Below are 57,671 nucleotides of genomic sequence, written 5' to 3'. Positions count from 1 at the left end.
CCTTATGAGCAGTTTAAGAACAGTCCCTTGTATGAAGAGGTTGTGAAGCTGAACGGGATTCCCAAATGGCTGGCTCCGCACGAATTTCCGGAACTGACGGGGGCGGATCCGGTGTTTACCCAGATCAGGCTGATAAAAGACGTCACGACGCTCCGCAAGCTGGGAATTCTCGTCGTCCAGATCAAGAGATGGGAGTTCGAGGAAATTTTCCGCAATCTGACGCTCCCTAACAACCTGCAGAACACCTCATTCATGCTGGTCAACAATGAAGGCTTCATTCTGTTTGACCCGCAGAACGGCATGGATGGTCAAAATATCAGTCAATACATGAAGCGTGACGTTGAGTTTAAGCAAGGCTATCAAAGTTTTAAAGCCAAGTTTAACGGCAAAGAAAATATTGTTTCCATTTATCATCTGAACGATTATGGCTGGAATATCGTCTCGGTGACCGATTGGAACTCGCTGTCGCAAGAGGTAACTTCCTTTGCCAAATGGTTTTTTGTCATCATGGGGATCTGTCTGGTTACTGCGATTGTGTTCAACCGCCTGTTCATGAACCGGATTACCGGCACGATTGCCGTCATCGTGCGGTTTATGCGCCGCGTGGAGGATGGGGATTTGAATGCAAGAGTGGAAGAGAAGGGCGAGGATGAGCTTCTGCTGCTGTCGAAAGGGTTCAACAATTTGATGAACCGGATCAACAATCTGTTCGCGCAGATCAAGAAGGAGCAAAGGCAGAAGACCGATGCGGAAATGCGTGTGCTGCAAGCACAGATCAAGCCGCACTTCCTGTTTAACACGTTGGAGTCGATCAATGTCCTTGCGGTCCAGAATGAAGGGCGCAAGGTCAGCGAGATGGTGTACCGGCTTGCCAGCATATTGCGGATCAGCATACAGGACAAGGAAGAAATTACGCTGGATGAAGAAATCAAGCATCTTCAAAGTTATCTTGAAATTCAAAAGTTTCGGTTCGAGGATCTGTTCGAATACGAAATCGACGTGCCGAAAGAGCTTATGCACAGCCGCATTCTGAAGCTGACGCTGCAGCCCCTGGTGGAGAACAGCATCCAGCATGGCTTTGAGGGAATTTCCTATACGGGATGGATACGCATCTCTGCTTGGAAGGAGCTCGGCAATGTCGTAATCCGGGTGGAGGACAACGGACTCGGCATGACCTCTGAGCAGTTGTCCATGTTCGAGTATATGGTGTCCGAGGATGGCGTATCCGAGCAGACGACGATGCAGAACCTGAAAGTAAACCAGGAACGGCGGGGACTTGGACTACGAAGCGTGGCCGATCGGCTTAGAATTCAGTACGGTCCTTATTATGGGCTGTTCATATGCTCCAGCCGACCCGGCGGCACCGTTATACAATGCGTCATACCCAATTATGACAGGGGGGAAGGGCAGCATGCTGAAGGCATTATTGGTTGATGATGAGGCGCCCATCCTGAACAATCTCAGCAAGGTTCTGCCTTGGGAAGAGATGGGCATGAAGGTGGTCGGACTTGCCCGCAGCGGGATGGAAGCACTTGAAGTAGCGGATCAGTATAACCCGGATTTGATTCTGTGCGATATCCGGATGCCCGTCATGGACGGGCTGACCTTCATTACGAAGATCCGGGAGAAAGGAAGCCGGGCGGAAATCTTTTTGCTGACGGGTTATCAGGAATTTGAATATGCCCGTGAAGCGATCAAGCTGGGGGTTAAGGATTATATCAGCAAGCCGATTCATTACGGGGAGCTTGAGATGAAGATTCGGGAGATCGGGGAGGAAATCCGCAAGAAGAGGGCGAAAGAAAAGTATTACAATACCGTTTCGCTGATCGACGAGGCTCCGAACCCCGAAGCCGTTAAGAAAACGCCCGAACAATTGGTATCGTCCGCCCTGGAGTACATCAACACCCACATGGGACAGGATTTGGGGATCGAGGAGCTTTCGGAGCATCTGGGCATCAGCTCCAGTTATTTCTGCTTGCTGTTCAAGAATCATGTCGGACTTACCTTCGTGGAGTATTTGACGAGACAGCGGATGGAGGCGGCCAAATTCCTGTTAGTGAACAGCGACAAGAACATTGCACAGATCGGTTCCTTTGTCGGTTATCATGAGCGGCGGTATTTTACCAAGGTATTTCAAAAGGCTACCGGCATGACGCCATCCGAATTCCGGGAAATGTCCGGAGAGCCGAGTCTCTGAGTCTTTGATGGGACGAAAGCAGGCAGATAATCATCAGGACTTCTACTTCCGACTTGCGGGCGTCCTCTAAATTGATAGAAAGTAGGTTTGGAATCAATGAAATGGACGGCAGCAGATTTAACGCTAGAGCAAAAGGTAGGACAAATGTTTATATGCGGCTTCAACGCATTGACGCCGAATGAGCATGCCAACATACTGATCGAACAATTTCAGGTGGGGGGCATCTGCTACTTCCGCCGGAACGTGAAGACGTTGCCTCAACTTGCCGAACTGTCGGCATCCCTGCAGCAGCTCGCTTCGGGCAGCCAACCGTTTCCGCTTCTGATCTCGATTGATCAGGAGGGCGGCATGGTCGCGCGAATCGATCATGAAGGCATCAGCCGAATTCCGGGCAATATGGCGCTTGGAGCAGCGGGCAGCGCAGAGGATGCCTACAGGGTGGCGCAAATCGGGGCGCGCGAATTGCGTTCGCTCGGCGTGAACATGAACTTCGCGCCTTGCCTCGACGTCAACAACAATCCGCGCAACCCGGTTATCGGCGTGCGCTCCTTCGGCGAAGATCCCCATGCCGTTGCCGAGCTCGGGACTGCGGCGATTAAGGGTTATCAGGAAGAAGGGGTGTCCGCTACAGCCAAGCACTTCCCGGGGCATGGCGACACCAGCGTCGATTCCCACCTGGGGCGGGCATCCGTACCGCATGATTTGGAACGGCTCCGCAGCGTTGAACTGTTCCCTTTCGCACAAGCGATCAAGGACGGCGTCGATGCCATCATGACGGCTCACGTCAGTTTCCCGGCCATTGAGCCGAGTGATCTGCCTGCAACGCTTTCTCATGCTGTATTAACGGGGCTGCTGAGGGAGGAAATGGGCTTCGAAGGTTTAATCGTGACGGATTGCCTCGAGATGCATGCGATCTCCAAGGAGTACGGCATTCCGGAAGGTGCGATCCGCGCGATCGAAGCAGGTGCGGACTGCGTGCTGGTCAGCCATACGCTGTCGGAGCAGACGGCAGCGATTACGGCGGTCATCGAGGCTGTCCGCGGCGGGAGACTCCCGGTAGAGCTGATCGACAAAGCCGTTGATCGGATTTTGGCGCTCAAACAACGTAATGCGAAACTCGCTGAAGAGCTTCCCGTCCACCCGATTGGCGAGGTTGCCGAAGAGACCAAACAGCTGCTCGCTCAAATCGCAGGCAGGGGAATCACGCTGGTAAAAGACGAAGGGCAGCTGCCTCTTAAGCCGGAGCAGGCGGTTGCCGTAATCTGGCCGGAGCTGCTTCAGGCGACCCAGGTCGACGAAGCATGGAGCAAGAGCTACACGCTAGGGGATGCCCTGAGAAGTTACGGCGTGCAGGCGGACGATCTGCGCGTCGGGACGGATATGTCCGACGAAGAGGTAGAGCAGGCCGTTAAAGCCGCGGAAGGATATAAGCAGATCGTGGTGGCTACGTACACCTCCGAGAGCCGTCTTCCGCAAGGTCAGCAGAAGCTTGTAAGCAGGCTGAGCGAGCTTGAGGATGTGACGCTCGTTATCGTCGCAACCCGCAATCCGTACGATTTCAATGATCTTCCGCCAGTTCCCGCATATTTGTGCAGCTACGAGAATACGCCTTACTACATGAATGCCGCCGCGGGTGTATTGGTTGGCAAAGTTAGGCCTGAGGGTAAGCTTCCGGTAGGGATCAGCAAGACCTATCCTCTCGGCTGGACCGGTAATCAGGACTATGTCAATAATTAAATAATGGTTGCCCAAACCGGAGTCTTCCTGCCTAGGAATGCTCCGGTTTTCCTATTTTCCAGCCATTTCTGAGCAACTTTTCGGGAAAGTCGGCGTCTAATAGTATGTCCAATAGAGGCAGACAGACTATACTGAGAGTTTTAAAGGAGTAGAGAATGAATTTCAAACGAATCTCGATGATTACAGTCCTTGCCGCGGCCCAAGTATCCATGGCATTTCCCGTGGCAGCTGAATCACCGGATGTTACAGCTCCGGCGCTAAACGGGCAACCGGCGCTGCAGTCCCCGGTGGAAGGACAAGGCCAGGCAAACAGAGAACAACAGACGGACTTGCAGCAAGCGGAGGAAACGCCGGCAACGCCAACAGAAACACCTTCCGATTCAATCGAAGGCACGACCAGCGATCCGAATGCCACACCTTCTGAACCCAATGAACAGCAGGAGGACTCGGCAAGCGATCCTTCCGATAATGAAGTATCTGAGAACGAAGAGGGAAGCCCGGCCGAAAGCAAGCCCGAAGCCGGCATTACCAATGCAGCCGCTAACGAACTGGTGCTGCTGATGAACAGCAATGTGATGTATCATAACGGCAAGCAGTACAAAGCGGGACAGCCGATGGCCGTGAAGCAAGGGGTATCCTATGTCGCCATTCGCGCCATGGTGGAGCGCGCAGGACTTAAGCTGTCTTACGATAATAAGACGAAGGAAACCATTATCATTAAGGATGGCAATGAGCTCCGATTCACGACAGGAAGCAGCAATTATAAAGTCAACGGACAGGTGCGTCCGATGAAAGGCCCTGCCTACCAGAGCAACAACGTGTTTATGGTACCGCTGACCGCGATCACGCAAGCGCTTGATATTCCATACACGGTGAACCAGCCGGAGAAGAAAGTGATTCTCGATCTGTCCGGAATGGGCAGCGGCAGCAACAGCGGCGAACAGCCGGGGGGCAGCAGCGGCGGCGGATCCGGCAGCGAGGTTCCGAACATACCGAACCTCGGTCCGAATGACCTGATCCTGATGATGAACAGCAACAAGATGTATCAGAACGGAAAAGCGTATACCGCCGGACAGCCTATGGCAGTCAAGAATGGCGTATCCTATGTCGCGATTCGATCCCTCGTTGATCGTGTCGGCCTGAAGCTGACCTATGACGGCAAGACAAAGGAAACGATTATTATCCGAGGTAACGATGAGCTGCGCTTTAAGACGAACAGCAGCGTATACACGGTGAACGGCGTTCGAAAATCGATGAAGGGACCGGCTTACCAGTCCAATAATACGTTTATGGTGCCGTTGACCAGCATCACGCAAGCGCTGGACATCACCTACCGGGTCGACCAGCCGAACAAGCGGATCATCCTGAGCCTGAGCTCCAAGCCGGTGGCATCCTTTACGGTGCAGCCTGGTGAAGTCTTTGCCGGACAAACCAAGGTAACGTACAAGACGAATGCCTATTCGCCGACAGGCCTGGCTATCGTAGACGAGCATTGGGAAGGCCGGGAAGATGTGTTTGACGAGCCTGGCGTGCATACGGTTTCCTATTCGGTACAGGACGCCAGCGGGGAGTGGAGCGATCCGTATATTTTGAGCATTCATGTATCCGCACCGAATACGCCGCCTGTGGCCATGTTCGACACGGATAAACAGCAATACAAGATCGGCGAGAAAATTACGTACATTAACATGAGTTATGACAGCGATCCCGGCGATGAAATTACGTTTAAGTGGGAAAACAACGATCAGGCTTTCTTTACGGCAGGGCCGCATAAAGTGCTGTTGATCGTGACCGATAAGCATGGGGCGACCAGCTCATACGAAAAAATCATCAACGTAACAAGCGAAGTGTTGTATACACGCGATCAATTCAATCAATTATTTACGGGCATCGGCGACAAATACACGTTTGACGGATCGGCCGTGCCGACATGGAATCTGATGCCGATTACGAGAAGCTCCGAGCCGTACCTGTTGATTCGCAGCAACTCTCCGGAAACCGTCTATCAGGAAGGTATCGTATATCGCGAGATCGGCAATGCCAGCACGCGCTTCATGATTCACCACTTGAATGCAACCGGAAAGAACATGAAGATGTATGTCGTAGCGACCAACATCAACACGATGACGGCGCGTCTGACCACCGAGTATACCGGTTTGGGCGGTCCGATCAACATTCCGACTGCTACGGGGAAAGCGGCTGTGCAGCGCTATCTCGAGTCCATGCAGTCAGCGGATGCATTCAAGACGATTTCGCTCGCCCCTGGCGAAAGCCGGATCATCCTGCAAGATTTGAGCGCGCAAACAATGAAGAATCAGCAGGTGCTGTCCATGTTTGCCGACCTGTATTCGGATTCGCCGATTCGATATGATGTCATCATGATCGATGAAGCCAAGGATCCGATCCAGAAACTTCCATACCTGAAGCTTCACCCGGCCGATGGCATTCATAACCGGGGAACCTACCCGGACTCGACCCGAATCATTGAATCCTATGATTTGGTAGGCAACACGCCTACGCGTCTTGCGATTGGTGATAAGACAAACGATCCGAACCTGGAAGGGTATGACGGCATTAACGGTTCATATCAATCCAACGCCGGTAACTTCGGCGTTCTGTACAAAATCAAGCTGCACCGCGTAGCACCCAATACGCTGATCACGCTGAATCCGCGCGGAGGCAAATACATGGGCGCGATGATGGTGAACGGAAACATCATTCAGACGCCGAACACCAGCGGTGGTGCGGTATCTGCACCGAACGAAGCCGCCGTTCTCTATCGTACGGGAAATTACGAGCAGACGGTGGAAATTCTGTTTACGGCAGCACCGGGAAGCAGCCTGCCGATCAACATTCTGCTCCAGCCGCTGCCGCAAGTGAAGAACTAATCCTATTTATTCATAAACAACAAGCGGACAGCCCATCAGCCGAAACACGGCCCGGGCTGTCCTTTTTGTTGGTTTTTGCCGAGGGAGGGGCAGGTTTATGCCGTCCGTTAGCCTTTCAAGCTCCTGGCTGCTTGGCAGGCGGTTTACCTGTTCACAACCGCTTTCATTGACGCTGTCATTTTTTTCAGGCATTATAAGGAGAGAGTATCTTCAAGTAGAGGAGGTTATTGCGTATGCTTACGACGGAACAGATCATCGACGCCATGTCGGAACATGGGCTGCGCATTACCGATCAGCGCAAGACGCTTGCCAAATTGTTTGGGGAACATCCTGGATATTTGACGGCCAAGGATGTATACGAATATATGGGCCGGAAGTACAGCGGTTTGAGCTTTGATACGGTATACCGGAATCTTCGGGTATTGTACGAGCTTGGCGTATTGGAGCAAGTCGTGTTCGAGGAAGGCGTCAAGTTCCGGGGACGCTGCAGCGAAGAACACCATCATCATCACATGATCTGCCTGCAGTGCCAGAAGACCTATCCGATTACCTTCTGCCCGATGCAGCTGACCGATGCACCGGACGATTTCCAGGTGGTCCAGCATAAATTCGAAGTGTTCGGATACTGCCGGGATTGCGGCAAGGACAATAACGATAAGGAAACTTCGCAGACCGGTGGAGGAAATCGGGACAGCCGGGCATGAGCACGGCGCGCAGGGTAGTGAAGGTGCCGATACACTTCTATCGGAAATTCATTTCTCCTCTGAAACCGGCGACTTGCCGCTTCTATCCAACCTGCTCGGCATATGCCCTGGAAGCGATTGAGGTGCATGGTGCGCTGAAGGGCTCCTGGCTGGCTGCTAAGCGGATCGCGAGATGTCATCCGTTTCATCCTGGAGGCATCGATTTGGTCCCGCCGCGCAAGGATAAGATGTCGTCTTCATTGACAGAGGAATAGCGATTTTTTTTGGGTATCATATGGATGATAACCGAAAGCATGCCGCCCGCAGCCAGGGGATGCCTTGGATCGATGCACACCTTGACACGCTGCGGCTCGTTTGATTAAAATGTAAGAAATTATAGGTATATCCGAGGAAGAGATAAGTACGAAAAGCTTGCCTTGAACAGAGAGCCGGAGGAGCTGGAAACCGGTCTTGGCGAATTTCGGAAAATGGTCTTGGAGGATCCGTTTTTGAGCGCTGCAGCCAGTGGCTGCCGTAAAGAAGCGGCGTGAGCCAGCGTTAATGGACGCCGTATGACGGCAGATGAGCCTGTTGCCCGCAAGGGTACGGGGAATTTGGGTGGTAACACGTGAGAATAACTCTCGTCCCATAGGGGCGGGGGTTTTTTGCTGTTTACTGCTGGTTTTCCTAAGGAATCGCTTGATTTGACAATCAATTTCACGGTAAAGGAAGGTTACAATGGCAGACAAAAAGACGTTTTATATTACGACGCCGATCTATTATCCGAGCGACAAGCTGCATATCGGACATGCTTACACAACGGTGGCGGGCGACGCCATGGCCCGCTACAAACGGCTTCGCGGATACGATGTCCGTTATTTGACGGGGACCGATGAGCACGGGCAGAAGATCGAACGCAAAGCGGCAGAGGCCGGAAAAACCCCGCAGCAGTTCGTTGACGACATCGTGGCAGGCATCAAGGATCTGTGGAAAAAGCTGGACATATCGAACGAAGACTTCATTCGTACCACGGAGAAGCGCCACACCACGGTGGTGCAGGAAGTATTCGAACGTCTGCTGAAGCAGGACGACATCTACAAGGGCGAATACGAAGGGTGGTACTGTACGCCTTGCGAGTCGTTCTTCCTGGAACGTCAGCTGGTCAACGGCAATTGTCCGGACTGCGGCCGGCCGGTGGAGCTCGTGAAGGAGGAGAGCTACTTCTTCCGCATGAGCAAGTATGTGGACCGCCTGCTTCAGTATTACGAGGAGAATCCGGATTTCATTCAGCCGGTATCCCGCAAGAACGAGATGATCAACAACTTCATTAAACCGGGTCTTGAGGATCTGGCTGTGTCCCGTACAACCTATGAGTGGGGGGTTAAGGTCAAGAGCGATCCGAAACATGTCATCTACGTGTGGATCGATGCACTCCTGAACTACATCACGGCACTCGGTTACGGTACGGAGGACACCGGCCTGTATGACAAATACTGGCCGGCGGACGTTCACCTGATGAGCAAGGAAATCGTGCGTTTCCATACGATCTATTGGCCGATCATCTTGATGGCGCTCGATGTGCCGCTTCCGAAAAAAGTGTTTGCCCACGGCTGGCTGCTCATGAAGGACGGCAAAATGTCCAAATCCAAAGGGAATGTGGTCGACCCGGTCACGATGATCGACCGGTATGGTCTCGACGCGCTTCGTTATTACTTGCTGCGCGAAGTTCCGTTCGGGGCGGACGGCACGTTTACGCCGGAAAGCTTCGTAGAGCGGGTGAACTCCGACCTCGCCAATGATTTGGGCAACCTGCTGAACCGCACCGTGGCCATGGTCGATAAATACTTCGGCGGGGAGGTTCCGGCTTTCTCGGCAGGCGTAACGCCTTTTGATGCCGCGATCGAGGAAGCGGCCAAGTCCGTTTATGACAAAGTCGAAACTGCCATGGAGAATATGGAGTTCTCGGTTGCGCTGACGGCGATCAGCCAGTTTGTCAGCCGCAGCAACAAATACATCGATGAGACCCAGCCGTGGACGCTGGCCAAAGACGAGAGCAAACGGCATGAGCTTGCTTCCGTTATGAGCCATTTGGTCGAGACGCTGCGGATTGCATCGATCCTGCTGCAGCCGTTCCTGACCCGCACGCCGAAGAAAATGTGGGAACAGCTCGGCTTGGCGGAAGGGGAATTGACAACTTGGGAAAGCGGACGCCAGCTCGGAGCGATACCGGCTGGTACGAAGCTTCAAAAGGGCGAGCCGATCTTCCCTCGCTTGGATGCGGAGCTGGAAGTGGCCTACATCGCTGAAGCGATGACTGGCGGCAAGAAGGCAGCCGAGGAAGAGCCTACGGGTTCGGCGGCAGCTTCGTCCGCCGATAGCGGAGCGGAGCCTGTGGAGCTCAAAGAGGAAATCGGCATCGAGGATTTCGCCAAGGTTGAGCTGCGCGTAGCACAGGTCATCGCCGCCGAGCCGGTCAAGAAAGCGGACAAGCTGCTGAAGCTGCAGCTGGATCTCGGGTTTGAGCAGCGGCAGGTGGTGTCCGGCATTGCGAAGTTCTATACGCCGGAGGAATTGGTGGGACGCAAAGTGATTTGCGTGACAAACCTGAAGCCGGTGAAGCTTAGAGGCGAAATGTCGCAAGGCATGATTTTGGCCGCTTCCTACGGGGATCAGCTCACGCTGGCAACCGTGCCGGAGGGCATGCCAAACGGCGCCATCGTGAAATAAATGACGCTTGCGTTGAATTAAGTTGGATCAGACGGTGTACCCTGTTAAGGGTACGCCGTTATTTTTTTCCTCTAATACGCGGGGTACCTGAGTTCTATATGAAAAACTAATAGTAATTTTTACGATTTGGTTGACAATCACGTCGAACTGCTCTTATAATCTTTTTAGTAAAGTTTACGATTAGTTGAGCGGAGCGAATGTGGGGGAGATGAACATGAACAAGAGAAAGAGCAAGAACAAACTGAACGGCTGGACCTGGAGCGTAACTTCGATGTTGCTGGCGATGCTCATCCTGTCGGGCTGCGGAAGCAAATCCGGCGGAAGCATTGTTGAAGGCAAGGTTAACGTCATTACGACCTTCTATCCAATATATGAATTTACGAAGGAAATCGGCGGAGACGAGGTCAATGTCGTGAATCTTCTGCCAACGGGCGTGGAGCCTCATGATTGGACGCCGCGGAGCCAGGATATCGTCAATACATCCAAGGCTCAGCTGTTTCTTTATAATGGTGCAGGGCTGGAAGGCTGGGCGCCTGGATTCTTAAAGGGTCTCGATAAAGATACGCAAGTGAAACCAGTCATCGTTTCCCAAGGGATCCAACTGATCGACGCCGTGGGGGATGATGGCCACGGGCATGGTGAAGCAGCCCATGAAGAGGAACATGACCACAGTCATGGAGAAGGCGCTGAAGCGCACGACCACAGCCATGAGGAAGGCACCGAAGAAGATCATGCAGGCCATGATCACGAGGAAGAGGCAGCCGAGACGAACACGGATACCCATCATACGGATCCGCATACTTGGGTAAGCCCGAAATCCGCGCTGGTCATGGCAGAAAATATCAAGAACAGCCTGGTCGAGGTCGATCCGGAACATAAGGACGGCTATGAACAGCGCTATGAAGCGTTAAAAGAGAAGCTGGTCAAACTGGATAACGACTTTGCGAGCGAGCTGTCCAAACTGCCGAAAAAAGATATCGTCGTATCCCACCAGGCATTCGGTTATCTATGCCGGGACTACGGTTTGACGCAGCATGCGATTATGGGACTGTCGCCAGACGCCGAGCCGAGAGCGCAGGATATCGTGAACCTGACTAAGACGGTGAAAGAGAAGGAAGTGAAATATATCTTCTTCGAAGAACTCGTATCGGATAAACTGGCCAAAACGCTGGCCAATGAAGCGGGCGTGGAAACCTTGGTGCTGAATCCGGTGGAGGGGCTGACCAAGGAGCAGGCAAGCAGCGGCGAGAATTATTTCACGCTGATGGAGAAAAATTTGCAAAATCTAACGAAGGCTTTACAATAAGGAAGAAGGGGGATCATATCCCCCTCTTCTTTCGTGTTATGAACGTATACGGACTCGTATATTTATTATAGAGAGACTACAGAGAGAAAGGCGGCCTGTTTATGGAGCCGGCAGCGCAGGATTGCCACCAACCTATCGTACAAATCAAGGATGTATCCTTTCATTACCGGGATCAACAGGTGATCAAGGATCTTAATTTCACCATAAAAGAGCGGGACTTCGTTGGCATCGTCGGATCTAACGGCGCGGGTAAAACCACCCTGCTCCGCATGATCGTCGGCTTGCTTCCCGCCGCTGAAGGGACCATTGAACTGTTCGGCCAGCCGATCCGTAAATTCCAGGACTGGGAGCGAATAGGCTATGTTCCGCAAAAAAATGCGTTCAACCCGCTGTTCCCTGCCACCGTGCGCGAAGTCGTCATGTCCGGTCTATATAATCGAAAAAAAATGTTTCGCCGTTTGAGCCGCCTGGACCATCAGAAATGCGAGGACGCGCTGGAAGTGATGCGCATTCAGGATATTGCCGATAAACGGATCGGCGCCTTGTCCGGAGGCCAGCAGCAGCGCGTATTCCTTGCTCGCGCGCTGATTAATCGTCCGGATCTGCTTATACTGGACGAGCCGACAATCGGCATTGATGCGGAGACCCAAGCCGGATTCTTTGAATTGATCACCCATATGCATGCCCATCACCATATGACGTTCCTGATGGTCACCCATGATTTGGACATGGTCAAAGACTACCTGGGCGAATCGCCGGTATCGCAAAACGGAAAGATTCAGTTTTTCGTCCGGCATTCCCATGAAATCGAAAACTGCGCGGAAGTGGACTTGCAGCATTCGCTCGTATAATCATAGAAACAAACTTATGGATGCAGGAGAAGGAGACGTTGTCATTGCTTGATATTTTGCTTAGCGATTTTTTCCAGCGGGCGCTGATCGGTGGGGTTCTGATCGGGATTACGGCCCCGCTTATCGGGATATTCCTCGTGCTGCGCAGGCTGTCGATGATCGGCGATACGTTGTCGCACGTCACGATAGCGGGCGTGGCCCTCGGATTTTTGATCGAAGTCTACCCGCTTGCCGCAGGATTGGTATTTGCGGTGCTGGCCTCTTTTGCGATTGAGAAGCTGAGAAAGGCCTACAAAAGTTATGCCGAGCTGTCCATCGCCATTATTATGTCGGGCGGCGTTGCGCTGGCCTCGCTGTTTTTCACGCTGGGAATGGGCTATAATACGGATGTCATGAGTTATTTGTTCGGAAGCATCTATACGCTGGATTCCACGGATATTTATATGGTAGGCGGCGTTACCGTCGTTGTCATTGCGGTAGTGGTAATGTTCTTCAAGGAATTTTTCCTGCTCAGCTTCGAGGAGGATGCGGCCAGCGTCAGCGGCCTGCCCGTCAAATGGATGAACATGATCATTACGGTGCTGACGGCGCTTGTCGTAAGCACCGCCATCAAGATTGTGGGCGCGCTTCTGGTCTCCGCATTGCTGACCATTCCGGTAGCGATCAGTTTATTGCTGGCGAGAAGCTTCCGAAGCTCCATCGTATTATCGGTGATCATCTCCGAAATTGCCGTTATCGGGGGACTGATGCTTGCCGGCGTATTTAATTTGGCACCCGGCGCCACCATCGTGCTGCTGCTGATCAGCCTGCTCATCATTACGCTTGTCGGCAAAAAGGGCTTTACGACATAAGGGGGTTCTAAAATCAAATGGCTGATATTAATATCGGCATCGCGTTTGCGGCCGGTTTCGCTTCATTTATATCTCCATGCTGCCTGCCGCTGTACCCGTCCTATTTATCCATTATTACAGGCATGTCGGTCAATGACTTAAAGAACGAACAGAACCGCAAGGAGGTCCGTTTCCGGACCATGACGCACACACTCGCGTTCATCCTTGGGTTTTCTGCTGTTTATTACACTCTCGGTTGGGGGGCAGGCCTGTTCGGGGAGTTCTTCACGGAATACCAGGATCTGATTCGCCAGTTATCCGCGCTGCTGATCATCGTGATGGGACTTATGCTTATCGGCATTTTCCAGCCTAAGTTTCTCATGAAGGACCGGAAATTCAATTTTAAATCCAAACCGACCGGATACATAGGAACATTTCTATTTGGTATCGGCTTCGCCGCAGGCTGGTCGCCTTGCGTAGGACCGATTTTGACGGCGATCATCGCGCTTGCAGCTTCCGATCCGGGAACGTGGTTCCCGCTGATCACTTCATATTCGCTCGGGTTTGCGGTACCGTTTTTCATCCTGGCCTTTTTCATCGGCTCCACCCGCTGGATTCTTAAATATTCAAGCACGCTGATGAAGGTCGGCGGCGTCTTGATGATTCTGATGGGGGTTCTGCTCTTCACGGATCAAATGTACAAAATCACGATTTGGCTGCAAGGCATTACGCCGGAATGGCTTAAATTCTAATGCTGTTGGGTAAGGCTGGTTCAATTCATAGGTCCATATTGACATAGGCCCATATTGACATGAGGATTGGACCAGGACTTGCCAACGGGTCTTAAAAACATGTATCATTACTAATGCAGGTAAAACAGTTTTATGGCACGGGTTATGTAATTATAGAAAAGAGGGAATAAGATGCCGACACCTAGCATGGAGGATTATTTGGAGCGCATCTACAAGTTGATCGACGAAAAAGGTTATGCGCGCGTTTCGGATATTGCCGAAGGCTTGGAGGTTCACCCCTCATCCGTCACGAAAATGATTCAAAAGCTGGACAAAGACGAATATTTGATCTATGAAAAATATCGTGGTTTGGTTCTGACCAGCAAAGGCAAAAAAATGGGCAAGCGGCTCATGGAGCGTCATCATTTGCTTGAGGAATTCCTTGAAATGATCGGTGTACAGGATGAAAACATTTACAGGGACGTTGAAGGAATCGAGCATCACTTGAGCTGGGATTCCATTACGAGAATTGAGACGCTTGTGGAATATTTCAAGCGTGATGAGAATCGACTTCAGGATTTGCGTGACGTTCATAACGAATTAGTCAACGAATCGTAATGTGGCATCTGTCCGCTTGTGACAGATGCTTTTTTAAACTGAACCGTCATATTTACATGGTTATAGTAATAGGTTAGATTACCTGCAAATTTCATATTTTCGGAGGATTAATAGAAATGAAGCTTCGTAGATGGTTGTTGGTGCTGATCATGCTGTTATTGTGTCTCCCGTCGGTGGTCCCAACCGCGCAAGCGAAGGCGGCTCGTATCAGCATTCAGCTGGACGGTGTAAACCTGAACAGTGACGTATCTCCTTACATATTGCCGAAGGTTAACGTAACCATGGTTCCTACGCGGATCATCAGTGAAGGACTTGGCGCTTCGGTCGCTTGGAATCAGAAGTCGAAGACGGTAACAATCGGAAAGGACGGTTCGAGCCTGCAATTGACATCCGGCAAAAAAACCGCCCTCGTGAATGGATCATCGGTAGCACTGGATGCTTCCGTTGAAATCAAGAACGGCCGGGTCATGGTTCCGCTGCGTTTCATCAGCGAGAATCTGGGCGTTCAAGTGGAGTGGAATCAGGCGGCGCAGCGCATCTCGCTGTCCACGGGCTCGGTCGTCGTTCCTCCGCCGGTATCAACCGGGGATGAAGTCAGAGGGGCCTGGATATCCACCGTGTTCAATCTGGACTGGCCGAAAACGAAGACCAGCGCGGAACAGCAGCAAGCCTCTTACATCGCCTTGCTGGATTCGCTCCAGGATGTCGGCATCAATACCGTGTACGTGCAGGTACGTCCGGCCGGTGATGCATTGTATCCTTCCACCATGGTACCGTGGTCGAAGGTGTTGACGGGCATTCAAGGTGCCGATCCGGGTTACGACCCGGTTGCTTTCATGGTAGAGGAAACGCACAAACGGAATATGGAATTTCACGCTTGGTTTAATCCATTCCGGGCGAACACCGATATTTTGACGGCATCGCTCCATCCGTCCCATGTTGCGCTAAGCCATCCGGATTGGATCGTGAATACAGGCAAGCAGCTGTACATCAACCCTGGGATTCCGGAAGCCAGGCAGCATATCATCGATACGATCATGGAGGTCGTTAACGGATACGATATTGACGGCATCCATCTGGACGACTACTTCTATCCGTCCAATACGGTCTTTAACGATGACGCGGCATACCGCGAGTTCAATAATGGGGCCTACGCCAATCTGGCGGATTGGCGCCGCGGAAATATCAATGCCTTTGTCCAATCGCTCGGAGAGAGCATTCATCGCGTGAAACCGGACGTCGAATACGGAATCAGCCCTTTCGGCGTATGGCGTAACCAGTCCGTGGATAAGACGGGATCGGATACGAAGGCCGGTGTAACGGCGTATGACAGCATGTATGCCGATGTGCGGACCTGGATCCAGAACGGCTGGATCGATTACGTTGCACCGCAGATCTACTGGAGCATGAGTAACCCGGCAGCCGACTATGATAAGCTGGTGGACTGGTGGGCCGGCGAAGTACAAGGAACCGGCGTAGATCTTCTGATCGGCCATGCCCCCTACAAACTGGGAACCAGCGAAATCGGCTGGCAGAGCGCATCGGAAATCATCAATCAATTGAAGTACAATCAAAACCATGCCGAAGTGAAAGGCAGCATTTTCTTTAGAGCAGAGAATATTTTAAGCAATCCGTTAGGCATTAAAGATCAATTGCAATCATATTATAGATAAATCTGCACGTCCTATAGGTATGAAACATCCCCCGCGCTCATACATAGTCATTAGACCATGTGAGGCGGGGGATTTTTATATGCAGATCAATGCGGTTTTTGAAGGCGGGGGGGTCAAGGGCATCTCGCTTGCCGGGGCTGTCAAGGCGGCGGAGAATGCCGGCATGGTATTCAGCCGCGTTGCCGGAACGTCCTCGGGCTCCATCGTGGCATCCGTGCTGGCAGCTGGTTACCGTGCTGACGAAATCAAGCGCATTATCGAGGAAACGCCCTTTCATTCGTTTCTCCAGCGGGCACCCATTTTTAATACAAAGTTTATCGGTCCTGCCTTGCGGGTCTTGATTAAGAAAGGGCTCTATTCCGGGGAAGCCCTGGAGAATTGGATAAGGGAAATCCTGCTGGCCAAAGGGATATTTACCTTCTCGGACATCCCGGCAGGGAAGCTTTATATCGTGGCATCGGACATCACCAATGGCAGGCTGCTGGTGCTTCCGGATGATCTCCGCCAATACGGGATCAATCCTGCCACCTTTCCGGTAGCCAAGGCTGTGCGCATGAGCTGCAGCATCCCCTATTTTTTTGACCCCGTCATCCTGCGTTTGTTGGGCAGGGCCGCAAAAGGCAAATCGTTCGGCGAGCAATTTGTTTATATCGTGGATGGGGGACTGCTCAGCAACTTCCCCTTATGGCTCTTTGATCGCGAATCGAAGGGTGGGCCTAAGCCCCTGCCGGTGCTGGGCTTTCAGATGGTCGGGAAGAACAGCAACCTGCCTCATCTGATCGAAGGCCCGATCGGGATGTTAACCGCCATGTTCGAGACGATGCTCTCCGCACACGATGAACGTTATATCGAGCAGCAAAACCGAAATCGCACGATCAAAATTCCGACGCTCGGCATCGGCACCACCCATTTTAATCTGACCAAAGAGGAAAGCGAGAATTTATACAATTCCGGTCTGACGGCCGGCACGATGTTTTTCACCCGCTGGAATGCCGAACATTAAAAAACCGTCCACCCGGCATATGCATGCGCGGGCGGGCGGTTTTTCCGGTTAATGGTATTTAGGAACATCATCGGATGGGTCGGATTTTCCTTTGTGCCCATCGATCACTTGAAACGGATACTGTTTACGTTTAGCCGTTGGGTTGCTTTTGCGTACGGTGCTGTTCTTAGCCGCCGCCAGTTTCGCGGCCGTCCGCTTGGAAGGCTTCACCTTGGGACGTTTGTTAAAACGGCGTGGCGGGAACTTGTAAAGCACATACACGACAGCAACAATAATTAGAGGAATCAATATTCTCATTCTTGATCCAGGGTCTAACAGGAATACCAGTAGCCCTATGGCGGCCAACGTAATCGCCGTCCAAAAAATGATCGCATGCCTTCTCATGGATTATCACCCTTTCGCGGGATCCAGCACACTTCCTGTCACAGATTGGTGAACTGTAACATTCTCGTATTGAGCATCTAACTCACGCATTCTGTTAAAGGATGCGATGGATACTTCAACTTGATCATCAGTAGGTTCCTTCGTCGTCAGAAGCTGCAGCCACAGACCGGGATATCCGAGGAAACGGAGTACCGGCAGGTCCCGCATGGCATTGGTCAATTTCAGGAATTCAAAGGAAACGCCAAGCACGACCGGAAGAAGCGCAATTCTTTGAATGACCCGCTGCGTCATGGTATCCCATGGCACCACCGAGTAGACAACAACGCCGAGCACAATGGTCAGCATCATAAAGCTGCTGCCGCAGCGATAATGCAGCCGCGTATATTTCTGAACGTTCTTCACCGTCAACTCTTCGCCGGCTTCGAATGCGCTGATGACTTTGTGTTCGGCGCCGTGGTACTGAAAGAGCCTTTTTATGACCGGTGTTTGGGAGATCGCCCATAAATACACGAGAAGCAGTATTAATTTAATAACGCCTTCAATCAGGTTATGCACGATATAGTGATCAAATGTATCGCCAAAAAAGAAATCCTCTACAAAAACAGGAACGAGTGTAAACAGCAGCTTGCCGAAAACAAAGGAAAGCACGCTGACGGCGGCCACACCGATAATCATGCTTAAACTCCAGCCGGAGTCTTCTTTCTCTTTCTGCTTCTCGCGTTCTTCGGGCTCCAGCGTATCGTCAGCATAAGCATCGGCAGAGTAATTCAAATGTTTGGAGCCTTTGATAGTAGAATCTATGAGACTGACGATGCCGCGAAGAAGCGGGATCTTCCGCAGCTTCCGAACCCATGCCTTGTCTTCGCGAGGCACCTCGAGAAACTTGATTTCATTATTTTTACGCCGCACGGCCGTCACATTCACATGCTTGCCGCCGAACATAACGCCTTCGATTACAGCTTGGCCTCCATAGCTGATCGGGGTTGACTTATCGGACAACCAGTTCACCCTCCCTGACATGTTATTCGTTCTATGAACTATTGTATCGAATTTTGAAAGTAATTTCTAGTTGGATTAGGGCAGGGGAAGCGGTGCATACTACTTTCAGAGATGAAATGGAGAAACAGCGGGGCTTTTCGATAACCGAAGAAGAGGAGAATCAATCCATGCATGAACATCAATTTCGTAAGCAGAACCAGATAACCAATCCGTTTACGTTTGCCCTGGAGCTGGGCTATTATGCCGGCCTGATCTGGGGGGGCGTGCTTTGGATCTTTTACTGGTTGAGATTCACGAAGGTCGTGCCCGGTTTTTTGCTGGAGCCATTCTTCAAACATGAATTCCTCAAGACCACAGCCGGGCAAATCGCCGGGTGGCTGTCCTTCATCGCCTTTTCCGTCATCGCTTCCCTCATTTATGTTGCCCTGTTCAGGAAGCTGAAGGGCCCATGGCCCGGGATTGCTTACGGAATCGTGTGGTGGGCGGTGCTGTTTGTTGCGCTCAATCCCTGGCTTCGGCTGACGGACCCAGTGAAGAAGCTGTCCTGGGATACAAACATTTCGGAGGTTTGTATTTTTATATTATGGGGCCTCTTTATCGGTTATACGATTGCGCAGGAATTCACCGACGAGAAACTGCGTGAACCGAAGAAGCTGACGGGTTAGCCAAGAAAAACTTCTCAACCCGATGCCGCCTATGGTAAAATAGCTTTTGGTTATTTGACGAAAAGGTGGGAAGCCCTATGAAATCCATATGGGTGATAAACGGACCGAACTTAAACCTGCTCGGCTTCCGGGAACCGGGCATTTATGGTTCGCTCAGCCTGCAGGCGATCGAAGATAATTTGCGTAAACAGGCGGATCTCGCCGGTATCGGTATTACCTTCTTTCAGTCTAATCATGAGGGTGCTATCATTGACCGTATTCATGAAGCGATCGGACAGGCTGACGGCATACTCCTTAATCCGGGAGCACTGACTCACTACAGCTACGCTGTGCGTGATGCCATCAGTTCTGCCCGCATTCCGACAGTGGAGGTTCATCTCTCGAACATTCACGCCAGAGAGGAATTTCGTCATACCTCCGTCATAGCGCCTGTGGCTGTCGGACAAATCGCGGGTTTTGGCGCGGCGAGTTACACATTGGGCTTGTCGGCTCTACTGCAAGTCCTGGTCGAGCATGAAGGGTAGCTCCTATTTCGGGATAAGGGTGAGAGGAGAGTGGTTAGAATGAGTAACAAACGAGTGGTTAAACTGCGCGAACAGCTTCAAGCCAAAGGTTTGACGGCTATGCTGGTTGCAAGCCCGATCAACCGCAGATATTTAACGGGCTTTACCGGTTCAGCCGGATATGTGCTGATCACACGCGATGAGGCCTATCTGTTGACGGATTTCCGCTATATGACGCAAGCACCGCAGCAAGCCGTCGGTTTTAAAGTGGTCGAGCACGGGCCGAAGGTAATGGAGACGGTCAAGGATCTGTTGTCTTCCGAAGGCATCGCATCGCTCGGATTCGAACAGGACCATGTTACATACGGCGTGTTTTCCGCATATTCGGAACAGCTCGCGCCCATCAGCCTGGTGCCGGTTTCGGGCCTTGTAGAAGATTTGCGTATATTCAAGGATGCCGAAGAGTTGAGCATTATGCAGCGGGCAGCGGATTTGGCTGATCAGACGTTCAGCCATGTCCTGACGATTCTGGCTGCCGGCAAAACGGAACGGGAAATCGATCTCGAGATGGAAATGTTCATGCGCAAGCATGGCGCAACCGCGTCTTCCTTCGACACGATCGTTGCTTCCGGCGAGCGTTCGGCGCTTCCTCACGGCGTAGCCAGCGAGCGGGTCATTCAAGGGAACGAATTCGTTACGTTTGATTTCGGCGCGCTGCTGGACGGGTACTGCTCCGATCTCACGAGAACCGTGGCGCTCGGCAGTCCTGATCCGAAGCTGAAGGAGATCTATGATATCGTGCTCGAAGCGCAGCTTCACGCACTGGATCATATTAAACCAGGCATGACGGGACGCGAAGCAGACGCTTTGGCTCGCGATATTATTTCGCGTTACGGATACGGGGAATATTTTGGCCACAGCACGGGGCACGGATTGGGCATGGAAGTTCATGAATCGCCGCGGCTGTCCAAGCTGAGCGATGACGTGCTGCAGCCCGGCATGGTCGTAACGGTGGAGCCGGGCATTTACCTGCCTGGTCTTGGCGGTGTCCGCATCGAAGATGATATCGTCATCACGGAAACGGGCATTCGCATACTGACAAGCTCGTCCAAAGATTACACCGTACTGTAAAAAGGGTTCAAAAAGCAGCCTTGTTGAGCTTATGCTTTAAGAAATTTGTGTACTATATTAAATAGACCGCATCCATAGGAGGGAATCTTAGTGATTTCAGTTAACGATTTTAAAACAGGTTTGACCGTAGAAGTAGATGGCGATATTTTCACCGTATTGGATTTCCAGCATGTTAAGCCGGGTAAAGGCGCCGCTTTCGTACGTTCCAAATTGAAAAACCTTCGCAACGGCAACACCGTGGAGAAGACGTTCCGTGCAGGCGAAACGATTGGCCGCGCCATCATCGACAACCGTGGCGTTCAGTATCTCTATGCCAGCGGTCAAGAGCATGTTTTCATGGACAACGAAACTTACGACCAGTTCAGCTTGACCAGCGAGCAGCTGGAATGGGAGCTTAACTTTCTGAGAGAGAACATGAACGTTAACATTATCAGCTACCAAGGCGAGATCCTCGGGATCAACCTGCCTAACAGCGTCGAGCTGAAGGTCGTTGAGACCGAGCCGGGTATCAAAGGCAACACGGCTACCGGCGCTACGAAGAACGCCAAAGTGGAAACCGGCCTCAATGTACAAGTACCGCTGTTCATTAACGAAGACGATGTGCTTCTGATCGATACACGCGAAGGTAAATACATTTCCCGTGCATAACATGCAATAAGCGGGACCCTTCAACGATGGACGGGGTGCCAATATCTTCTAAACCAACGCGACTCCTGTACGAATGTACGGGAGTTTTTTGCAATAAGCGGGCTCGGTGTCCTAAGTCTGTTTTCTTTTTGCCTTGAAAAGCCTTGACGGGGTGACTCACTTTCGTATTATACTGTTTTAAAGTGAGAAACCACCTGAGCACTGTTACATACCGATATTAGTGGGGAGTGAAAGAAGCATTGTCACTGTACGTCATGAAATTCGGAGGCAGCTCTGTAGGGGATACAGAACGCATGAAGCGCGTTGCCAGAAGAATTGTAGAGAAACAAGATGAAGGCCATCAATGTGTGGTCGTGGTGTCTGCCATGGGGGATACGACGGACGATTTGATTGACCAGGCAAAGCTGTTAAACGAGAATCCACCGGCACGGGAAATGGATATGCTGATGACCACGGGGGAGCAGATATCCATCTCGCTGCTATCCATGGCGATTCACGGTCTTGGACGCAAGGCAGTGTCCTTGACCGGCTGGCAGGCGGGATTCCGCACGGAAGCCGTCCATGGTAAAGCCCGCATTACAGATATAAAGCCTGAGCGCGTGCACAAAGCACTTGGCGAAGGAAATGTCGTCATTGTCGCGGGATTCCAGGGCATGTCCGAAGACGGAGAGATTACAACGCTTGGACGCGGGGGCTCAGATACCACCGCGGTAGCTCTTGCGGCTGCCATTCAAGCGGATGTATGTGAAATATATACGGATGTGGACGGGATATACTCCACGGATCCGCGGGTAGTCAAATGCGCGCGGAAACTGAAGGAGATTTCCTATGACGAGATGCTCGAGCTTGCCAATCTTGGCGCGGCTGTTCTTCACCCGCGTGCGGTCGAGTATGCGAAGCATAATCAAGTCAAGCTTGTCGTCAGATCCAGCTTTAATCATAACGAGGGTACGGTTGTTAAGGAGGAAACAAGCATGGAACAAGGTGTGGTTGTCAGCGGAATTGCATTCGACAAGAATGTAGCGAGAATCAGTATTCTGGGCGTAGCCGATACGCCGGGCGTTCTGGCCCAAGTGTTCGGAGAGCTTGCAAAAGAATCGATCGACGTTGATATCATCGTGCAGAGCGGCGTTCAGAACGGCGAAGCGGACTTTTCCTTTACGGTGTCCCTGGCGGATCGGGAGCGTGCGTTGTCCGTGATCGAACACATTCGCGGCAAGCTGCCGTATCGCGACGTTACCTCGGAAGACCATCTTGTGAAAGTATCGATTGTCGGCGCGGGCATGGTCAGCCATCCCGGCGTGGCGGCACAAATGTTTGACGTGATCTCCCGGCAGGGGGTCAGCATCAAAATGGTCAGCACGTCCGAGATCAAAGTATCCTGCGTCATCGAGGGAAGCAATCTCGAAGGGGTCGTGCAGGCGCTTCATACCGCGTACGGACTGGATACGGATCAACAGGCTTCCGTAGGCGGACCGCAGGTTCGCCGATAACAGGATTCAACCGCCATCATCGATATTAATAGAGTTAATCCCGGTCATTTATGACCGGGATTTTTTGTGCTGTCCGAAAGATTCGAAGTTCCTTTCTATGAAATTGAAAAAATAGAGATAAAACGAGAGGGCCCCGCATATTTTTAATCATCACACATGTGAAGAAGGAAGAAGGAAGAGGGAGGATATATCGCATGCTGGACAAGTTTGTCGCAAGTATGGCAACGCTTCGGTTTTTCTCGGGCAGCCTTGAGATCGTCGCGGCCATCATCATGCTGCGCCTGAACCAAGTCGATAAAGCGCTTGCCGTGAATTCGGCATTGGCGTTTACGGGTCCGCTCATTTTGATTTTGACCACAACCATCGGTCTGGTTGGAATGGCAGATAAATTGTCATGGGGGAAGATCGGCTGGATATTGTGCGGCGTCTCCTGTCTCTTATACGGGGTTTTAAAAAAATGATAGATTCGCTGCATATTTTTCAGGTACAAGCATACACATGGGATATGAAGTTCTCTTATTAGAAGATGATCACAAAGGACAACCTGGGGGAAATTGATATGACATTGAATTGGTTAGACCTGTTTCCCGAAACCGTAAAACGCATGCTGCTGAACCTATCGAAAGAGCTTCTCGAACATGTGGAGGAGGTACGGATCCGGGAAGAGCGTCCGCTGGAGATCAATTCGGCGGGCAAGCATCATTTCCTGGACAGGCGAGGCGGACTCACCTTGCGGCCTGAAGAAGCGTATAAACCGACGCGTGAAGATACCCATAGGCTGCTGGACCTTATCAGCAATCATTCCCTCTACACCATGGAAGAAGAGCTGCGAAAGGGATTTATCACCATACCAGGGGGCCATCGGGTCGGGCTTACGGGCCGGACGGTGCTGAGCGGCGGCAGGGTGGAGCACATCCGGGATATCAGCGGATTTAATGTCCGGATTGCCAAGGAAATACAGGGAGCGGCGGACGACATCCTTCCTCATCTGCTTGACCGGAAACGGAAAAGGGTGATGCACTCGCTGATCTTATCTCCGCCCCAGCAAGGCAAAACGACGCTGCTCAGAGACCTCGCTAGACAGATCAGCTACGGCAAGTGGGGAAACTCGTCCGTGCATTGGCCTGGAATGAAGGTGGGCATCATCGACGAGCGTTCCGAGATCGCGGGTTGTTTGCGCGGCGTACCCGGATTCGATGTCGGCCCTCGCACGGACGTAATGGATGGCTGTCCGAAAGCCGAAGGGATGATGATGATGATCCGTTCGATGTCTCCGGACGTGCTCATTGTGGACGAGATCGGCCGGCCGGAGGATGCGGAAGCGGTGATTGAGGCTTTGCATGCCGGCATCAGCGTGATTGCAACGGCGCATGGCTCATCCGTTCAGGACATGCGGGGCCGGCCCGCCCTCTCGGGACTTCTGGAGAACCGGATGTTTGAAATGTATGCGGTTCTTAGCCGAGCGGGCGACCACCGATCATACAAGCTGTATGACGGAGGCCAGCGAACGCTTCAGACGGCTATCAGCGGCCAGCCGGGAGGTGATGCCTATGCTTAAACTGGTCGGGGCCGTGCTCGTGCTGGGTGCAGGAACCTTAGCCGGATTCTACCAAGCCCAGCAATTCGCAGCAAGACCCAGACAGCTGCGAGAACTTATTCTCGCGCTTCAACGGCTGGAGACGGAAATCAGCTACGGCTTTACGCCGCTGCCCGACGCGCTGGAGCGAATCGGCGTTTCCCTTCGTGAACCGCTCAAATCTTTGTTGGCCACCGCAGCGCTTTACATGAGACCCGATTACGGGTTATCCGCACAAGACAGCATCCGCAAGGCGCTTGGCGAATATTGGAGACGAACCTCGATGAAAAGTGCCGAGCGTGAGGTGTTGGAACAGCTAAGCGGCGTACTTGGCACCAGTGACAGACAGGACCAGATCAAACATATCGCTCTGGCCGTGGGACAGCTCAAGCATGAAGAAGCAGCGGCAAGGGATGACCAGGTCAAATATGAAAAAATGAGCAAGAGTCTGGGACTGCTCATTGGAGCATTGATCGTCATATTGATCTTTTAGCGAGGTGCCAAGGGAAATGAACATTGAAGTGAACGCGATCTTCCAGATTGCCGGTATTGGCATCATCATTGCCATGATTCATACCGTCCTGAAACAGATGGGGAAAGAGGATATGGCGCATTGGGTGACCCTCATCGGGTTCGTGGTTGTATTGTTTATGGTCGTAAGGCTGCTAGACGATTTGCTGAAGGAAATCAAAAGTATTTTTCTATTCCAGTAGGTGGACATTTATGGAAATTATCCAGGTGGTAGGACTCGGCATCATCGCTACCGTGCTGATCTTGATTGTCAAGGAACAGAAACCGCTCTTTGCCTTTCTTCTCGCCGTGGCGACATCGCTCCTCATCTTCCTGTTCCTGATCGGAAAGATCGGTAATGTCATATCCATGCTGGAAGATCTGGCCGAGAATTCCGGCGTTCAGATCATCTATCTGAAGACGGTTCTGAAAATCATCGGAATTGCCTATATCGCGGAGATGGGGGCACAGATCGTTCGAGATGCCGGACAGGAATCGATCGCATCCAAAATAGAATTGGCGGGAAAAGTGCTCATATTGGTGCTCGCTGTACCGATTATCGGGATCATCATCGAGACGGTCCTGAAGCTCCTCCCGGCTTGAAAAAAGGTGGGGGACATGGTGACAGGAGCAACACTTCGAAGAGGCTTGGCCGTGTTTTGCCTACTCATCCCGATGCTGTTGCTGTCCGGATGGTTCAGCGGGACGATCGGTGCGACCGCAGCCGCCAATCCGGCCGATGAATGGGTCGAGCAGCAGACGCAGCAGCTGCCAACGGATCAGGTCGAGAAATACTGGGACCGGCTCATGAAGGATTACGGCGGGTTCTTCCCGGATGGCAGGACGCCCTCCCTGATGGATATGCTGCTGCCGGGCGGCGACGGGCTGAGCTTCAAAGGGGTTATGTCCGGTATCGGAAAATATCTGTGGCACGAGGTGCTCTATAACGGCAAGCTGCTGGCGACCATCGTCATGCTGAGCATTATGAGCTTGATTCTAGAGAACCTGCAGACGGCCTTCGAAAAAAGCACAGTGAGCCGGGTAGCCTATACGATCTGTTACATGGTTGTCCTGGTCATCGCGGTCAACAGCTTCAGCATCGCGATCGGATATGCGCGGGACGCCATCACCCAAATGATCGATTTCATGATGGCCATGCTTCCTTTGCTCTTTGCGCTGATGGCCTCGATGGGCAATGTCGTCACCGTCTCGGTGGCCCATCCGCTGGTCATATTCATGGTACATACGGTAGGCACGCTGATCAGCACGATTGTGTTCCCGCTTCTATTCTTCTCGGCTCTGCTGCATCTGGTTAGCTCCTTATCCGAAAAGTACAAGCTGACCCAGCTTGGGAATCTGCTGCGCGGGATCTCGATGGGCGTCCTGGGTGTGCTGCTTACCGTGTTCCTGGGAGTTATCTCCGTTCAAGGGCTGACCAGCTCGGTTACGGATGGCGTAACCATCCGGGCAGCCAAATACGTAACCGGCAATTTCGTTCCGGTAGTCGGCAAGATGTTCGCAGATGCGACGGATACCGTAATCTCGGCTTCGCTGCTAGTTAAGAACTCCATCGGGCTGGCGGGAGTCATCATCATTTTGTTCCTTTGCGCATTTCCTGCGATCAAGATCTTGACGCTTGCCTTGATATATAACGTCGCGGCGGCCGTCATGCAGCCGCTCGGCGATACCCCGATCGGCACCTGCCTCCAGACGATCGGTAAGACGATGCTGTACGTTTTCGCGGCCTTGGCCGCGGTGAGCTTGATGTTCTTTCTCGCCATAACGATACTGCTCACGGCTGCCAACATCACCGTCATGATGAGGTGAGGCAGATGATACGCGGCGCCAAAGCTTAGGAGGGATGACGAATGGACTGGCTTGGAGATTGGCTGAAAAGCGTCATCATGGTGGTTCTCTTTGCGGCCTTCGTTGATTTGATCCTGCCCGGGAAGGCGCTTGAACGCTACGCCAGGCTAGTCCTGAGCTTGTTGATACTGCTCACGCTGCTCAGTCCCATCATTACATTAATTACGGATCCGCCGGAGAACCAGCTGGCGATGGAACTGGAGCGGCAGGAGAAGGGGCTGCCGGAGGAAATTCAGCTGGAGCATATCATGGCCCAGGCTGAAAAGCTCAAGGATACGCAGCAGAGTCAAAGCCTGCAATGGGCTGGCAATGAATTAGCCAAGGTGATGAAAGAAGAGATCGCGGCTGAAACGGGGGAAGCCGTTCAAGAGGTCAAGGTGGTGCTGGCCGCGGTTGCCGGGCAGGGCAAGGAGTATGCCGGCGCTGCGATACGCTCCGTTGACGTAAGGCTGGCTGGGGATGAGCCGGCGGATGCAGAAGTAGGGGAAGACGATAGAAGTCCCATCGGCGTAACGCCGGTGGATTCCGTTCAGGTGAACGTGGATTCCATGGCAGAGGAGAAGGATGGGAAGGCGGCAGTAAAAGAAAACGCAGAGGCAGTCAGCAAAGCTCAGGAAGCCAGAGCAGAACCGGTTCGGGACTACATTAGCCGCCGGTGGGATTTGGAGCCGGAGCTGATCACGATATATGCACCGGGGCAGGATCAGGATAACAAGCTGTAGCGGAGGTGAGGATGATGGGAAATTGGTTGAAGCGGTTGGAGCAGTGGCTTGGCGGAGGAGCCGGCGGTGCTAGGAAGATGCAGACCTTCAGGTGGCTGATCATTCTTGGCCTGATCGGCGTCGCGATCATGCTGTTCAACTCCTTCGTCAATGTCAAGAAGCTGGATCATGAGAATATCGGCCGCGAACCGCCGCCGGACACCGCCGCGGTCTCAACAACCCAGGGAGCTGCGAGCAGCAGCGGCGGCGGTGAATTCGAAAGCATCGAGCAGGATTTCGAAATGCGCACCAAGACCATGCTGGAACAGATCGTTGGCGTCGGGTCCGTGGATGTCATGGTGACCGTGGAATCTACGGAAGAACTGGTGGTGCAGCGAAATATGAAGGATACGCAGGAACTCACGGAAGAAACCGATGCCAACGGGGGGAAACGCCATGTCACGAGTTACCAGCGCGACGGCCAGATCGTCACCTATGACTCTTCGGGCGAAGAGACGCCGATCGTCACCAAGAAGATCAAACCTCAGGTCCGCGGCGTGCTCGTCGTAGCCAAGGGGGCCGAGAATGAAGTCGTAAAGAGCTTGATCGTGGATGCGATCCAGCGGGGTCTGAACGTTCCATCTTATCGCATATCCGTTGTCCCTCGCAAACAGTAATAAACGAAGTCCTGCGGATGATCCGATCATTCGTGCCACAGGTTTTCAATTAAAGGAGGAAAAGTTCAAATGAATAACAAAAGACAAACCATATGGTTAGTATCCATGCTTAGTTTAATGGTCATCCTGTCCGCCTACTACTTGTTCACGGACGATTCGGGAACGAAAGCGCCGCCGGTTGCCGAGAGCACGCAGGTGGACGGTCAGAAGCCCGGCGCAGGACAGGAAGCCAATGGAACCGCAGGCGACGAGCTGGTTGTGAACGAAGTTCTCGAAGAAGGCACGGACGGAGATTCCGGAGCCAACGAGCAAGGGACCGGAACGACGGATACGGGCGTAACCGGCACGGAGGATCCTGCAGAGGCAACGCAAGGTGAGCAGGATGACCAAGGGAAAGCGGCCGGAGAAGCGGATAAGCCGCAAGAACCGGAAGTGAAGGAATCCACGGACGGAGCCGATAAATCCAAAGACGCCAGCAGCACCGGCAAGGACGAAGCAGAGACTTCCAAGGACACCAGCAGCACGAGCGGCAAAAAATCGGATAAAGAAGTGCTGGAGGAAGTGGCAGCGAACGCAACGTCTGCAATCGCACAGCTGGATTCCTATAAACTGGACCGCGCACAAAAAAATAATAAATTATACGATGAATTAATGACAAAAATCGACAACCATGAAAATAAACCGGAAGAAACAGCGCAAGCTACCCAGCAGCTGAAAGCGGCGGAAGCGAAAGAGGAAGTCATTCTCAGCATCGAGGAAACCCTGCAGCAGCAATTCGGAAACGCCGTAGTAAAGGAAGAGAGCGAGAAATATAATGTGGTCGTTCTGAGCGAGAAACTCGATGCCAAAGGCGCGGCGGACATCGTCAGTCTTGTGATGAAGGAATTGAAGGTTTCGCCTGATAAAGTAACCGTCCAATATGTTGCGCCATAAGCTTGTCCGCAGATTTCAACATAAACCACGGATATACGATAAACCCGAAAGAGTCTAAGGATTGCCTTGGGCTCTTTCTATTTCGCTCGATTGTGATATAATACTCTAAGCTATTGACTGACTGTCCTAAGCAAGGGCTTCCAAGAAAGTGAAGGAGTGAACGTCGATCATGTTTAAATTAAACGAAATTAAGGAACTTATTAAGCTGGTGGATCAAACTTCCGTGCATGAACTGGAGATTGAGAGCGAAGGTACACGCTTATCCATTAAGAAACCCAATGCAGCCGAGGTCGTTAACAACTATCAGGCCGCGCCGCAAGCGTACATACCGGCTCAGCAAGTGATGGCACCGCAGATCGTACAGCCGAATACGGGGAATCAAGCTCCTGCAGCGGCACCTCAGCAGGATTCAGCGGAGGATAGCAACAGCTCATTACATAAAATCGTATCACCGATGGTAGGAACCTTCTACCGTTCCCCATCGCCTGAGGCTGGACCGTTTGTAAGCCCGGGGGACAAGGTGACGGAGAAATCGACGGTCTGCATCATTGAGGCCATGAAGCTGATGAATGAACTGGAAGCAGAGATCAAGGGCGAAATCGTTGAGGTTCTCGCGCAGAACGGTCAGCTTGTAGAATTCGGGCAGCCTCTGTTCCTGGTGAAGCCGGAGTAATATGGAGGGACTCGCCAAGAACGAGAGTCGTATGAGTCCGAAGGAGGTTACTGCATGACATTTCAAAAAGTGCTTATCGCGAACCGCGGAGAGATAGCCGTCCGTATCATCCGGGCTTGCCGGGAGCTTGGCATCGCAACCGTTGCCGTATACTCGGAGCCGGACCGGGAATCTCTGCATGTTCGCTTGGCGGACGAGGCCTATTGCATCGGCCCTACATTATCGAAAGACAGCTATTTGAATTTCACGAATATCATGAGCGTGGCTACGCTGACCGAGTGTGACGCGATTCACCCCGGTTACGGCTTTTTGGCCGAGAACGCGGATTTCGCGGAGATCTGTGAATCCTGCAACATTACCTTTATCGGTCCTTCCGCCGACGCGATCAACCGCATGGGCGACAAGGCGGTGGCGAAGCAAACGATGAAGGATGCGGGGGTTCCGGTTATTCCCGGGTCCGACGGATTGGTCGAGGATCTGGACGAGGCCGTCATGCTCGCACGCGACATCGGTTACCCGGTCATTATCAAAGCGACCGCAGGCGGCGGAGGTAAGGGGATTCGAATCGCCGAGGATGAGGAATCGCTGATCAAACAGATTACGAACGCGCAGCAGGAAGCCCAGAAGGCTTTCGGCAATGCTGGCGTGTATCTTGAAAAATATCTCACCGGCATGAAGCACGTGGAGATTCAGATTATCGCCGATAAACACGGCAACGCCGTGCATCTCGGGGAGCGTGACTGTTCCGTGCAGCGCCGGAGACAGAAGCTGGTTGAAGAAGCTCCTTGTCCGGTGCTAAGTGAAGAGGTACGCAGCCGAATGGGTGAAGCCGCCGTTCGCGCGGCAAAAGCGGTAAACTACTCCGGTGCCGGCACGCTTGAATTTTTGCTGGGCCAGGACGGACAGTTCTACTTCATGGAGATGAACACGCGGATTCAGGTGGAGCATCCGGTAACGGAGATGGTAACCGGCGTGGACCTGATTCAGGAAATGATCTCCGTTGCTGAAGGCAACACGCTTTCCTTCAGTCAAGAGGATGTCGTCATTAACGGCTGGTCTATCGAGTGCCGGATCAATGCCGAGAATCCGGACAAGGGCTTCATGCCTGCACCGGGAACCATTCAATTCTATTTGCCTCCGGGCGGTCCTGGCGTGCGGGTGGACAGCGCGGCATATCCCGGGTACACGATTTCGCCTTATTACGATTCGATGATTGCCAAGCTCATTGTATGGGCGCCGACCCGCGATGAAGCGATCGCGAAGATGAAACGCGCTTTGGCTGAATTCGAGATTGAAGGGATCTATTCGACCATCCCGTTCCATCAGAAACTGCTGAAGCATCCTACCTTCTTGAAGGGCGACTTCGATATTAAGTTTTTGGAAGAAAATGAGATTTAAAACCTTTGGCCAAGTTTGTCATAAACTTGGCCAAATGGTATAGTATGAGTAATAAGAGCGCATGCGTTATGCAGTTCGGGTGCATCCGCTAACTTATTCTGAAAGGTGTGTTGAGACAATGGCGGAAACTTTGCCTACAGAATTTGAACGTACAGATATCGGTGAGATTCAGATTGCACCGGAAGTAATTGAAGTCATCGCCGGACTCGCTACGGTCGAGGTACGCGGTGTTGCGGGGATGAGCGGAGGCTTTGCAGGCGGCATTGCGGAGCTGCTCGGACGCAAGAATTTATCCAAGGGCGTTAAAGTTGAAGTCGGACAACGGGAAGCTGCCGTTGACGTATCCGTCATCGTGGAATATGGCCATCGTCTTCCGGAAGTTGCCGGGGAAATCCAGCGCAACGTGAAACGTTCGATTGAGAATATGACAGGGCTTACGGTGATTGAAGTCAATGTACATATTCATGACGTCCATTTCATGAAATCCGTGGAGAAGACGGAAGAATTGGATTTGGCTCAACGCGTCAAATAGAATAGTTTCAGGCTAGCCCTGGGCAGCGATGTCGAGGGTTTAATCTAATTTAAGGAGGCTGTGCTGAATCGTGGCCAAAATCATGGACAGACTTTTGCTGTTTATCTACAGCTTAAGTATCGGTGTTATATCCGTAGTTGCCATCCTCCTGTTGAGTGGCGCTGTTCCTTACGAATTAACGAATGTTCAGGAGCAACGCCTTTTCTGGGCTGGAATTATCGTAGCTGCGGTTTTGTTTTTGCTGAGCATCCGTTTTTTCTACATCTCCGTCAGGCGCGATCGCTCGAACCTGAACTCCATCGATCAGCGAACGGAATTCGGCGATATCCAAATCTCCGTGGAGACGATCGAGAATCTCTGCTTGAAGGCGGCTTCTCGCGTCCGCGGAGTGAAGGATCTGAAATCGCGGATCAAGGTATCCCAGTCGGGTCTTGATATTGCGATTCGCGCCGTGGTTGATGGCGAGGAATCCATTCCTACGCTGACTACCGAAGTGCAGAAGCAGGTGCACGACTTCGTTGAAGATACAACAGGAATACCCGTATCATCCGTATCCGTATATATTGCTAACGTGGTTCAGGCACCAAGCTTCAAGAGCCGCGTGGAATAGAGGTGAGCTTCCCAAATGCCTTGGAAAGAAATATGGGAGAGTCACAGAGGAAGAATTGCCGGGGTGGCCGGCGGGCTTGTGTGCGGACTGATTTATTTATTATCCGGTTTTTGGGATATGCTGTTCTTTGCATTAGTGGTATTTATCGGCTATATATTTGGCAAGCGCAAGGATCTGAACCAGGGCTCCATCTTCCACTTTCAGGAATGGGGACGTTGGCTTTCCGAGCGCTGGCGGCCGTTTAAATGAACCCTGTGATATGCTTTCTCCGGAAAAAATGCTGAGGACAGGTGTAGTGCGCCTTTTTTGCGGAGAGAGATATTCACAGGTTTTTTTTTGGCGTTTAATTGTTGTCAAGTCTTGACGGCAAATGGATCATACTAATTAGAAAAATGGATTCGGCAGGGTCCACAGGAGGAACATAATGAAAAGACGTGTAGCTAGAGAGATTGTCGTTCAGAGCCTTTACCAGATGGAGATGAACGAAGTCGACAGCATGGAAGCCGTGTCGATGCTGCTCTCCGAAGCGGCCGAAGAGAATGAGACCGAGCGGGTCATTGGCGATGAGGTTCAAATGAAGGAATATGTGCTGCAGCTGGTCAACGGAACATGGGAATCCAAGGATTCGATTGACGATCTCCTCGCTCATTATTTGAAAGGCTGGCAGGTAAGCCGTCTTTCCCGCGTGGATCGTCAAATCCTGCGACTGGCCGTGTACGAGCTGACTTATCGCGATGACGTGCCCGGGAAAGTGGCGGTTAACGAAGCGATCGAACTGTCCAAGCATTTCGGAACCGAGGAATCGGGCAAGTTCGTCAACGGCGTACTGGGCCGGATGATTCAAGAGCTGGATCAAGTCAAGGTGAAGCTGCGTCAGTCCTAAATCTGCACGCATGTTCATGCCCAGCTTGAAACGTAATGATTCAATCATAATGGAGGAGAGATCAGGATGACAGAAGCAACGATTATTAGCGGAAAACAGATTTCGGAAGAAATTCGCAAGGGGATTGCGTTAGAAGTAGAACAATTGTCCAAGCAGAATGTACGTCCTGGTTTGGCTGTTGTACTTGTAGGAGATGATCCGGCTTCGCATGTCTACGTTCGCAACAAGGAGAAAGCGTGCCACGATCTGGGCTTTTATTCCGAGGTGCATCGTCTGCCCGCGGATTCCAGCCAGAACGAAGTGCTCGCGCTTGTGGACAAGCTCAATGCCCAGGAATCCATCCATGGGATCCTGGTCCAGCTACCTTTGCCTAAACACATCGAGGAAAAGGCCGTCATCGATGCGATTGCGGTGGAGAAGGACGTGGATGGTTTCCACCCGGTTAATGTGGGTAACCTCGTAATAGGCGATGACAGTCTCCTGCCATGCACGCCGGCCGGCGTGATCGAAATGATCAAGCGGACAGGCATTGAGATTGCAGGCAAACATGCGGTCGTGATCGGGAGATCCAATATCGTCGGCAAACCGGTATCTCTTCTTCTTCAGCGCGAGAACGCGACCGTTACGATGTGCCACTCCAAAACGGGGAATATGGCGGAAATCGCGCGTCAAGCGGACATCCTGGTCGTGGCGATCGGCCGAGCGAACATGATTGATGCCAGCTACGTGAAACCCGGTGCCGTCGTTATCGATGTCGGCATGAACCGCCTGGAGAACGGAAAGCTTGCCGGGGACGTTGACTTTGAGAGCGTGAAGGCAGTGTCCGGCCCGATTACTCCGGTTCCCGGAGGTGTGGGACCGATGACCATCACGATGCTCATGCAGAATACACTGATAGCCGCCAAAAGGCTGAATGGGCTGGCCTGACATGAAGACGGCCGATCCAGGACGAGTATTATCCGTTAAGGATTTAAACCGATATATTCGCATGAAGATGGAAGGCGACTCCAGGCTATCCGACGTATGGATCCGTGGCGAGATATCGAATTTTACCCATCATTCCAGCGGACATATGTATTTTACCTTAAAGGATGAAGGCAGCCGGATCCGTGCGATCATGTTTGCGACTCATAACCAGAGGCTGCCTTTTATCCCCAAGGAAGGGTCGCGAGTCATAGCGCGGGGCAATGTGTCGGTGTATGAACGGGATGGTCAGTACCAATTCTATGCCGTCCAAATGCAGCCGGACGGCATCGGCAGCTTGTACCTCGCTTATGAACAGCTGAAGTCGAAGCTGGAGGAAGAGGGCTTGTTTGCCGCCGATCGCAAGCGGCCGCTGCCGCGCTATCCCAAGACGATCGGCGTGATCACGTCGCCAACGGGGGCTGCCGTGCGGGATATCATGATTACGATCCGGAGGCGCTATCCTCAGGCGAACGCCATTTTGTATCCGGTGCTGGTTCAAGGCAAAGGGGCTGCGCCTTCGATCGTCAAGGCCATTCGGACGATGAACGACATGGCAGAGGCTGATGTGCTAATCGTTGGGCGCGGAGGCGGATCACTGGAAGAACTCTGGGCGTTTAATGAAGAGATCGTTGCAAGGGCCATTTATCAATCCCATATTCCAATCGTTTCAGCCGTCGGGCACGAAACGGATTTTACGATCGCCGATTTTGTCGCGGATCTTCGAGCCGCCACGCCAACGGCCGCAGCGGAACTTGCGGTTCCGAGCAGCGCAGAACTGAGAGGGCAGCTTGCCCAAAGACAGCGCCAGCTGAATCAGGGGCTGCAGCAGCGCCTTCAGCGGAGCCGGGAACGTTTGATATCGCTTCAGCGATCCCCGGTCCTGGTACATCCCCGCCGGTATATGCTTCAGCATGCCGAACGGCTGGACATGCTGTCCCAGCGGCTGCAGGGCCACCTGAAATCCAGGCTTTCCCTGGTCCGCCAGCATCAAAAATCGCTGCACCAGGGCCTGATCCGATATAATCCGCGGACTCAAGCGGAGTTCGCCGCCAAAAGGAAAGAGCAGGCCAACCGGCAGTTAATGAATGCGATGCAGTCGATCATGAAGTCCAAGATGTCGCAGCTGCAAACCGAGATGCGTCATCTCGATGCGCTCAGCCCGTTGAAGATCATGTCGAGAGGATACAGTCTCGTGTATGACGAGAAAGAGCAAAAGCTTGTCAAATCGATAGAAGACGTGCAATTAGGTGATTTGGTGAACGTAAGGGTCAACGATGGACAGCTGCAATGTCAAGTGTGGGGAATGAAGGAGGATGAAGAGATTGGCGAATGAAACACTGGAGATCAGCTTCGAAGAAGCGATGGCTCAGCTGGAGACGATAGTTGAGCAGCTGGAAGACGGAGATGTGCCGCTTGAAAAAGCCATCGATTTATTTCAACAGGGCATGAAGCTGTCGCAGATGTGCAGCAAAAAGCTGGAGCAGGTCGAGCAGAAAATCGAAATGATCGTGGAAGAAGGCGGAGAATTGAAGCGGAAGCCATTCGGCGGGACGCTGGATGAGACAGGTGAACTGGGTGAATAACAGACTTACGATCCATCAATATATGAATGAAATTTGTGACAGGCTGGACAGCGAGTTCACGAATCTTTTTCCGTCAGGCTGGAAAGTTCCTGAAACCCTTTCGCGGTCCATGTCGTATTCTTTAATGGCAGGCGGCAAGCGAATGCGTCCGCTGCTTGTCATTGCGGCATGCGAGGCGGGCGGCGGCAGCCGTGAAGCAGCCGTTCCGGTTGCCTGCGCGGTGGAAATGGTCCATACATATTCCCTTATCCACGATGATCTGCCGGCGATGGACGATGATGATTACCGCCGCGGCAAGCCGACGAATCATAAGGTGTTTGGCGAGGCCAGCGCCATTTTGGCGGGGGATGCCTTGCTCACGCATGCTTTTTACAGCGTCGTCCAGGCTGCCCGAAAGCATGGGGTTCCAGCAGAGCGCGTGCTGTCGATCGTGGAGGATCTTGCGGAGTATGCAGGTCCGCGGGGGATGGTAGGCGGTCAGGTGGCCGACATGGAGGGGGAGCAAGGGATCACGACGTTAGAGCAGCTTGAGTATATTCACCTGCACAAGACCAGTGATCTAATCATGTTCTCGCTGATGGCGGGCGGCCATGTTGCCGGGTGCTCCGACTCCCAGATCGAATCCTTGCGTACCTTCGGGCATCATATCGGCCTTGCTTTTCAGATTCAAGATGATATCCTGGATCTCGTCGGGGATGAGTCCAAGCTCGGGAAGCCGGTACAAAGCGATGTGAAGCAGGAAAAGGTGACCTATCCGTACTTCATCGGTTTGGACGCATCGAGGCATGAAGTCGAGCGACTGACAGCAGAAGCCAAGCGGGTCATTTCCGAAGGGAACTTCGCCGACCCTGCAAGGCTGCTGGAGATCGCGGATTTCTTGATGGCCCGGGACCACTAAGCGCGCGCTACATGCAAACGGTTTTTTTGTGATATAATGTCTGTTAATGGCTGAATTACTATCGGCTTAGTAACGTAAACTTAATCAAGGAAAGCGGGGAGATTCTTCGTGCTTCTTCCAAATATCAAACAACCAGAACAACTTAAAAATCTATCGGTGGACGAACTCGAGGATTTAGCGGGACAAATCCGTCATTTTCTAATCGAAAAGCTGTCCGTTACCGGTGGCCATCTTGCACCGAATCTGGGAGTGGTTGAACTCACGCTGGCCTTGCACTATTGCTTTGACAGCCCTCGTGACAAGATGATTTTCGATGTGGGCCATCAAGCCTATGTACACAAGATCTTGACCGGACGGATGGATAAATTCGATACGCTCCGCAAATACAAAGGCTTGTGCGGCTTCGTCAAGCGGTCCGAGAGCGAGCATGATGTCTGGGAAGCCGGTCACAGCAGCACCTCGCTGTCTGCCGCAATGGGCATGGCCATGGCCCGGGATCTGAAAGGCGAAGACAATCGGGTTATCGCCATGATCGGGGACGGAGCCCTTACAGGCGGCATGGCGTTTGAAGCGCTAAACCATATCGGCCACGAGCAGAAGAAGCTCATGGTCATCCTGAATGACAATGAAATGTCGATCGCACCGAATGTCGGTGCTATGCATAACTACTTAAGCAAGATCCGTTCGGACCGTTTTTATCTTCGTGCCAAAGACGAAGTGGAGATGGTCTTGAAGAAAATCCCTGCCATCGGCGGCAAACTCGCGAAAACGGCAGAGAAGATGAAGGACAGCCTTAAATATATGATGGTTCCGGGTGTTTTATTCGAGGAACTTGGTTTTACGTATCTCGGGCCTGTGGACGGACATGATCTGAACAAACTGATCGATACATTGAAGCAGGCGGACAATGTGGATGGTCCCGTGCTGATCCATGCCGTAACAACCAAGGGCAAGGGATATCGTCCAGCCGAATCGGATTCGCATAAATGGCACGGAATCACCCCTTATAAGATTGAATCCGGCCAAGTGCTTAAGGCAGTAGGCAATCCGATGTACACGGAAGTGTTCGGACAGACTTTGGTCGAGCTGGGGGAACAGGATAAACGCATCGTCGCCGTTACGCCGGCGATGCCGGGCGGCTCGGGCCTGATCCCGTTCAGCAAGAAATTTCCGGACCGCATGATCGATGTCGGGATTGCCGAGCAGCACGCGGCAACGCTGTGCGCGGCTCTGGCCATGGAAGGCATGAAACCCGTGTTCGCGGTCTATTCCACGTTCATGCAGCGTGCGTACGACCAAATCGTGCATGATATTTGCCGCCATAACGCCAACGTGATGTTTGCGATTGACCGTGCCGGCTTTGTCGGTGCAGACGGCGAAACGCATCAAGGGGTATACGATGTGGCCTTCATGCGCCATATCCCGAATATCGTCATCATGATGCCAAAAGACGAGAATGAGCTTCGTCACATGATGAAGACGGCGCTTGATTATAATGAAGGACCGATTGCTTACCGTTACCCTCGGAACAATGTGCGCGGCGTTCCGATGGACACTGAGCTGGTGTCCATTCCAATCGGAACCTGGGAAGTCGTCCGTCCCGGCGAAGGGTATGCCATCCTGGCTTCGGGTCCGATGGTTCAGCTGGCCGAAGAAGCGGCGGAGCAGCTCAAACGGGAAGGCATTGCGGTAGAAGTCGTGAATGCCCGTTTCCTTAAACCGCTTGACGGAGATATGCTGGGGAATATGGCGAAGACGGGAACGTCGATGCTGGTTCTGGAGGAAACCTCGCAAGCAGGCAGTTTGGGGAGCGCGGTTCTGGAATACTTTGCAGAGCAGGGAATCCATGATGCGGTCGTATCCTTGATGGGGATCGAAGACCGGTTCATCGAGCATGGAAGCATTCCGCAGCAGCGGGAGGAAGTAGGTCTCACGCTGGAAGGGGTTTGCCAGGAAATCCGGAGCCTGAAGAATGCCCGGACCGCCGTACTCGGCAAAAGAAGTTTTATGTCTTAGTAACGATCGGGAGTATAATATGGATTCATCTCAGAAGGAACGAATTGATGTCCTGCTCGTGGAGCAGGGTTATTATGAGAGTCGCGAAAAAGCAAAAGCCGCGATTATGGCGGGTCTGGTCTATGCCGGAACCGAACGGATCGAGAAAGCCGGGATGAAAATTCCGAGGACGTCCGAATTGAAGGTCAAGGGCTCGGTTCATCCTTATGTCAGCCGGGGCGGACTAAAGCTGGAGAAAGCGATTCGTACGTTCGGCCTCGACATGAAGGGACGCACGATGCTGGATATCGGATCATCGACAGGCGGTTTTACGGATTGCGCGCTCCAGCATGGGGCCAGTTATGTGTACGCGATCGACGTTGGTTATAACCAGCTGGATTGGTCGCTGCGTAACGATGAACGCGTATGCGTTATGGAGCGAACGAATTTTCGCTATATGACGCCGGAGGACCTGAACGGTCCTCTGCCTGATTTTGCGAGCATCGATGTTTCGTTTATATCGCTTCGCATTATACTGCCGCCTCTGAAGATGCTGCTGGGTAAACCGGGAGATGTAGCCGCCCTGATCAAACCTCAATTCGAGGCGGGGAGGGAGAAGGTCGGTAAATCCGGGGTGGTTCGGGATCCGAAGGTCCATAAGGACGTTTTAACGCAGGTGCTGACTTTTGCGGACGGCCTTGGATTCAAGCTGAAAAATCTTACGTTCTCTCCGATAACGGGAGGGGAAGGAAATATTGAATTCCTGGCCCACTGGCGATTAGAGCCGGAGGCATCTGAAAGCTCGGAAGAACCGACTCAGGAAGATGGACAAACTTCTGTCCCATTGAGTCAATGGATTGACACCGTCGTCACGCAAGCGGCTCATACATTCACAGGAAACTCATCGAAATGATGGGTTTCTTTTGCTGAAAAAGAGGAATTTATGTTCTCATCCGCGAATACAAAATTCGAGGTGAGAGGATGAATGAGCGTTATGATTGGTTATTAATGATATTGCTTGGTGTCGTCATTGCCTTGCTTATCGGCTATAGGCTGAATCGTTGGCTGATGTCACCATCACCGGACCGGCTGCCGGGCATCCCGATCAATGAGCACATTCCAGATCACCCAGTCATTGGGATGCTTGAACAAGAAGGATATGATGTGGTTGGGGGTAAAGTAAAAATAAACTTGTCGTTTGAAACGGGACATAAGCCCATCTTAAGTCGGTTGTTTATAGATTACGTTGCATCCGACGACAGCGGCGAACTGTACATGGTGAAGCTGGCGCGGGAACGAATGCCGGTGGATTGGACAGGCTCCGGCATTCGCGATCGGTTGATGCCGTTTTTGCTGCTGTATCCCGAGTGTGCGGGCCTCCTCTACATCGACGTGAATGAGGGGACCATTAACCGTTTAAGCATGGATTGGACGGACGAAGAATGGATTGGTCATGATGAATACAACAGTTAATACTCAGGAGGCTCTTTATGAAGGGACAACGCCATATTAAAATCAGGGATATCATTACCCACCAGGATATTGAAACGCAGGATGAGCTTGTGGACGCATTGCGCGCGGAAGGCTTTCAGGTTACTCAGGCTACGATATCACGCGATATTAAAGAATTGCTGCTCATAAAAGTGCCTACGGATGACGGGCGATATAAATACTCCATGCCGACAGATCAGCGGTACAACCCTGTTCAGAAGCTCAAAAGAGCGCTCGTCGACAATTTTGTTTACATTGACCGAACCGGCAATCTTGTGGTCATGAAATGCTTGCCCGGAACAGCCAACTCGGTTGCCGTGCTGCTCGATAACATGGAATGGTCACAGATCATGGGGACCATCTGCGGAGATGACACGATCTTGCTGATTTGCCGTACGGAAGCAGACGGTGAACATGTGGTGTCCCAAATCAAAAATTTCATTTCCTAATCAGGTGTAGTGAGATATCGATCATTTTCTTAGCAGTAGCGGAGGTGGTAAACATGTTAAACACGCTATCCATTCGGAACCTGGCTGTCGTAGAAAGCGTGGATGTGCACTTTTATCCCGGATTTCACGTCCTAACGGGGGAAACCGGGGCCGGTAAGTCCATCATCATTGATGCGCTGGGTTTAATTGCCGGCGGCCGCGGCTCGGCTGAGCTGATTCGGTACGGGTGCGACAAAGCGGAGATCGAGGCTCTGTTTGAGCTGCCTGCGGAGCATCCGGTATGGAGTACGCTCAAGAAGCTGGGGGTTGAAGCGGATCCGGAAGAGCACTTGCTTATTCGAAGAGAGCTGACGTCTCAAGGAAAAAGCACGTCGCGTATTAACGGACAGCTGCTGAACCTCAGCATGCTGCGCGAAGTCGGGGAAAAGCTGATTAATATCCATGGACAGCATGAGCATCAAAGCCTGCTGCGTTCAGAGCAGCATATGAGCCTGCTGGACACTTACGGGGATAAGACCATAGGGCCTGCCAAGCGCAAATACCAGGAGCTGTACGGCGAATTCAGCAAAGTGGAGAAAGAGCTTAAGGACCTGCAGGAAACCAGCCAGAAAGCATATCAAATGCTGGATATGTACCGGTTCCAGTTGGAGGAAATCGCGGCTGCCGGGCTGAAAACCGGCGAAGACGAGGCATTGTCCGAAGAAAGAACCAAACTCTCCCACAGCGAGAAGATGATGGATTCCGTAGCGGGAGCCTACGACCTGTTGTACGGATCATCGGGCCTTGAGTCCGTCAGCAGGGCTTTGTCCAGACTTGAGGATGTATCCGGATACGACGAGAAGGGATTAAAGCCGCTTGTCGAGCAGCTTCAATCCGCTTATTATCAGCTTGAGGATGCGGTCTTCCAGTTAAGGGATTATCGTGACGGCATCGAATTCAATCCCGAACGGCTCAATGAAATTGAGCTCCGTCTAGATATGATCTCCGGATTGCGCCGAAAATATGGGGATAATGTGGAGCAAATTCTGGAATACTACGTGAGAATTCAGCAGGAAACCGATATGCTGGAGAATAAGGACGAATTTATTCAAGCGTTGGAACAGCGCCGTGACGAATTGTTAAGCGTGCTGCTCGTAAGCGCGAAAGAGCTGAGTCATGCCCGCAAGCAATGCGCGCAAGACTTGGCTAGGCAAGTCGAGGGAGAACTGAAGGATCTTCAAATGGAACGCACCTCGCTGGAAGTCCGCCTGGAATTGCAGCTGGATCCGAACGGCTACGAGTATGAAGGCCAAAAAGTCCGGTTGACGAGACAAGGCATGGATACGGCGGAATTTCTCATCTCCGCGAATCCGGGCGAGCCGCTCCGTCCGCTTGCCAAAATTGCTTCGGGTGGGGAAATGTCCAGAATTATGCTGGCGATGAAGAGTATATTTGCCCGTCATGATCAAATACCGGTCTTAATCTTTGATGAAGTCGACACGGGTGTCAGCGGAAGGGCTGCCCAATCGATTGCCGAGAAGCTGTTTTTGCTGGCCAAAACCTGTCAGGTATTCTCCATTACGCATTTGCCGCAGGTGGCTTGCATGGCGGATCATCAATATTTGATCGAGAAGAAGCTTGAAGCCTCCAGAACGATGACGCAAGTAGAAAACCTGAATGAAGAAGGGCGTGTAAAAGAGCTTGCCCGGATGCTTGGCGGAGTCGAAATTACCGAAAAGACGCTTCATCATGCCCAAGAAATGCTCAATCTGGCGGCAGCGCAAAAGGCTTCCAGAAAGGCTTTGGGTCAATGATTGACAGTTATAAAACCATAAGGGCAGGGTAACTTAAAGGTACGCAATTGGCGACCACCTTTTCGTCAAGCGAAAGAAGAAAAAGGGAGCGTGACAGCCATTGAAGCCCAACCTCAGGAGAAAACTGCTCGGTTTCGTTCTTGCTTTCCTTCTTTGTTTCATTGGAACTGCTGATCCTGTCCAATCTTTTGCCTCATTGCCCGATGAACTGAGATTGATTACCGGTCAGCAGTCCCGACTTGATGTTGCCATGCCTGTGCAAGCCCTCGCTTCAGTCGATCGACCGGATGTCCTGCAGCTAAACGGCTCCCGGGAATCGAAACTTCAAGTATCGTTGAAACAGCCGCTGCAGCTCAATCCCCAGCAAAGCGGAAACGCAGAAGTGACCCTGAAATTATTCGGTACAATTCCTCTGAAGACTGTCCATGTCAAAGTGATGCCGGAACTTAAAGTCATACCGGGAGGCCAAACCATAGGCGTCAAGGTGAAATCCTCCGGTATACTGGTGGTCGGACATCATCTGGTACGGGTTCAAAACGGGGCCAAAGTGTCTCCCGGCGAAGCTGCCGGCCTAAAGCTTGGCGACCTGCTTACAACGATGGATGGAAAGCCGCTTAACGATGTCACGAAGGTTGCCGAGATCGTCGAGAAGGCCGGTAAAGCGAATCGGCCGCTGGACATATCCTTTAAACGGGACGGCAAGGTAATGAAAACTAAGCTGAGTCCCGCCTATGACCAAGAGGATCAAAGCTGGCGCCTTGGCCTGTATATCCGTGATTCCGCAGCAGGCGTAGGGACGCTTACCTTTTATGCGCCTCACCAGAAGGTCTACGGAGCGCTCGGCCATGTCATCACCGACATGAATACTCAGACCCCCATTGATGTTGGAAGCGGCCAGATCGTTCAATCCAACGTCACCTCGATTAGCCGTAGCGAAGAAGGCGAGCCCGGAGAGAAAAGGGCAACCTTCACCAAAGACGGCAAGATTTTAGGCAATGTCGAGCGCAATACCCATTTCGGCATTTTCGGTAAAATGAATCAGCTTCCGGATCACGGACTGTATCAGGAGCCGATTCCCGTTGCTTTTTCCCATGAGGTGAAGGAAGGTCCCGCTGAAATATTAACCGTCGTTGAAGGCCAGGAAGTCGAACGCTTTACGGTGGAGATCGTTCACGTCTCCAAACAGGACGCTCCAGCGACCAAAGGAATGGTGCTGCGCATTACCGATCCAAGGCTGCTTAAGAAAACCGGCGGGATCGTGCAGGGCATGAGTGGCAGTCCCATCGTTCAGGACGGCAAGCTGATTGGAGCGGTAACCCATGTGTTTGTAAACGACCCTAAGTCGGGATATGGGTGCTTTATCGAGTGGATGCTTCAAGATTCCGGCGTACTACAATCTACAGAATCAACACCTCAAAATCTTAAGGCAGGTTAATGCCTTGAGATTTTTTGTCGTAAAAGAACGAAATAGAGATTAATTTGAAACAAAATATTTAATTATAAATCAACTTCAAAAAAAAATAAAGAAAAATAATTTTCGACAGAAGGAATTTAAATAAGCATGTCGAAAACTTTATAAACAGAAAAATGTTCTAAAATAACAACTGATCTGATAAAGGAGGAGCACGAATTGCAAAAGATTGAGGTATTATTGGCAGACGACAACCGTGAATTTACAAACCTGCTCGGCGAATACATTTCGGATCAACAAGATATGGTGGTATCCGGAATCGCTTATAATGGCGAAGAAGTACTGAGCATGATTGAGGAATCCGGAAAAGTACCGGACGTACTGATCCTTGATATTATTATGCCTCATTTGGACGGGCTTGGGGTGCTCGAGCGTTTACGCGACATGAATCTGTCTCCGCAGCCGAAAGTCATTATGCTCACGGCGTTCGGTCAAGAGAATATTACGCAGCGCGCGGTGCAGTTGGGTGCTTCCTATTATATTTTAAAGCCGTTTGACATGGAGGTGCTCGCCAGCCGCATTCGACAGCTCGTGGGTTCGCCGAGCAGCATTTCCTCCGGCACTCCGTTTACAAGCATGAAATCCAATGTGGTTCCTATGGGCAAGGGCAAGAATTTGGACGCGAATATCACTTCCATTATCCATGAAATCGGCGTTCCGGCTCATATCAAGGGATATCAATATCTGCGCGAAGCCATTACCATGGTATACAACAATATCGAAATTCTTGGCGCGATTACCAAAACGCTGTATCCGGCCATCGCTGAGAAGTTCAAAACAACGCCATCCCGAGTGGAGCGGGCGATCCGGCATGCCATTGAAGTGGCTTGGACGCGCGGTAACATCGATTCCATCAGCCACTTGTTCGGCTACACCATTAACATCAGCAAATCCAAGCCGACCAACAGCGAGTTCATTGCCATGGTGGCAGACAAGCTTCGGATCGAGCATAAGGTCTCTTGAAAGGGTAAGGACTAAGAGGAAGGGATTTAGGGACATGGACGTTGCACACCTAAATGTCTACTTGAGCGATATATTGAAATCACTCCTTTATTGGTTGCGGCTATCGTAACCTGTGAAGGAGTGATTTTATGTTTCAGGACAGGACTCATCAGCAATAAACCAGCCGGATCAGCGGCTGGTTTGTTTTTTTTACTAAGATTACATCACCACCCGGTAATCTCCTTCCGGTGCTGCCGTACCATCGATTTCCTCACAGATAATACATTTTGAACTGGATATCCTGGGCATGGTTTCCGAATTTCTTGCCGAATAACGTAGCGCCTCCAACATGCTTCGCGTCTTCCTTGACTTCGATACGAAAGGTCCAGCGATCACATGCCGAATTCAGGTCCTCCACGGAGACGGTTGAGAGAGGATCGCCATCGATATACGTGCCGTGGCTGGTAATCCGAATCGTTTTCAGCAGGCCGTATTGGTTGATGTTGTGCGGCCACCATTCAGGCGTATATTTCCCCCGCGTATCCGCAAAATCCCCTGGGCTCGTCCACGTGCCGAGCTCCATTCCGTTCAAGGAAAACGTAATGTCCGATGGCCACACATCATTGGAGAAAGGAAACTCGGACGATATCTCCAAACTGATTTCGAATTGCTGCAGCTTCTCATCCTTTTGCAGAAAGTTGGCGATGTTGTATTGGATGAACCCCTCGGTAAACCACAGGATTTCCGCATCCACGCGCTTGGGATCCATAAAGTACTTGGGTTCGTCAACCCGTCCGATGAACTCCTTCTCGGTAGCAAGGCCGCACGTAGGCTTCAGGTCATAGTCGGTGTAATGCCCGATCGGCACCGAGGCTTCATAAGAAGCAAAGGAATGGAAAATCTTTTTGGGGAAGTTGATTTCAATGTGATCCACCTTCAGGATCGAAATTTTCTGCTGCCCCGATTTTCCCGGCACCTTCTCTGTCCGGATAATGCCGGCATCTTCTAGTTTTTTAATATGCTTCGTCACGATCGGACTGCTGATTTGAAGCTCCTGCGCCAAATCTTTGATGTTCATTTTGTTTTTGGAGAGCAGCTGAATAATCTTGATGCGAACTTCGCTGGCCAAAGCCTCGTAAACCACAAGCGATGACTTGTCTATTTCCAATTGCATATGACCACTTCTTTCAACAAGTTTTTCAATTATTAACTAATATGCATCATAACACAGGCATTATTAACCTGTATATAAATCTTGGCATTTAAACACACATTTTTTCAACAATATAATTAACAAAAAAGTTAATCAAAAATAAAAATGATAACTAAGATTTATATATAAGTTATTGACACCGCTTTCAGCGCGAGTGTATACTGAACCAAAGTTAATCGTTTTCATGATTCTGGTCGGTGAATGATTAACCAAATGATTAGTAATAGGAGGAGAGTTTGTTGAAGAAAAAAATGGGGGTTTCACTGATACTTGCATTGTTAGCGGTAGCGGTACTGGGAGGTTGCGGAAACGGCGACAAGAACACCATTACCTTCTGGACGCCATTGACGGGTGATGACGGGGCTTACATGGATCAGCTCGTTAAGGATTACAATGCCACCAATCCCGAGTATAAAGTGAAGCATGTCATCACTTCCGACATGTATACGAAGATATCCACCGTTATTAATTCCGGCAAAGGCGTTCCCGATCTTTCCATCATCCACGCGGACCGCGTTCCAAGCTTCGTTAAGCAGGGCGTGTTGGAGCCGATGACGGCAGTCATGCAAGCGCAGCCGGAATTGAAAGAGGACAATTATCTGCCGCAGGCCTGGGCAACCGGAAACGTGGAAGGCACCCAATATACGGTACCGCTTGATATCCACAGCAACGCGATGTACTACAACAAAAATCTGCTCAAGAAATACAATGTTGAAAGTTTCCTGGATGACGATGTCGTGACCATCGATGAAATGTTGTCGCTGCAAGGCAAGCTGGATGAGGGCGATTACGTGGTCAATGACGCGCTGTTGGGCTGGGTTGTGTTGGCTCAAATACAGAATCTGGGCGGAGACATCCAGCAAGACGGCAAGCCTGCAGTCAATACGGAAGCCATGAAGCAGGCATTTACGGAGATTAAGAAAATAGCCGACGCGGGTTTAATGACACCATTTGGCGAAGACGGCTACCTGATGTTCCAAGCTGGAAACGTTTTATTCTCCACAGACGGCACGTGGAGCTCGACGGCCCATGCCGCGGTTGACGGCCTTGACTTTGGCGTAACCAACATTTATTCGACGAGTGCGGATAAATATACAAACCGAGCATCCTCCCACCTGTTCTCCATGCTGAAGAACGAGAAGAGAACGGATGAAAAAGAGCAGGCCATCGGCCAATTCCTGGAGTTCATTCGCCAACACTCGATCGAGTGGGCAAAAGCGGGTCAGATCGTAGCGAGTAAACAAGTCATTGAGAGTCCGGACTACAATAACTATATTCAATCATTCTTCACGTCCAACGAAAAAGAAATTGAATCCTTGTACATTTACACTTACGAGTACTATCCATATGTTGCCGAGGCCGTAGATACATATGCAGCGGATATTGTACGGGGCAACGTCGATATCGACGAAACCCTGGCGACGATGCAGAAGTTCGTAGAGGATAAAATCGCAGAAGGCAACAGTGCCGCAAAGTAAATGAAGGCAGAGCCGATTGAAAAAAAGAAAAGCGTCCAAACCTCATGGCGCTTTTCTTTTCCAAAGGAGAAATGAAAGGGTATGAAAAAGAAGTCGCTGACACCTTATTTCTTTGTAGGTCCCCATCTGATTCTATTCATCGTGTTTATTCTATTACCGACCCTATACGGGATCTATGCTTCATTTACGCAATGGAATTTGATCAATGACCCGGTATGGGTCGGCCTGGCCAACTATAAAACGATTCTGTTTGATGCGGAGTCCACCTTCTATACCCAATTTATGAACGGATTAAAAAATACGTTGATCTTCGTAGTTCTGAGCGTACCGATATTAATCGTTATCCCGTTAATGATCGCGGTGTCGCTCGAACACAAAAAAGTAAAAATGAAAAACGTCATTCAATCCATTCTCTATATTCCCGGATTAATTTCGATTTCCGCAGCGGCACTGATCTGGTCATTGATATTTAACAAGCAGCTTGGGATCACGAACAACGTCTTCGGCTCCGAAACGGTCTGGGCCGCCAACCAGCCTTATGCCTGGCTGATCATTATTGTCATTACGGTTTGGGGCGGAGTCGGTGGAAACATGATCATCTACCGGGCTTCCATCAGCGGAGTATCCAAGGATTTGTACGAGTCGGCCGAGATGGACGGAGCGGGGCCCGTCCGCAGATTTTCGAGCATTACGCTGCCCTCCATTCGTTTCCCGCTGATTTATACCTTTGTCATGACGACCGCCGGAGCTTTCAACGTATTCGGTCAGCCATTAATGATGACGGACGGAGGACCCAGACAGAGCACGACGGTATTGATGATGTATATTCGCCAGCTGGCCTTCGGCCACGGGGAATCCATTGCTGGCATGGCATCCGCGATGGCGGTGCTGCTCGGACTGGTCATTCTGGTCATTTCAGCCTTTCAATATTATGTGATGAACCGAAACGCGTCCTAGCGGCATGTTCTGCTTGCAAACGACGGAAACGATAAAAGGTAGGTGTACTGTGCAATGTCGAACCCGGTAGTACATGAAGCGAACGCGGATACTAAGCTTGCCCGCTCCGGTCCGAAGAAGGCTTCAACCAACATTAGCGTGTCCAAATATATGGCTTATACATTTCTCATCCTGTTGTGCGTGATATGGGCGATTCCGGTCATCTTTGGCATTACCACATCGTTCCGGTCCCAGGCGGAGGTCGTATCCAGCGGTTTCAGTCTGCTGCCCGACAACTGGATATTCGATAATTATGTCACGATCCTGCAAAATACGTCGACGGCCCCGATCCTGCGCTGGTTGATGAACTCCGTCTTTATCGCAACGATGCATACGCTGCTGGTGATCGTGGTCATTTCCATCACCGGCTACGGGTACTCCCGCATGAACTTTAAAGGAAGAGACACCTTGTTCTTTACTTTGCTGGGGATTTCCTTCTTTCCCGGAGTCGTGAACCTGATTCCGTCCTACAAAATCATAGATGCGCTGGGGTGGGTAAACACCTCATGGGCGATGATTATTCCAGGTTTGGCAGGCATGGGAAACATTTTCTTGGTCAGACAATTCATGATGGGCGTTCCCAAGGATCTGGACGAATCGGCACGCGTGGACGGCGCGGGTGACTTTAGAATCTATTATTCTATCATTTTGCCGCTGATGAAGCCTGTGTTGATTGTATGCGGCCTGTTTTCATTCACGGGTTCCTGGAATGATTTCCTCTGGCCGGTCATCGTGTATACCGACGTGGAGAAGATGCCGGTTACGGCAGGATTGCTGCTGCTGCAGGACATCTACGGCAATTATCGCATGATCGGACAATTGATGGGTTCCGCGATTCTGGCCATCATTCCGACGCTGCTGTTGTTCCTGTTTGCCCAGAAATATTTTGTGCAGTCGATCAACTTAAACGCGGGTATCAAAGGATAGTTTTTTGAAGAGTGGAAATGAAGAGCAAGTAAACCGAAAGCTAACGAAGTCAAACTACAAGGTATAGGAGTCGTCACCATGACTGAATTATATATAAAAAATCCCCTGATCGAGCAGAGGGCAGATCCCTGGATCTATAAACATAGCGATGGTTTTTATTACTTTACCGGTTCCGTGCCGGAATATGACCGGATCGAGCTTAGACGCTCGGAAACGATCCAAGGGCTTGCGGATGCGGAAGGCATAACGATTTGGCGCAAGCATGATTCGGGTTTGATGAGCGCCAATATATGGGCGCCCGAGCTTCATCACATAGAGGGCAAATGGTACGTGTATTACGCAGCGGCCCATACGTCCGAAACGAGGGACGGGTTGTTTGATCACCGCATGTTCGTGTTGGAGAACGCTTCGGCGAACCCGCTGGAAGGGGAATGGGTGGAGAAGGGACAAGTGATCACGAAGTGGGAGTCTTTTGCACTGGACGCAACCACGTTCGAGCATAAGGGGCAACGATATTATGTATGGGCCCAGAAAGATCCGGCCATTCCGGGCAACTCGAATCTCTATATCTCCTTGATGGAAAATCCCTGGACCCTGACAGGGGAACAGGTTTGCATTTCGGTTCCCGAATATGATTGGGAGAAGATCGGCTATCTGGTGAATGAAGGAGCCGCCGTCCTGAAGCGAAACGGCCGCATATTCATGACCTATTCGGCAAGCGCCACGGACCATAACTATGCGATGGGCCTGCTGACGGCCGATGAGGACAGCGATTTGCTAGATCCGGGCTCCTGGGTGAAGTCACCTTTACCCGTATTTATGACATCGGAAGCCAATGGCCAATACGGGCCGGGACACAACAGCTTCACGGTCTCCGAGGACGGCCTGCAGGACATCCTGGTTTACCATGCCCGTAGTTACAAGGAGATCGTGGGTGATCCGCTATATGATCCGAACCGCCATGCGCGCGTACAGATCATCCGGTGGAATGAAGACGGTACGCCGAATTTCGGTGTGCCGAGAGCGGATCATGCCATGATATCCGAGTCATGACCTTGAAACCGACCCAGCTTAAATGCTGGGTCGGTTTTTTTAAATTCCGAGGCAGGCGGCTGCATAATATTAAATAGGAGAAAAGAAGGAGTCTGCGATACGGATGGAGAAAAAAAGGACAGGAAACCTGTTTGAATGGTTAAGGGTGTAGTAAGAATCGTTTTTATTAACGATATACTTATTTCCTGGTAGGGAGGAATTATAAATGGCAAAGATATTAGTATTGGGCGGAACCCGCTTTTTTGGCAAAAGGCTGGTTAACCGGCTGGTGGCTAACGGCGATGCCGTTACGATTTTGACGCGCGGACAACACCAGGATCCATTCGGGGGTGCCGTTTCGCGGCTTGCCGCGGATCGGAAAGATCCGGAAAGCTTAAAGCAGGCAGTGGGGAGCCAGGATTTTGATATCGTATATGATAATATATGTTATACGCCGGAAGAAGCGGGACAAGCAGCGGATTTATTTGCCGGACGTGTAGGACAATATGTGCTGACCTCCACGTTGTCGGTATATGATTTTGCGGATCATCCGGTGAGGGAAGAAGACTTTGATCCTTACAGATACCCGGTCATGATGAATGAAAGCAGGGACTACAGCTACAAGGAAGGCAAGCGCCAGGCGGAGGCGGTATTGTTCGGTCGCCATAACCTCAATGTAACCGCCGTCCGGCTGCCGATTGTGCTTGGACCGGATGATTACACGCGAAGGCTGCTTTTCCATATTGAACATGCTGCGAGCGGGGAAGCCATTGGTTTGCCGGATCCCGACGCGCAAATCTCGTTTGTGCATGCCGAAGAAGCGGCAGAATTTCTGGAGTGGGCAGGCCGAGTCCATTTGGAAGGCCCGGTTAATGCATGTTCGAGCGGCACGATTTCGGTACGGGAAATGATGGGCTTGATCCAGCAGGAAATCGGGAGGACGGCACCGCTCCAGTCATCGGCGGCACCGGATCACATGTCTCCGTTCGGCATTCCGGGTGATTGGACGATGGATCATGCCAAAGCCGCAGCCGCCGGCTTTAAATTTTGGGATTTGCACGATTGGATGCCGAAATTGATAGCCGAATTGTCCGCCGATTTGAAGGTTCGTTAATGATACGGACGTAGGAAGCATGGGGTTGAAGACGGAAAATAGGGAATTGCCCTGAAAGGAAGATCAGCATGAGCGACAAGATGGAAGCATGGAAAGAGCGTATACAGGAGGCGGAATCCAAGGGAGGTTTATCTCCGGATGCCCTGTCGTTAATCCATGCGATGTATGAAGAAATCGAAGCTTTAACGAGACAGAATGTCAATCTGCGGCGAACCGCCCTAAAAGCAGCCTCCAAAGAAACAAGAATGTCGAGTAAATTGAAGGATGCCCTCATGGAATAACAAATTGGGCCAAAACAAGCAAACACCGGGGAGCGCTCCCCGGTGTTTGCTTTGTATGGGTGAATCAGCTTTTGGACGGCGTTCCTGATTTTGTTGCCGGGCGCTTCTTTTTGAATCTCGGACCGACGTAATTCCGTTTGCGGTCGCGGAACAGAATCCAGCCGCCCAGGAAACCGATGCCGATGACGAACAGGGCCAGTCCGCCAAGAAAAGAAAGCCAACCGAAAGCGGGGTTCGCCACGTTGTCGTCCCCATGCACGGCAATATATAGAAAAACCGCATCCTTCATCATCAAGAAACCCTTCATTGCCATAAAACCCGGAATAACCAAAATCAAGATGGCAATAAAGCGGGAAATTAACATTTTCATAGAAGATTCCTTCCTGCGACTGATGTATTAAACTACCGTTTATCATACCTTTTTCATAAGGGGATGTCTATTTCGATTATGGATGACGATTTTGTAATCCGAAAAAAAGAGAGTACAATGAAAGTGTATAACTGGACTTATGATGGAGGTGCCGTTTGTGGCTATAACATGTGATGTAGCAATTCTTGGCGGAGGTACCGGTGGATATGTTGCAGCCATCCGTGCAGCCCAGCTCGGTAAAAATGTGGTTATCATCGAGCAGGACAAATTGGGAGGGACCTGCTTGCACCGCGGGTGCATTCCGAGCAAAGCATTGCTTCGAAGCGCCGAGCTTTATGCGGAAATGAAGGATAGCGACAGCTATGGAATCGAGACGGACGGAGTCCGTCTATCGTTTAACAAAGTGCAGAAACGGAAGGACGGCATCGTGGAGAAGCTGCACCAGGGCGTCCAATATTTGATGCGTAAAAATAAAATCACCGTCGTGCAGGGCAAAGGGAGAGTTATCGGCCCGTCCATTTTCTCTCCGCGGAGCGGGGCCGTAGCGGTTGAGCTTCCGGATGGCGAGATGGAAACCGTGGTTCCCACCCACCTGATCATTGCGACCGGATCGCGTCCGCGTCACTTACCGGGATTAGAGCCTGACGGCATACATATATTGACTAGCGACCATGCGCTTCAGCTGGATGAGCTTCCCTCATCCATGATTATCGTGGGGGGCGGCGTAATCGGCGTGGAATGGGCCTCGATGCTGAATGATTTCGGAGTTCAGGTCACGATTGTGGAAGCTTCATCCCATTTGCTGCCTACGGAGGATGAGGAGATCGGACGCGAGCTGTCGAAGATGCTCAGCGCCAGGGGCGTAGAGGTTATCACGAACATCAAGCTATTAACCGACAGCTGTGAGATCCGGAATCAAAGCGTGTCCATCGCGATCGAGCATAAGGATGACACAAGAACGTTGTCAGCGGACAAGCTGCTGCTCTCTGTCGGAAGAGTGGGCAATACCGAGAATATCGGACTTGAGAATACCGATGTTCGCGTGGAGAACGGCATCATTGCCGTGAACGGGAATATGCAGACAACGGAGCCCCATATTTACGCGATCGGCGATTGCATTGGGGGTCTTCAGCTCGCGCATGCGGCCAGCCATGAAGGGATTGCTGCCGTGAACCATCTGGCAGGCGAGAAGACGGAGGCCTACCGCAGCGAATGGATCCCGCGCTGTATTTACACCCGTCATGAGGTAGCCAGCGTCGGGCTGACGGAGAAGCAGGCGAAAGAACGCGGACATGAGATCAAGATCGGCAGATTCCCGTTTTCGGCGATCGGCAAATCTTTGATCCACGGAACAAAGGAAGGTTTCGTAAAAGTCATTGCCGATCAGAAGACGCAGGATATTCTGGGAGTGCATATGATGGGTCCGCATGTAACCGAGCTCATTGGCGAAGCGGCTCTTGCACAAGTGCTGGATGCGACCCCATGGGAAGTCGGCACGGCGGTCCACGCCCATCCGTCATTATCCGAAATCATCGGCGAAGCGATGCTTGCCGTGGATGGACGTGCGATCGGTTTGTAGGAATGAGGATATTCTTTTGTGGAATCCCTCATTTCTTTTTGCCGAGAAAGGGATTATAATATCATTAAGCCAAGTCTTAGTACCAGGTTTTAATACTTGATCTAATATGCCTCAAACTCAGGTTGCGAGGCGGATCAAGCCTATAAGTCATGGCTCACATAAAGGAGGGATCTCCATGAAAGAACATGAAACGGTTACGGCAAACAACAATAGGCATGAGCAGCTTGGACTGACCGACGGACAAGTGCTGGACATGTACAAATATATGGTGCTGGCGCGAAAATTCGATGAGCGCAATCTGCTGCTGCAGCGTGCGGGCAAAATTAATTTTCACGTTTCCGGAATCGGGCAGGAGGCATGTCAGGTTGCTGCTGCCTTTGCCCTCGACCGGGAGAAGGATTATTTTCTACCTTACTACCGCGACTACGGATTCGTATTGGCGGTTGGCATGACGCCTCGCGAATTAATGCTGTCGGCTTTTGCCAAGGCCGAGGATCCGAACAGCGGCGGACGGCAGATGCCGGGCCACTTCGGCAGTAAACGCCTGCGGATCGTGACCGGCTCCAGCCCTGTAACGACCCAGGTTCCGCATGCCGTAGGCATCGCGCTTGCCGCGAAGATGCAGAAGAAGGATTTTGTATCGTTTGTTACGTTTGGCGAAGGCTCGAGCAATCAGGGCGATTTCCATGAAGGCTGCAACTTTGCCGGCGTTCACAAGCTCCCCGTCATTATCATGTGCGAGAATAACCAATACGCCATTTCGGTTCCGCTTCATAAACAGATTAGCGGAAAGGTCAGCGACCGCGCGCTCGGGTACGGTTTTCCGGGTGTTCGAGTGGACGGCAACGACGCTCTTGAAGTTTACGCTGCCGTGAAGGAAGCGCGGGAACGCGCGATCCGAGGGGAAGGACCAACGTTGATCGAATCCATGATGTACCGTTTGTCTCCGCATTCCACATCGGATAACGATTTGGCGTACCGGACCAAAGAAGAGGTTGAAGAGAACTGGAAGAAGGACGGCGTCGCCCGTTTCAAGAACTATTTGATCGACTGCGGGCTCTGGGACGAAACACGCGATCAGGATCTGATCGCGCAGTTAAACCTGGAGATCAAAGAAGCGACGGAATCTGCAGACTTGGCTCCGTTTCCGAAGCCTGAAGATACGCTTCTTCACGTATATGCCGATGCTGAAGGAGGCGCGTAAGAGATGGCGGTAATGGAATATATCGATGCAATACGCCTGGCCATGAAGGAAGAGATGGAGCGTGACGAGTCCGTATTCGTGTTAGGCGAGGACGTCGGCGTCAAAGGCGGCGTGTTTACTACCACCAAGGGCTTGATGGATCAATTCGGCGAAATGAGGGTGCTCGATACCCCGCTCGCGGAATCCGCGATTGCCGGCGTGGCTATTGGTGCAGCCATGTACGGCATGAAGCCGATTGCCGAAATGCAATATTCGGACTTCATGTTCCCGGCAACCAACCAGATTATTAGCGAAGCGGCGAAAATCCGCTATCGTTCCAATAACGATTGGAGCTGCCCCGTCGTGATCCGCGCGCCGATCGGCGGCGGAATATTCGGGGGCTTGTATCATTCCCAGTGCCCGGAATCGGTGTTCTTCGGAACGCCGGGATTGAAAATCGTTGCGCCTTACTCGGCCTATGATGCAAAAGGGCTGCTGAAAGCGGCGATCCGCGACCCGGATCCGGTTCTGTTCTTCGAGAACAAGAAATGCTATAAGCTGATTACCGGCGATGTGCCGGACGACGATTACGTTGTCCCGATCGGCAAAGCGAACCTGCTGCGCGAAGGCTCGGATATTACGGTGATCAGCTACAGCCTGCCGCTGCATTTCGCCATGCAGGCAGCCGAAGAGCTTGAGAAGGAAGAAGGCATCAGCGCGCATGTGCTGGACCTGCGTACCATACAGCCGCTGGACCGGGACGCGATCATCGCCGCAGCCCGGGCTACGGGGAAAGTGCTGATCGTTCACGAGGATAACAAGACCGGCGGCGTTGGCGGGGAAGTATCCGCGATCATAGCGGAGCACTGCTTGTACGATTTGGATGCTCCGATCATGCGCCTGTGCGGTCCGGACGTGCCGGCTATGCCAATCAGTCCGCCGATGGAGAAATTCTTTATGCTTAACAAGGACAAAGTCAAAGAATCCATGCGTCAATTGGCGCTTTATTAAGAACAGGGAGTTGTGAGCATGTCCGAAAATCAGAAATTGACCGATGTTACGATGCCTCAGCTGGCAGAATCCCTTGTATCTGCGACCATTGCCAAGTGGCTGAAGAAGCCCGGGGATTCCATTGAGCAATATGAACCGATTTGTGAAGTGATTACCGATAAAGTCAATGCCGAGATTCCATCCACGCTGGACGGCGTCATGGGCGATATTCTTGCCCAGGAAGGCCAAACCGTCAATGTTGGCGATATTATTTGCCGGATCGCGGTCGCTTCGGGAGAAGGGACCGCGCCTTCGCCCCAGCCGGCAGCAGCAGCTTCGGCGAATCCGCAGCAGGGTGCAGGCAGCGAGGAAGGCTCGATGCGTTTCCGATACTCGCCTGCCGTGCAGACGCTGGCCGCGGAACATCAGATCGATCTTTCGAAGGTGCAGGGATCTGGCATGGGCGGAAGAATAACCCGTAAGGACGTATTGGCTTATATCGAAAAAGGGGGAGCAGCCCAAGGCCAAGGCGCTCCTGCCGGATCGGCGTATTTCCCTAGCGCGCAAGCGCAAAGAGAAGCAGTGCAGCCGAGCGGGTCTTCGCCGTTTCAAGGGCTGCAGCATCAGACGCCTGCGGAACCGTCGCCTCCTCTGGGCACAGCCATTCCGGATGTGCGCCATTCGGGGCTGCATTTGACGGAATCGCCGAAAATTCCGACCATTGAAGTGGAGGGCATGGAAGGCGGAAGATCGGAATACTTCATTGATGTAACGCCGATGCGGAATGCCATTGCCCGAAACATGCGACAAAGCGTTACGGAAATACCGCATGCCTGGACGATGATCGAAGTCGACGTGACCAACATCGTGCTGCTGCGCAATCAATTGAAGGATGAGTTCAAACGCAAGGAAGGGGTTAATTTAACCTACCTGGCCTTTTTGCTGAAAGCCGTAGTGAACGCCATTAAAGATTATCCGATCATGAATTCGTTCTGGGCCGTGGATAAAATCGTGGTGAAGCGCGATATCAATCTGTCCTTGGCCGTCGGAACGGAGGATTCCGTGCTGACGCCGGTCATCCACCGTGCCGATCAGAAGAATATCGCGGGCCTTGCGAGAGAGATCGAGGATCTAGCGCGCAAGACACGTGAAGGCAAGCTGAAGCTGGACGATATGCAGGGCGGTACCTTTACGGTTAACAATACGGGGTCCTTCGGCTCGATTCTGTCCTATCCGATCATCAATTATCCGCAGGCTGCGATTCTGACATTTGAATCCATCGTGAAAAAGCCGGTGGTCATCAATGACATGATCGCGGTTCGTTCCATGGCAAACCTGTGTTTGTCCCTGGATCATCGGATTTTGGACGGGGTGATCTGCGGGCGATTCCTCCAGCGCGTCAAAGACAATCTGGAAGGCTACACCCTGGATACGAAGCTCTATTAATCAACGTCTGCTAGCATGATCTGCGGACTGATTCCTCGGAAGAGGTTC

Annotated in this window: 59 protein-coding genes (1 of these 59 only partly in view); 55 read left to right on the top strand and 4 right to left on the bottom strand. The window is 51.7% G+C overall.

Annotation, left to right across the window (positions count from 1 at the left end):
* The 14 genes from RB297_RS16200 to RB297_RS16135 all read left to right on the top strand — a co-directional run.
* Positions 1–1,434, top strand: partial view of a cache domain-containing sensor histidine kinase gene (locus RB297_RS16200; RefSeq protein WP_090910995.1) — the 3' portion only. Its footprint begins 423 nt before the window's first position; only the last 1,434 of its 1,857 coding nucleotides appear in the window; its start codon lies off the left edge, out of view; its stop codon occupies positions 1,432–1,434.
* Complete coding sequence (locus RB297_RS16195) at positions 1,412–2,197, top strand: response regulator transcription factor (RefSeq protein WP_015734435.1); 786 nt, start codon at positions 1,412–1,414, stop codon at positions 2,195–2,197. Before RB297_RS16200 ends, RB297_RS16195 begins: the two co-directional genes overlap by 23 nt.
* Positions 2,198–2,293: 96 nt before the next feature.
* The gene (locus tag RB297_RS16190) at positions 2,294–3,934 is read left to right on the top strand and encodes a glycoside hydrolase family 3 protein (protein WP_375120945.1); all 1,641 of its coding nucleotides are present in this window, start codon (positions 2,294–2,296) and stop codon (positions 3,932–3,934) included.
* Between the two features lie 155 nt (positions 3,935–4,089).
* A complete protein-coding gene (locus RB297_RS16185) occupies positions 4,090–6,822 on the top strand; it encodes a copper amine oxidase N-terminal domain-containing protein (RefSeq protein ID WP_375120944.1) in 2,733 nt (910 codons plus the stop codon).
* Positions 6,823–7,055: 233 nt separating this feature from the next.
* Positions 7,056–7,526: a Fur family transcriptional regulator gene (locus RB297_RS16180; protein WP_375120943.1), complete on the top strand. Its 471-nt coding sequence runs from the start codon at positions 7,056–7,058 to the stop codon at positions 7,524–7,526.
* Positions 7,523–7,780, top strand: a complete 258-nt coding sequence (gene yidD, locus RB297_RS16175) for a membrane protein insertion efficiency factor YidD (RefSeq protein ID WP_096773220.1) — start codon at positions 7,523–7,525, stop codon at positions 7,778–7,780. Before RB297_RS16180 ends, yidD begins: the two co-directional genes overlap by 4 nt.
* 463 nt (positions 7,781–8,243) lie before the next feature.
* Positions 8,244–10,232, top strand: a complete 1,989-nt coding sequence (gene metG / locus RB297_RS16170; protein WP_375120942.1) for a methionine--tRNA ligase — start codon at positions 8,244–8,246, stop codon at positions 10,230–10,232.
* A 214-nt stretch (positions 10,233–10,446) separates the two neighbouring features.
* Positions 10,447–11,538 carry a metal ABC transporter solute-binding protein, Zn/Mn family gene (locus tag RB297_RS16165; protein WP_096773222.1) on the top strand — a complete coding sequence of 364 codons (1,092 nt, stop codon included), beginning with the start codon at positions 10,447–10,449 and terminating at the stop codon, positions 11,536–11,538.
* Positions 11,539–11,639: 101 nt separating this feature from the next.
* Entirely contained in the window at positions 11,640–12,389 is a 750-nt protein-coding gene (locus RB297_RS16160; RefSeq protein ID WP_036665754.1) for a metal ABC transporter ATP-binding protein, read from the top strand.
* Between the two features lie 20 nt (positions 12,390–12,409).
* Positions 12,410–13,240, top strand: coding sequence for a metal ABC transporter permease (locus tag RB297_RS16155; RefSeq protein ID WP_175495141.1), 831 nt, complete (start codon positions 12,410–12,412; stop codon positions 13,238–13,240).
* A gap of 17 nt (positions 13,241–13,257) precedes the next feature.
* Complete coding sequence (locus RB297_RS16150) at positions 13,258–13,971, top strand: cytochrome c biogenesis CcdA family protein (protein ID WP_009591263.1); 714 nt, start codon at positions 13,258–13,260, stop codon at positions 13,969–13,971.
* Positions 13,972–14,142: 171 nt separating this feature from the next.
* Positions 14,143–14,568: a transcriptional regulator MntR gene (gene mntR, locus RB297_RS16145; RefSeq protein WP_009591262.1), complete on the top strand. Its 426-nt coding sequence runs from the start codon at positions 14,143–14,145 to the stop codon at positions 14,566–14,568.
* A 116-nt stretch (positions 14,569–14,684) separates the two neighbouring features.
* Positions 14,685–16,241, top strand: coding sequence for a family 10 glycosylhydrolase (locus RB297_RS16140; protein WP_096773223.1), 1,557 nt, complete (start codon positions 14,685–14,687; stop codon positions 16,239–16,241).
* A 79-nt stretch (positions 16,242–16,320) separates the two neighbouring features.
* On the top strand, positions 16,321–17,244 hold the full coding sequence (locus tag RB297_RS16135) for a patatin-like phospholipase family protein (protein ID WP_015734444.1): 924 nt from the start codon (positions 16,321–16,323) through the stop codon (positions 17,242–17,244).
* Positions 17,245–17,292: 48 nt separating this feature from the next.
* Here the strand turns inward: RB297_RS16135 and RB297_RS16130 are convergent, their stop codons facing one another.
* Both RB297_RS16130 and RB297_RS16125 read right to left on the bottom strand, forming a co-directional pair.
* Entirely contained in the window at positions 17,293–17,628 is a 336-nt protein-coding gene (locus RB297_RS16130; protein WP_009591231.1) for a hypothetical protein, read from the bottom strand.
* A 6-nt stretch (positions 17,629–17,634) separates the two neighbouring features.
* A complete protein-coding gene (locus RB297_RS16125) occupies positions 17,635–18,627 on the bottom strand; it encodes a DUF1385 domain-containing protein (RefSeq protein WP_009591233.1) in 993 nt (330 codons plus the stop codon).
* Positions 18,628–18,794: 167 nt separating this feature from the next.
* Between RB297_RS16125 and RB297_RS16120 the strand changes: the two genes are divergently transcribed.
* The 31 genes from RB297_RS16120 to spo0A all read left to right on the top strand — a co-directional run bounded on the left by RB297_RS16120 (position 18,795) and on the right by spo0A (position 45,035).
* Positions 18,795–19,292 (top strand): YqhR family membrane protein, encoded by a 498-nt coding sequence (locus RB297_RS16120; RefSeq protein WP_009591249.1) that lies wholly within the window; start codon positions 18,795–18,797, stop codon positions 19,290–19,292.
* 77 nt (positions 19,293–19,369) lie between these two features.
* The gene (aroQ, locus tag RB297_RS16115) at positions 19,370–19,816 is read left to right on the top strand and encodes a type II 3-dehydroquinate dehydratase (protein ID WP_375120941.1); all 447 of its coding nucleotides are present in this window, start codon (positions 19,370–19,372) and stop codon (positions 19,814–19,816) included.
* Positions 19,817–19,855: 39 nt separating this feature from the next.
* The gene (locus tag RB297_RS16110; protein ID WP_096773225.1) at positions 19,856–20,926 is read left to right on the top strand and encodes a M24 family metallopeptidase; all 1,071 of its coding nucleotides are present in this window, start codon (positions 19,856–19,858) and stop codon (positions 20,924–20,926) included.
* 90 nt (positions 20,927–21,016) lie between these two features.
* The gene (gene efp / locus RB297_RS16105; protein WP_009591242.1) at positions 21,017–21,574 is read left to right on the top strand and encodes an elongation factor P; all 558 of its coding nucleotides are present in this window, start codon (positions 21,017–21,019) and stop codon (positions 21,572–21,574) included.
* 239 nt (positions 21,575–21,813) lie between these two features.
* Positions 21,814–23,067 carry an aspartate kinase gene (locus RB297_RS16100; protein ID WP_015734447.1) on the top strand — a complete coding sequence of 418 codons (1,254 nt, stop codon included), beginning with the start codon at positions 21,814–21,816 and terminating at the stop codon, positions 23,065–23,067.
* A 194-nt stretch (positions 23,068–23,261) separates the two neighbouring features.
* Entirely contained in the window at positions 23,262–23,528 is a 267-nt protein-coding gene (locus tag RB297_RS16095) for a YqhV family protein (RefSeq protein ID WP_096773226.1), read from the top strand.
* 98 nt (positions 23,529–23,626) lie between these two features.
* A complete protein-coding gene (gene spoIIIAA / locus RB297_RS16090; RefSeq protein WP_036665743.1) occupies positions 23,627–24,625 on the top strand; it encodes a stage III sporulation protein AA in 999 nt (332 codons plus the stop codon).
* Positions 24,618–25,136 (top strand): stage III sporulation protein SpoIIIAB, encoded by a 519-nt coding sequence (gene spoIIIAB / locus RB297_RS16085; RefSeq protein WP_096773228.1) that lies wholly within the window; start codon positions 24,618–24,620, stop codon positions 25,134–25,136. Before spoIIIAA ends, spoIIIAB begins: the two co-directional genes overlap by 8 nt.
* A gap of 16 nt (positions 25,137–25,152) precedes the next feature.
* A complete protein-coding gene (spoIIIAC, locus tag RB297_RS16080) occupies positions 25,153–25,356 on the top strand; it encodes a stage III sporulation protein AC (RefSeq protein ID WP_007129715.1) in 204 nt (67 codons plus the stop codon).
* 10 nt (positions 25,357–25,366) lie between these two features.
* Entirely contained in the window at positions 25,367–25,756 is a 390-nt protein-coding gene (spoIIIAD, locus tag RB297_RS16075; RefSeq protein ID WP_009591272.1) for a stage III sporulation protein AD, read from the top strand.
* Positions 25,757–25,771: 15 nt separating this feature from the next.
* Positions 25,772–26,980 (top strand): stage III sporulation protein AE, encoded by a 1,209-nt coding sequence (gene spoIIIAE / locus RB297_RS16070; RefSeq protein ID WP_375120940.1) that lies wholly within the window; start codon positions 25,772–25,774, stop codon positions 26,978–26,980.
* A 41-nt stretch (positions 26,981–27,021) separates the two neighbouring features.
* Positions 27,022–27,741 carry a stage III sporulation protein AF gene (gene spoIIIAF, locus RB297_RS16065; protein WP_277748541.1) on the top strand — a complete coding sequence of 240 codons (720 nt, stop codon included), beginning with the start codon at positions 27,022–27,024 and terminating at the stop codon, positions 27,739–27,741.
* Between the two features lie 14 nt (positions 27,742–27,755).
* Positions 27,756–28,397: a stage III sporulation protein AG gene (gene spoIIIAG, locus RB297_RS16060; protein ID WP_176502370.1), complete on the top strand. Its 642-nt coding sequence runs from the start codon at positions 27,756–27,758 to the stop codon at positions 28,395–28,397.
* A gap of 69 nt (positions 28,398–28,466) precedes the next feature.
* Complete coding sequence (locus RB297_RS16055; protein ID WP_375120939.1) at positions 28,467–29,330, top strand: SpoIIIAH-like family protein; 864 nt, start codon at positions 28,467–28,469, stop codon at positions 29,328–29,330.
* A gap of 169 nt (positions 29,331–29,499) precedes the next feature.
* On the top strand, positions 29,500–30,003 hold the full coding sequence (gene accB, locus RB297_RS16050) for an acetyl-CoA carboxylase biotin carboxyl carrier protein (RefSeq protein WP_009591273.1): 504 nt from the start codon (positions 29,500–29,502) through the stop codon (positions 30,001–30,003).
* 54 nt (positions 30,004–30,057) lie between these two features.
* On the top strand, positions 30,058–31,401 hold the full coding sequence (gene accC / locus RB297_RS16045) for an acetyl-CoA carboxylase biotin carboxylase subunit (RefSeq protein WP_015734455.1): 1,344 nt from the start codon (positions 30,058–30,060) through the stop codon (positions 31,399–31,401).
* 118 nt (positions 31,402–31,519) lie between these two features.
* Complete coding sequence (locus tag RB297_RS16040) at positions 31,520–31,933, top strand: Asp23/Gls24 family envelope stress response protein (RefSeq protein WP_009591235.1); 414 nt, start codon at positions 31,520–31,522, stop codon at positions 31,931–31,933.
* Between the two features lie 70 nt (positions 31,934–32,003).
* Positions 32,004–32,543, top strand: coding sequence for an alkaline shock response membrane anchor protein AmaP (gene amaP / locus RB297_RS16035; RefSeq protein WP_009591270.1), 540 nt, complete (start codon positions 32,004–32,006; stop codon positions 32,541–32,543).
* Positions 32,544–32,558: 15 nt separating this feature from the next.
* A complete protein-coding gene (locus RB297_RS16030) occupies positions 32,559–32,792 on the top strand; it encodes a DUF2273 domain-containing protein (protein WP_009591264.1) in 234 nt (77 codons plus the stop codon).
* Positions 32,793–32,967: 175 nt separating this feature from the next.
* Positions 32,968–33,426 (top strand): transcription antitermination factor NusB, encoded by a 459-nt coding sequence (gene nusB, locus RB297_RS16025; protein WP_096773233.1) that lies wholly within the window; start codon positions 32,968–32,970, stop codon positions 33,424–33,426.
* A gap of 66 nt (positions 33,427–33,492) precedes the next feature.
* The gene (gene folD, locus RB297_RS16020) at positions 33,493–34,353 is read left to right on the top strand and encodes a bifunctional methylenetetrahydrofolate dehydrogenase/methenyltetrahydrofolate cyclohydrolase FolD (RefSeq protein ID WP_015734456.1); all 861 of its coding nucleotides are present in this window, start codon (positions 33,493–33,495) and stop codon (positions 34,351–34,353) included.
* Position 34,354: 1 nt separating this feature from the next.
* The gene (gene xseA, locus RB297_RS16015; RefSeq protein WP_015734457.1) at positions 34,355–35,725 is read left to right on the top strand and encodes an exodeoxyribonuclease VII large subunit; all 1,371 of its coding nucleotides are present in this window, start codon (positions 34,355–34,357) and stop codon (positions 35,723–35,725) included.
* Complete coding sequence (xseB, locus tag RB297_RS16010) at positions 35,715–35,975, top strand: exodeoxyribonuclease VII small subunit (RefSeq protein ID WP_009591232.1); 261 nt, start codon at positions 35,715–35,717, stop codon at positions 35,973–35,975. The genes xseA and xseB overlap by 11 nt, the downstream gene beginning before the upstream one ends.
* A gap of 22 nt (positions 35,976–35,997) precedes the next feature.
* The gene (locus RB297_RS16005) at positions 35,998–36,873 is read left to right on the top strand and encodes a polyprenyl synthetase family protein (RefSeq protein ID WP_375121112.1); all 876 of its coding nucleotides are present in this window, start codon (positions 35,998–36,000) and stop codon (positions 36,871–36,873) included.
* 108 nt (positions 36,874–36,981) lie between these two features.
* Positions 36,982–38,889: a 1-deoxy-D-xylulose-5-phosphate synthase gene (dxs, locus tag RB297_RS16000; protein ID WP_096773234.1), complete on the top strand. Its 1,908-nt coding sequence runs from the start codon at positions 36,982–36,984 to the stop codon at positions 38,887–38,889.
* 19 nt (positions 38,890–38,908) lie between these two features.
* Entirely contained in the window at positions 38,909–39,781 is an 873-nt protein-coding gene (locus RB297_RS15995; protein WP_375120938.1) for a TlyA family RNA methyltransferase, read from the top strand.
* 68 nt (positions 39,782–39,849) lie between these two features.
* The gene (locus tag RB297_RS15990) at positions 39,850–40,341 is read left to right on the top strand and encodes a hypothetical protein (protein ID WP_015734461.1); all 492 of its coding nucleotides are present in this window, start codon (positions 39,850–39,852) and stop codon (positions 40,339–40,341) included.
* 17 nt (positions 40,342–40,358) lie between these two features.
* Entirely contained in the window at positions 40,359–40,808 is a 450-nt protein-coding gene (ahrC, locus tag RB297_RS15985) for a transcriptional regulator AhrC/ArgR (protein WP_015734462.1), read from the top strand.
* 53 nt (positions 40,809–40,861) lie between these two features.
* A complete protein-coding gene (gene recN / locus RB297_RS15980) occupies positions 40,862–42,601 on the top strand; it encodes a DNA repair protein RecN (protein ID WP_015734463.1) in 1,740 nt (579 codons plus the stop codon).
* A 100-nt stretch (positions 42,602–42,701) separates the two neighbouring features.
* Positions 42,702–44,036 carry a SpoIVB peptidase gene (gene spoIVB / locus RB297_RS15975; RefSeq protein ID WP_015734464.1) on the top strand — a complete coding sequence of 445 codons (1,335 nt, stop codon included), beginning with the start codon at positions 42,702–42,704 and terminating at the stop codon, positions 44,034–44,036.
* Positions 44,037–44,231: 195 nt separating this feature from the next.
* Positions 44,232–45,035 (top strand): sporulation transcription factor Spo0A, encoded by an 804-nt coding sequence (spo0A, locus tag RB297_RS15970; RefSeq protein WP_009591253.1) that lies wholly within the window; start codon positions 44,232–44,234, stop codon positions 45,033–45,035.
* Positions 45,036–45,285: 250 nt separating this feature from the next.
* Here spo0A and RB297_RS15965 read toward each other — a convergent pair whose 3' ends face one another.
* Entirely contained in the window at positions 45,286–46,188 is a 903-nt protein-coding gene (locus tag RB297_RS15965; RefSeq protein ID WP_375120937.1) for an ArsR/SmtB family transcription factor, read from the bottom strand.
* Between the two features lie 275 nt (positions 46,189–46,463).
* Between RB297_RS15965 and RB297_RS15960 the strand changes: the two genes are divergently transcribed.
* The 6 genes from RB297_RS15960 (at position 46,464) to RB297_RS15935 (ending at position 52,055) form a co-directional block, all read left to right on the top strand.
* Positions 46,464–47,705 (top strand): extracellular solute-binding protein, encoded by a 1,242-nt coding sequence (locus RB297_RS15960; RefSeq protein ID WP_375120936.1) that lies wholly within the window; start codon positions 46,464–46,466, stop codon positions 47,703–47,705.
* Between the two features lie 81 nt (positions 47,706–47,786).
* Positions 47,787–48,662, top strand: a complete 876-nt coding sequence (locus RB297_RS15955; protein WP_096773238.1) for a carbohydrate ABC transporter permease — start codon at positions 47,787–47,789, stop codon at positions 48,660–48,662.
* A 54-nt stretch (positions 48,663–48,716) separates the two neighbouring features.
* Positions 48,717–49,628 (top strand): carbohydrate ABC transporter permease, encoded by a 912-nt coding sequence (locus tag RB297_RS15950; RefSeq protein WP_213577715.1) that lies wholly within the window; start codon positions 48,717–48,719, stop codon positions 49,626–49,628.
* Between the two features lie 78 nt (positions 49,629–49,706).
* Entirely contained in the window at positions 49,707–50,681 is a 975-nt protein-coding gene (locus RB297_RS15945; protein ID WP_375120935.1) for a glycoside hydrolase family 43 protein, read from the top strand.
* 205 nt (positions 50,682–50,886) lie between these two features.
* Complete coding sequence (locus RB297_RS15940; protein WP_096773241.1) at positions 50,887–51,774, top strand: NAD-dependent epimerase/dehydratase family protein; 888 nt, start codon at positions 50,887–50,889, stop codon at positions 51,772–51,774.
* Positions 51,775–51,842: 68 nt separating this feature from the next.
* Positions 51,843–52,055 (top strand): hypothetical protein, encoded by a 213-nt coding sequence (locus RB297_RS15935; protein WP_096773242.1) that lies wholly within the window; start codon positions 51,843–51,845, stop codon positions 52,053–52,055.
* A 64-nt stretch (positions 52,056–52,119) separates the two neighbouring features.
* On the opposite strand, the gene RB297_RS15930 is transcribed toward RB297_RS15935, so the two are convergent.
* A complete protein-coding gene (locus RB297_RS15930) occupies positions 52,120–52,425 on the bottom strand; it encodes a DUF2627 domain-containing protein (RefSeq protein WP_009595214.1) in 306 nt (101 codons plus the stop codon).
* Between the two features lie 157 nt (positions 52,426–52,582).
* Here RB297_RS15930 and lpdA point away from each other — a divergent pair, with 157 nt between their 5' ends.
* From lpdA to RB297_RS15910, 4 genes are all read left to right on the top strand, one after another.
* Positions 52,583–54,004, top strand: coding sequence for a dihydrolipoyl dehydrogenase (gene lpdA, locus RB297_RS15925; RefSeq protein WP_096773243.1), 1,422 nt, complete (start codon positions 52,583–52,585; stop codon positions 54,002–54,004).
* 175 nt (positions 54,005–54,179) lie between these two features.
* On the top strand, positions 54,180–55,208 hold the full coding sequence (locus RB297_RS15920) for a thiamine pyrophosphate-dependent dehydrogenase E1 component subunit alpha (RefSeq protein ID WP_096773244.1): 1,029 nt from the start codon (positions 54,180–54,182) through the stop codon (positions 55,206–55,208).
* 3 nt (positions 55,209–55,211) lie between these two features.
* Positions 55,212–56,198, top strand: coding sequence for an alpha-ketoacid dehydrogenase subunit beta (locus RB297_RS15915; RefSeq protein ID WP_015734474.1), 987 nt, complete (start codon positions 55,212–55,214; stop codon positions 56,196–56,198).
* 18 nt (positions 56,199–56,216) lie between these two features.
* Positions 56,217–57,623 carry a dihydrolipoamide acetyltransferase family protein gene (locus RB297_RS15910; RefSeq protein ID WP_375120934.1) on the top strand — a complete coding sequence of 469 codons (1,407 nt, stop codon included), beginning with the start codon at positions 56,217–56,219 and terminating at the stop codon, positions 57,621–57,623.
* The last annotated feature ends 48 nt before the right edge of the window (positions 57,624–57,671 follow it).

The organism is Paenibacillus sp. CR_12, assembly GCF_041953985.1.
Classification (GTDB): domain Bacteria; phylum Bacillota; class Bacilli; order Paenibacillales; family Paenibacillaceae; genus Paenibacillus_AQ; species Paenibacillus_AQ lautus_A.
The sequence above is the reverse complement of the archived record's forward strand: the minus strand, read 5'-3'. Positions and strand labels throughout refer to the sequence as shown.

Excerpts from the sequence above, each read along its gene's own strand:
- RB297_RS16195 (WP_015734435.1), top strand. The coding sequence starts at position 1,412 with ATGCTGAAGGCATTATTGGTTGATGATGAGGCGCCCATCCTGAACAAT.
- RB297_RS16190 (WP_375120945.1), top strand. The coding sequence starts at position 2,294 with ATGAAATGGACGGCAGCAGATTTAACGCTAGAGCAAAAGGTAGGACAA.
- RB297_RS16185 (WP_375120944.1), top strand. The coding sequence starts at position 4,090 with ATGAATTTCAAACGAATCTCGATGATTACAGTCCTTGCCGCGGCCCAA.
- RB297_RS16180 (WP_375120943.1), top strand. The coding sequence starts at position 7,056 with ATGCTTACGACGGAACAGATCATCGACGCCATGTCGGAACATGGGCTG.
- yidD (WP_096773220.1), top strand. The coding sequence starts at position 7,523 with ATGAGCACGGCGCGCAGGGTAGTGAAGGTGCCGATACACTTCTATCGG.
- metG (WP_375120942.1), top strand. The coding sequence starts at position 8,244 with ATGGCAGACAAAAAGACGTTTTATATTACGACGCCGATCTATTATCCG.
- RB297_RS16165 (WP_096773222.1), top strand. The coding sequence starts at position 10,447 with ATGAACAAGAGAAAGAGCAAGAACAAACTGAACGGCTGGACCTGGAGC.
- RB297_RS16160 (WP_036665754.1), top strand. The coding sequence starts at position 11,640 with ATGGAGCCGGCAGCGCAGGATTGCCACCAACCTATCGTACAAATCAAG.
- RB297_RS16155 (WP_175495141.1), top strand. The coding sequence starts at position 12,410 with ATGCAGGAGAAGGAGACGTTGTCATTGCTTGATATTTTGCTTAGCGAT.
- RB297_RS16150 (WP_009591263.1), top strand. The coding sequence starts at position 13,258 with ATGGCTGATATTAATATCGGCATCGCGTTTGCGGCCGGTTTCGCTTCA.
- mntR (WP_009591262.1), top strand. The coding sequence starts at position 14,143 with ATGCCGACACCTAGCATGGAGGATTATTTGGAGCGCATCTACAAGTTG.
- RB297_RS16140 (WP_096773223.1), top strand. The coding sequence starts at position 14,685 with ATGAAGCTTCGTAGATGGTTGTTGGTGCTGATCATGCTGTTATTGTGT.
- RB297_RS16135 (WP_015734444.1), top strand. The coding sequence starts at position 16,321 with ATGCAGATCAATGCGGTTTTTGAAGGCGGGGGGGTCAAGGGCATCTCG.
- RB297_RS16130 (WP_009591231.1), bottom strand. The coding sequence starts at position 17,628 with ATGAGAAGGCATGCGATCATTTTTTGGACGGCGATTACGTTGGCCGCC.
- RB297_RS16120 (WP_009591249.1), top strand. The coding sequence starts at position 18,795 with ATGCATGAACATCAATTTCGTAAGCAGAACCAGATAACCAATCCGTTT.
- aroQ (WP_375120941.1), top strand. The coding sequence starts at position 19,370 with ATGAAATCCATATGGGTGATAAACGGACCGAACTTAAACCTGCTCGGC.
- RB297_RS16110 (WP_096773225.1), top strand. The coding sequence starts at position 19,856 with ATGAGTAACAAACGAGTGGTTAAACTGCGCGAACAGCTTCAAGCCAAA.
- RB297_RS16095 (WP_096773226.1), top strand. The coding sequence starts at position 23,262 with ATGCTGGACAAGTTTGTCGCAAGTATGGCAACGCTTCGGTTTTTCTCG.
- spoIIIAA (WP_036665743.1), top strand. The coding sequence starts at position 23,627 with ATGACATTGAATTGGTTAGACCTGTTTCCCGAAACCGTAAAACGCATG.
- spoIIIAB (WP_096773228.1), top strand. The coding sequence starts at position 24,618 with ATGCTTAAACTGGTCGGGGCCGTGCTCGTGCTGGGTGCAGGAACCTTA.
- spoIIIAC (WP_007129715.1), top strand. The coding sequence starts at position 25,153 with ATGAACATTGAAGTGAACGCGATCTTCCAGATTGCCGGTATTGGCATC.
- spoIIIAD (WP_009591272.1), top strand. The coding sequence starts at position 25,367 with ATGGAAATTATCCAGGTGGTAGGACTCGGCATCATCGCTACCGTGCTG.
- spoIIIAE (WP_375120940.1), top strand. The coding sequence starts at position 25,772 with ATGGTGACAGGAGCAACACTTCGAAGAGGCTTGGCCGTGTTTTGCCTA.
- spoIIIAF (WP_277748541.1), top strand. The coding sequence starts at position 27,022 with ATGGACTGGCTTGGAGATTGGCTGAAAAGCGTCATCATGGTGGTTCTC.
- spoIIIAG (WP_176502370.1), top strand. The coding sequence starts at position 27,756 with ATGGGAAATTGGTTGAAGCGGTTGGAGCAGTGGCTTGGCGGAGGAGCC.
- RB297_RS16055 (WP_375120939.1), top strand. The coding sequence starts at position 28,467 with ATGAATAACAAAAGACAAACCATATGGTTAGTATCCATGCTTAGTTTA.
- accB (WP_009591273.1), top strand. The coding sequence starts at position 29,500 with ATGTTTAAATTAAACGAAATTAAGGAACTTATTAAGCTGGTGGATCAA.
- accC (WP_015734455.1), top strand. The coding sequence starts at position 30,058 with ATGACATTTCAAAAAGTGCTTATCGCGAACCGCGGAGAGATAGCCGTC.
- RB297_RS16040 (WP_009591235.1), top strand. The coding sequence starts at position 31,520 with ATGGCGGAAACTTTGCCTACAGAATTTGAACGTACAGATATCGGTGAG.
- RB297_RS16030 (WP_009591264.1), top strand. The coding sequence starts at position 32,559 with ATGCCTTGGAAAGAAATATGGGAGAGTCACAGAGGAAGAATTGCCGGG.
- nusB (WP_096773233.1), top strand. The coding sequence starts at position 32,968 with ATGAAAAGACGTGTAGCTAGAGAGATTGTCGTTCAGAGCCTTTACCAG.
- folD (WP_015734456.1), top strand. The coding sequence starts at position 33,493 with ATGACAGAAGCAACGATTATTAGCGGAAAACAGATTTCGGAAGAAATT.
- xseA (WP_015734457.1), top strand. The coding sequence starts at position 34,355 with ATGAAGACGGCCGATCCAGGACGAGTATTATCCGTTAAGGATTTAAAC.
- RB297_RS16005 (WP_375121112.1), top strand. The coding sequence starts at position 35,998 with ATGAATGAAATTTGTGACAGGCTGGACAGCGAGTTCACGAATCTTTTT.
- RB297_RS15995 (WP_375120938.1), top strand. The coding sequence starts at position 38,909 with ATGGATTCATCTCAGAAGGAACGAATTGATGTCCTGCTCGTGGAGCAG.
- RB297_RS15990 (WP_015734461.1), top strand. The coding sequence starts at position 39,850 with ATGAATGAGCGTTATGATTGGTTATTAATGATATTGCTTGGTGTCGTC.
- ahrC (WP_015734462.1), top strand. The coding sequence starts at position 40,359 with ATGAAGGGACAACGCCATATTAAAATCAGGGATATCATTACCCACCAG.
- recN (WP_015734463.1), top strand. The coding sequence starts at position 40,862 with ATGTTAAACACGCTATCCATTCGGAACCTGGCTGTCGTAGAAAGCGTG.
- RB297_RS15965 (WP_375120937.1), bottom strand. The coding sequence starts at position 46,188 with ATGCAATTGGAAATAGACAAGTCATCGCTTGTGGTTTACGAGGCTTTG.
- RB297_RS15955 (WP_096773238.1), top strand. The coding sequence starts at position 47,787 with ATGAAAAAGAAGTCGCTGACACCTTATTTCTTTGTAGGTCCCCATCTG.
- RB297_RS15950 (WP_213577715.1), top strand. The coding sequence starts at position 48,717 with ATGTCGAACCCGGTAGTACATGAAGCGAACGCGGATACTAAGCTTGCC.
- RB297_RS15945 (WP_375120935.1), top strand. The coding sequence starts at position 49,707 with ATGACTGAATTATATATAAAAAATCCCCTGATCGAGCAGAGGGCAGAT.
- RB297_RS15940 (WP_096773241.1), top strand. The coding sequence starts at position 50,887 with ATGGCAAAGATATTAGTATTGGGCGGAACCCGCTTTTTTGGCAAAAGG.
- RB297_RS15935 (WP_096773242.1), top strand. The coding sequence starts at position 51,843 with ATGAGCGACAAGATGGAAGCATGGAAAGAGCGTATACAGGAGGCGGAA.
- RB297_RS15930 (WP_009595214.1), bottom strand. The coding sequence starts at position 52,425 with ATGAAAATGTTAATTTCCCGCTTTATTGCCATCTTGATTTTGGTTATT.
- RB297_RS15920 (WP_096773244.1), top strand. The coding sequence starts at position 54,180 with ATGAAAGAACATGAAACGGTTACGGCAAACAACAATAGGCATGAGCAG.
- RB297_RS15915 (WP_015734474.1), top strand. The coding sequence starts at position 55,212 with ATGGCGGTAATGGAATATATCGATGCAATACGCCTGGCCATGAAGGAA.
- RB297_RS15910 (WP_375120934.1), top strand. The coding sequence starts at position 56,217 with ATGTCCGAAAATCAGAAATTGACCGATGTTACGATGCCTCAGCTGGCA.